The 52,217-nt window shown below is 66.1% G+C and carries 48 protein-coding genes (1 of these 48 only partly in view); 26 read left to right on the top strand and 22 right to left on the bottom strand.

Translation table 11 applies throughout. The features are described from left to right. From VHP37_29115 to VHP37_29095, 5 genes are all read left to right on the top strand, one after another. Window positions 1-771: RHS repeat-associated core domain-containing protein (locus tag VHP37_29115; GenBank protein HEX2830433.1), on the top strand; the 771-nt coding region annotated here is incomplete at its 5' end. Between the two features lie 7 nt (window positions 772-778). Continuing rightward, complete coding sequence (locus tag VHP37_29110; GenBank protein HEX2830432.1) at window positions 779-1,177, top strand: hypothetical protein; 399 nt, start codon at window positions 779-781, stop codon at window positions 1,175-1,177. Window positions 1,178-1,820: 643 nt separating this feature from the next. Further along, entirely contained in the window at window positions 1,821-2,462 is a 642-nt protein-coding gene (locus tag VHP37_29105) for an ATP-binding protein (GenBank protein ID HEX2830431.1), read from the top strand. A gap of 104 nt (window positions 2,463-2,566) precedes the next feature. Continuing rightward, on the top strand, window positions 2,567-4,654 hold the full coding sequence (locus VHP37_29100; protein HEX2830430.1) for an EAL domain-containing protein: 2,088 nt from the start codon (window positions 2,567-2,569) through the stop codon (window positions 4,652-4,654). 148 nt (window positions 4,655-4,802) lie between these two features. Then, entirely contained in the window at window positions 4,803-6,029 is a 1,227-nt protein-coding gene (locus VHP37_29095) for an EAL domain-containing protein (protein HEX2830429.1), read from the top strand. Window position 6,030: 1 nt separating this feature from the next. Here VHP37_29095 and VHP37_29090 read toward each other — a convergent pair whose 3' ends face one another. The 4 genes from VHP37_29090 to VHP37_29075 form a co-directional block, all read right to left on the bottom strand. Continuing rightward, a complete protein-coding gene (locus VHP37_29090; protein HEX2830428.1) occupies window positions 6,031-6,444 on the bottom strand; it encodes a response regulator in 414 nt (137 codons plus the stop codon). Window positions 6,445-6,477: 33 nt separating this feature from the next. Then, entirely contained in the window at window positions 6,478-7,122 is a 645-nt protein-coding gene (locus tag VHP37_29085; protein ID HEX2830427.1) for a response regulator transcription factor, read from the bottom strand. After that, complete coding sequence (locus tag VHP37_29080; protein ID HEX2830426.1) at window positions 7,094-9,325, bottom strand: CHASE domain-containing protein; 2,232 nt, start codon at window positions 9,323-9,325, stop codon at window positions 7,094-7,096. Before VHP37_29080 ends, VHP37_29085 begins: the two co-directional genes overlap by 29 nt. 128 nt (window positions 9,326-9,453) lie before the next feature. Then, window positions 9,454-10,293, bottom strand: coding sequence for a hypothetical protein (locus VHP37_29075; protein HEX2830425.1), 840 nt, complete (start codon window positions 10,291-10,293; stop codon window positions 9,454-9,456). A 269-nt stretch (window positions 10,294-10,562) separates the two neighbouring features. Here VHP37_29075 and VHP37_29070 point away from each other — a divergent pair, with 269 nt between their 5' ends. The 4 genes from VHP37_29070 to VHP37_29055 all read left to right on the top strand — a co-directional run bounded on the left by VHP37_29070 (window position 10,563) and on the right by VHP37_29055 (window position 17,239). Continuing rightward, window positions 10,563-11,795, top strand: coding sequence for a multidrug effflux MFS transporter (locus tag VHP37_29070; GenBank protein HEX2830424.1), 1,233 nt, complete (start codon window positions 10,563-10,565; stop codon window positions 11,793-11,795). A gap of 64 nt (window positions 11,796-11,859) precedes the next feature. Beyond that, window positions 11,860-15,588, top strand: coding sequence for a methionine synthase (gene metH, locus VHP37_29065; protein ID HEX2830423.1), 3,729 nt, complete (start codon window positions 11,860-11,862; stop codon window positions 15,586-15,588). A gap of 3 nt (window positions 15,589-15,591) precedes the next feature. Further along, window positions 15,592-16,365 carry a phytanoyl-CoA dioxygenase family protein gene (locus tag VHP37_29060; GenBank protein HEX2830422.1) on the top strand — a complete coding sequence of 258 codons (774 nt, stop codon included), beginning with the start codon at window positions 15,592-15,594 and terminating at the stop codon, window positions 16,363-16,365. A gap of 61 nt (window positions 16,366-16,426) precedes the next feature. Continuing rightward, window positions 16,427-17,239 (top strand): cytochrome P460 family protein, encoded by an 813-nt coding sequence (locus VHP37_29055; protein HEX2830421.1) that lies wholly within the window; start codon window positions 16,427-16,429, stop codon window positions 17,237-17,239. A 78-nt stretch (window positions 17,240-17,317) separates the two neighbouring features. Here the strand turns inward: VHP37_29055 and VHP37_29050 are convergent, their stop codons facing one another. Next, on the bottom strand, window positions 17,318-17,839 hold the full coding sequence (locus VHP37_29050) for an ATPase, T2SS/T4P/T4SS family (GenBank protein ID HEX2830420.1): 522 nt from the start codon (window positions 17,837-17,839) through the stop codon (window positions 17,318-17,320). A gap of 55 nt (window positions 17,840-17,894) precedes the next feature. Between VHP37_29050 and VHP37_29045 the strand changes: the two genes are divergently transcribed. The 3 genes from VHP37_29045 to VHP37_29035 are packed head-to-tail and all read left to right on the top strand — an operon-like array spanning window position 17,895 to window position 20,860. Beyond that, complete coding sequence (locus tag VHP37_29045) at window positions 17,895-18,248, top strand: DMT family protein (protein ID HEX2830419.1); 354 nt, start codon at window positions 17,895-17,897, stop codon at window positions 18,246-18,248. Between the two features lie 58 nt (window positions 18,249-18,306). Continuing rightward, entirely contained in the window at window positions 18,307-19,662 is a 1,356-nt protein-coding gene (mpl, locus tag VHP37_29040; GenBank protein HEX2830418.1) for a UDP-N-acetylmuramate:L-alanyl-gamma-D-glutamyl-meso-diaminopimelate ligase, read from the top strand. A gap of 4 nt (window positions 19,663-19,666) precedes the next feature. Further along, complete coding sequence (locus tag VHP37_29035) at window positions 19,667-20,860, top strand: amidase (protein HEX2830417.1); 1,194 nt, start codon at window positions 19,667-19,669, stop codon at window positions 20,858-20,860. Here the strand turns inward: VHP37_29035 and VHP37_29030 are convergent. Then, a complete protein-coding gene (locus VHP37_29030) occupies window positions 20,857-20,997 on the bottom strand; it encodes a hypothetical protein (GenBank protein HEX2830416.1) in 141 nt (46 codons plus the stop codon). The genes VHP37_29035 and VHP37_29030 overlap by 4 nt on opposite strands. Here VHP37_29030 and VHP37_29025 point away from each other — a divergent pair. The 11 genes from VHP37_29025 to soxA all read left to right on the top strand — a co-directional run bounded on the left by VHP37_29025 (window position 20,990) and on the right by soxA (window position 30,514). Beyond that, the gene (locus VHP37_29025) at window positions 20,990-21,580 is read left to right on the top strand and encodes a YqiA/YcfP family alpha/beta fold hydrolase (GenBank protein HEX2830415.1); all 591 of its coding nucleotides are present in this window, start codon (window positions 20,990-20,992) and stop codon (window positions 21,578-21,580) included. The two genes, VHP37_29030 and VHP37_29025, sit on opposite strands and share 8 nt — an antisense overlap. A gap of 66 nt (window positions 21,581-21,646) precedes the next feature. Continuing rightward, window positions 21,647-23,512, top strand: coding sequence for an RNB domain-containing ribonuclease (locus VHP37_29020; protein ID HEX2830414.1), 1,866 nt, complete (start codon window positions 21,647-21,649; stop codon window positions 23,510-23,512). Window positions 23,513-23,666: 154 nt separating this feature from the next. Beyond that, on the top strand, window positions 23,667-24,680 hold the full coding sequence (locus VHP37_29015; protein ID HEX2830413.1) for a TonB family protein: 1,014 nt from the start codon (window positions 23,667-23,669) through the stop codon (window positions 24,678-24,680). 4 nt (window positions 24,681-24,684) lie between these two features. After that, window positions 24,685-25,506, top strand: a complete 822-nt coding sequence (aroE, locus tag VHP37_29010; GenBank protein HEX2830412.1) for a shikimate dehydrogenase — start codon at window positions 24,685-24,687, stop codon at window positions 25,504-25,506. Window positions 25,507-25,510: 4 nt separating this feature from the next. Next, entirely contained in the window at window positions 25,511-26,212 is a 702-nt protein-coding gene (gene mtgA, locus VHP37_29005) for a monofunctional biosynthetic peptidoglycan transglycosylase (protein ID HEX2830411.1), read from the top strand. Between the two features lie 65 nt (window positions 26,213-26,277). Beyond that, a complete protein-coding gene (locus VHP37_29000) occupies window positions 26,278-26,853 on the top strand; it encodes a methyltransferase domain-containing protein (protein HEX2830410.1) in 576 nt (191 codons plus the stop codon). Window positions 26,854-26,999: 146 nt separating this feature from the next. After that, entirely contained in the window at window positions 27,000-28,415 is a 1,416-nt protein-coding gene (locus VHP37_28995; protein HEX2830409.1) for a phospholipase D-like domain-containing protein, read from the top strand. A gap of 120 nt (window positions 28,416-28,535) precedes the next feature. Further along, window positions 28,536-28,940, top strand: coding sequence for a sulfur oxidation c-type cytochrome SoxX (gene soxX, locus VHP37_28990; protein HEX2830408.1), 405 nt, complete (start codon window positions 28,536-28,538; stop codon window positions 28,938-28,940). Window position 28,941: 1 nt separating this feature from the next. Next, window positions 28,942-29,403 carry a thiosulfate oxidation carrier protein SoxY gene (locus VHP37_28985; protein ID HEX2830407.1) on the top strand — a complete coding sequence of 154 codons (462 nt, stop codon included), beginning with the start codon at window positions 28,942-28,944 and terminating at the stop codon, window positions 29,401-29,403. Further along, window positions 29,385-29,729, top strand: a complete 345-nt coding sequence (soxZ, locus tag VHP37_28980) for a thiosulfate oxidation carrier complex protein SoxZ (protein ID HEX2830406.1) — start codon at window positions 29,385-29,387, stop codon at window positions 29,727-29,729. Before VHP37_28985 ends, soxZ begins: the two co-directional genes overlap by 19 nt. Further along, complete coding sequence (soxA, locus tag VHP37_28975; protein ID HEX2830405.1) at window positions 29,726-30,514, top strand: sulfur oxidation c-type cytochrome SoxA; 789 nt, start codon at window positions 29,726-29,728, stop codon at window positions 30,512-30,514. Before soxZ ends, soxA begins: the two co-directional genes overlap by 4 nt. Window positions 30,515-30,679: 165 nt before the next feature. Here the strand turns inward: soxA and VHP37_28970 are convergent, their stop codons facing one another. From VHP37_28970 to VHP37_28925, 10 genes are all read right to left on the bottom strand, one after another. Further along, window positions 30,680-31,735 (bottom strand): 2-oxoacid:ferredoxin oxidoreductase subunit beta, encoded by a 1,056-nt coding sequence (locus tag VHP37_28970; protein HEX2830404.1) that lies wholly within the window; start codon window positions 31,733-31,735, stop codon window positions 30,680-30,682. A gap of 36 nt (window positions 31,736-31,771) precedes the next feature. Beyond that, window positions 31,772-33,604 carry a 2-oxoacid:acceptor oxidoreductase subunit alpha gene (locus VHP37_28965; GenBank protein ID HEX2830403.1) on the bottom strand — a complete coding sequence of 611 codons (1,833 nt, stop codon included), beginning with the start codon at window positions 33,602-33,604 and terminating at the stop codon, window positions 31,772-31,774. Window positions 33,605-33,629: 25 nt separating this feature from the next. Further along, window positions 33,630-35,450, bottom strand: a complete 1,821-nt coding sequence (locus VHP37_28960) for an FAD-dependent oxidoreductase (GenBank protein ID HEX2830402.1) — start codon at window positions 35,448-35,450, stop codon at window positions 33,630-33,632. Between the two features lie 244 nt (window positions 35,451-35,694). Beyond that, entirely contained in the window at window positions 35,695-35,943 is a 249-nt protein-coding gene (locus VHP37_28955; protein HEX2830401.1) for a hypothetical protein, read from the bottom strand. Window positions 35,944-36,014: 71 nt separating this feature from the next. After that, window positions 36,015-36,341, bottom strand: coding sequence for a chaperone modulator CbpM (locus VHP37_28950; protein HEX2830400.1), 327 nt, complete (start codon window positions 36,339-36,341; stop codon window positions 36,015-36,017). After that, entirely contained in the window at window positions 36,338-37,300 is a 963-nt protein-coding gene (locus tag VHP37_28945; protein ID HEX2830399.1) for a DnaJ C-terminal domain-containing protein, read from the bottom strand. Before VHP37_28945 ends, VHP37_28950 begins: the two co-directional genes overlap by 4 nt. Window positions 37,301-37,336: 36 nt before the next feature. Continuing rightward, window positions 37,337-38,257: a tripartite tricarboxylate transporter substrate binding protein gene (locus VHP37_28940; protein ID HEX2830398.1), complete on the bottom strand. Its 921-nt coding sequence runs from the start codon at window positions 38,255-38,257 to the stop codon at window positions 37,337-37,339. A 300-nt stretch (window positions 38,258-38,557) separates the two neighbouring features. After that, complete coding sequence (locus VHP37_28935; GenBank protein HEX2830397.1) at window positions 38,558-38,776, bottom strand: PIN domain-containing protein; 219 nt, start codon at window positions 38,774-38,776, stop codon at window positions 38,558-38,560. Next, window positions 38,773-39,033, bottom strand: a complete 261-nt coding sequence (locus VHP37_28930; protein HEX2830396.1) for a hypothetical protein — start codon at window positions 39,031-39,033, stop codon at window positions 38,773-38,775. The genes VHP37_28935 and VHP37_28930 overlap by 4 nt, the downstream gene beginning before the upstream one ends. 117 nt (window positions 39,034-39,150) lie before the next feature. After that, window positions 39,151-40,257, bottom strand: coding sequence for an NAD/NADP octopine/nopaline dehydrogenase family protein (locus tag VHP37_28925; protein ID HEX2830395.1), 1,107 nt, complete (start codon window positions 40,255-40,257; stop codon window positions 39,151-39,153). 107 nt (window positions 40,258-40,364) lie between these two features. On the opposite strand from VHP37_28925, the gene VHP37_28920 reads away from it, so the two are divergent. Next, entirely contained in the window at window positions 40,365-41,081 is a 717-nt protein-coding gene (locus VHP37_28920; protein HEX2830394.1) for a transposase, read from the top strand. 31 nt (window positions 41,082-41,112) lie between these two features. On the opposite strand, the gene lpdA is transcribed toward VHP37_28920, so the two are convergent. The 5 genes from lpdA to leuS form a co-directional block, all read right to left on the bottom strand. After that, a complete protein-coding gene (lpdA, locus tag VHP37_28915; protein HEX2830393.1) occupies window positions 41,113-42,909 on the bottom strand; it encodes a dihydrolipoyl dehydrogenase in 1,797 nt (598 codons plus the stop codon). Window positions 42,910-43,025: 116 nt separating this feature from the next. Beyond that, window positions 43,026-44,282 carry a glutamate-5-semialdehyde dehydrogenase gene (locus VHP37_28910; protein HEX2830392.1) on the bottom strand — a complete coding sequence of 419 codons (1,257 nt, stop codon included), beginning with the start codon at window positions 44,280-44,282 and terminating at the stop codon, window positions 43,026-43,028. A gap of 63 nt (window positions 44,283-44,345) precedes the next feature. Beyond that, a complete protein-coding gene (gene holA / locus VHP37_28905; protein HEX2830391.1) occupies window positions 44,346-45,392 on the bottom strand; it encodes a DNA polymerase III subunit delta in 1,047 nt (348 codons plus the stop codon). A gap of 9 nt (window positions 45,393-45,401) precedes the next feature. Next, a complete protein-coding gene (lptE, locus tag VHP37_28900) occupies window positions 45,402-45,926 on the bottom strand; it encodes an LPS assembly lipoprotein LptE (protein ID HEX2830390.1) in 525 nt (174 codons plus the stop codon). Next, entirely contained in the window at window positions 45,913-48,498 is a 2,586-nt protein-coding gene (gene leuS / locus VHP37_28895) for a leucine--tRNA ligase (GenBank protein ID HEX2830389.1), read from the bottom strand. The genes lptE and leuS overlap by 14 nt, the downstream gene beginning before the upstream one ends. A gap of 107 nt (window positions 48,499-48,605) precedes the next feature. Between leuS and VHP37_28890 the strand changes: the two genes are divergently transcribed. Both VHP37_28890 and uvrD read left to right on the top strand, forming a co-directional pair. Then, window positions 48,606-49,472, top strand: coding sequence for a FecR domain-containing protein (locus tag VHP37_28890; protein HEX2830388.1), 867 nt, complete (start codon window positions 48,606-48,608; stop codon window positions 49,470-49,472). Between the two features lie 190 nt (window positions 49,473-49,662). Beyond that, a complete protein-coding gene (gene uvrD, locus VHP37_28885; protein ID HEX2830387.1) occupies window positions 49,663-51,861 on the top strand; it encodes a DNA helicase II in 2,199 nt (732 codons plus the stop codon). Window positions 51,862-51,979: 118 nt separating this feature from the next. Here uvrD and VHP37_28880 read toward each other — a convergent pair whose 3' ends face one another. After that, window positions 51,980-52,217, bottom strand: the final stretch of a protein-coding gene (locus VHP37_28880) for a BPSS1780 family membrane protein (protein HEX2830386.1). Its footprint extends 509 nt past the window's final position; the window shows 238 of its 747 coding nt (coding positions 510-747); the start codon falls outside the window, past its right edge; the stop codon is at window positions 51,980-51,982.

Genomic DNA, 52,217 nt, shown 5'->3' with positions numbered 1-52,217 from the left:
CGCACCGGCAAGACCGTCGGTGGCGCCACCACCCAGTACGTCTACGACGGCCTGAACATCGTCCAGGAGAAAGACGGCGCCGGCACGCCCATGGCGAATCTCGTGACCGGCCTGGGCCTGGACGAGACCTTCCTGCGCCTGACGGGCAGTGGCGCGACGGCCAGCGTGCTCGGTCTGCTCCCAGACGCCAACAACAACACGCTCTACCTGGTGAACACCTCGGGCACCGTGACCGACAGCTACAGCTACGAGCCCTACGGCACGGCGACGCAGTTCGGGACGGACGGCACGACGCAGCTCTACACCGGGCGGGAGAATGACGGGACGGGCCTCTACTATTACCGGGCGCGGTATTACCATCCGGGGTTCGGGAGGTTTATATCGGAGGATCCGATAGAGTTTGAGGGTGGGCCCAATCTTTATGCCTATGTTGGGGGGAATCCGATCAGCTGGAGAGACCCTCACGGCCTCGACTATTGGGATCGATACAACGAGCACGTTCGCGAGTGGACCGTTGACGTGGGACCATATGTCACGACGCTCGCGGGAGGACTCTGGCCAAAATCTTGGTCATGGGCGACCGAAGGCCGTCCGCCAGCACTCGGTTCAACGAATCCGCTAACAAGCGTACCGCGCGCGTTTGGGGTACCCGGTGCTGGCCATGCAGCAGTGCGTGCTAGTGCAGCGGCAATCGGAGTAGCCACAGTTGGAATCGGCTTCTACAACCTCGGAGTTTTCGCCAGCGGCCTTTTCTATGCAATGTGTCCCTGAGTAGAAGATGGAAATCTTCCTCGCTGTGTGCGTATCCGCTCTCGTATTTATCATCGGCTATCGCGCATTCCGCAAACGCCGAATATTTGGCAGACGTCGGCTCGTCCCGCTCAACGATATCTATACAAACCTGAGTGATCGCGAGCGACTCGACTTTGAGGCGTTTTGCAAAATCTTTGACATCTTGGGATCTTGCTACGGGATTGACCCTCGACAAATTCGTCCCGCCGACAGACTTGATAGATTCACCGAGCTGGATAGTTGGCATCTCGACGCCGGGACCGAAAAGCTTGAAGCGTGGCTATCGCAAGAGGGCATCGATGTCACGAAGCTCGATAAGAGGCAAACCGTCTATGATTTACTCATCGCTCACAGGAATGCATCGGCAAGACCGTCAACGGCGTGACCACCGGCTACAGTCTACGACGGCCTCACGGGAGGATAAATAGAGGGTAAATAGGGTCAGGTCCAGATTCTTTGCAAGTTCCGACAACGCCCAGCGTTCGCGCTGGGCGTTGCCGCTTCAGGCGGCTGCGACGATGCGCAGCGCAGCGCCTGGGCGGCGCTGACGATGGGCATGTTCTGGTAGCGCTTGAGGTTGAGCAGGTGGGCGTCGCCAGAGACGATGAGCTCGGCGCCGACGCCGAGAGCGCGGCAGCCCGGATCATGGTCGACGACGTGGGGTTGTCGATGGTTCGCGCCTGTTCAAGCGTCCGGCTGTCGCGGAAAGGGATCAACGGCGCGTGAGGTGAGCGACGGAGAGAGGATGCGGCGCGCCCATTCGACCGTGGCTCATTGCGGGATGAATCTCGTGTTTCTATAGACCGCTCAGCCGGTTGGCCAGCCGCGGGGTCGTCCAGCCGGCTGCCGAGCCGCAGTGCTGGCTGGTCCACGTTGGCTTCTCGCGGTGCGTCAGCTGCGGCCAATCAGCGGAGACTCAACGCCGCTCCATCAAGGACGCTGCGCCCGTACGCGGATCGTAGCCAAGGAAGGCGACGATCGCTGGCCAGTGCTTATCCCGCGGCCAGCGGCGTTCCAATTCCCAATTCATGACGGTGAATTGGCTCGCGCCGAGCCGCCGCCCGGCCTCAGCTTGCGTCAGACCGAGCGTGAGACGCCGCTGCTTCAGGTGCTCGCCGAGAGTCTCTGGCTGGAAGTCAGTTTCCTTTGGTTTCAGAGACTTAAGTGTGACGGCGGAAAATGGCAAAAGAGCAACGCGTCCCTGTCCCTGCGGCTATCTGGGTCACTATGCGAACCGCTGCCGCTGCACGCCCGATCAGGTGCTGCGTTACCGCTGGAAGATCTCGGGGCCGTTGCTGGACCGCATCGATGTCCAGCTCGAAGTGCCGGCGGTCGAGCCCGAGGCGCTCGCACGCGGCGCCGACGGCGAGGCTTCCGCGGCGATCCGCGAGCGCGTCACACTCGCGCGCGCGCGCCAGGTTGCACGGCAGCAAAAAACCAACGCCCGGCTCACGACGAAAGAAGTCGACGAGCACTGCACGCCGGACGCGGAAGGGGCGATACTTCTGGGTAAAGCGATCGCGCGGCTGGGGCTGTCCGCACGCGCCTATCATCGCGTGCTCAAGGTCGCGCGCTCGATAGCCGATATCGAAGGCAGCGAGCGAGTGCGCTCGACGCACGTCGCGGAGGCCATACGCTATCGCACGCTGGATCGTGCGATGCGCGCGTAAGTCGCTGCGGCACTGCACTTGCTGTGCCTTGACTTTGGGGTGGCCCAACCCCAAACTCGCCCCAATTTTTTTTGCAGGCTCATCACGGAAGACTCCGCGCCGACATGCCCTCCGACGCCGACACGAGCCCGGATCGCATTGCCGGCAGTCTGCAGGCCGAGCAGATCCTCGAGAGCATCTCCGATGCGTTCGTCGCCGTCGACCGTGACTGGCGCTTCACGTACCTCAACAAGAAGGCGCAGCAGGTCTTCCGCATGCGCGCGACTCGCATGCTCGGGCGGGTGTGCTGGGACCTCTTCCCCGAGGGCGTGCGCACGCAGGGTTACCGCCGACTCCACGAGGCGATGACCGAGGGCCGCACGGTCCGCTACCTCGAGTACTCACTGCGCTACGGTATCTGGTACGAGGTCGACGCGTACCCCCACGCGGGCGGTCTGTCGATCTACTTCCGCGACGTCACCGAGCGCGTCGCTGCGGAACAGAAGCTGCGCCTGCACGAGCGCGCGCTCGAAGCGACCGTCAATGCCGTCGTCATCACCACCGGCCGCCGCCAGAATTATTCGATCGTGCACGTGAACCCCGCTTTCGAGCGGATCACCGGATACAGCGCGCCGGAGACGATCGGCCGCAACTGCCGCTTCCTTCAGGGCGCGGACACCGACCAGCCCGAGCTCGCCAGCTTGCGAGCGCTGCTCGCGACGCGCCAGGAAGGGCGGGTCACGCTGCGCAACTACCGCAAGGACGGCTCGCTCTTCTACAACGAGCTGCACGTGTCTCCGGTGCGCAACGCCAAGGGCCACGTCACGCACTTCGTCGGCGTGCTCAACGACATCACCGAGACGCGCCGCTACCAGGAAGAGCTCGAGCACCACGTCAACCACGACGCGCTGACCGGCCTCGCCAACCGCCACCTGCTGCACGACCGGCTGCAACAGGCGCTGTTCCGCGCCGATCGGCGCGATCTCACCTGCGCGGTGATGTTCCTCGACCTCGACCACTTCAAGCTCGTCAACGACGGGCTCGGCCACGCCGCGGGCGACGTGCTGCTGAAGGACGTCGCCCGCGAGCTCGTCGAGATCCTGCGGCCCGAGGACACCGTCGCGCGTTTCGGCGGCGACGAGTTCGTGCTGATCGCGACCGAGATCCACGACATCGCCGAAGTCACCGATATCGCCGAGCGCATCGTGAGCCGCCTGTCGCAGCCGGTGATGATCGAGAAGCAGGAAATCACGGTGTCGGCGAGCCTCGGCATCGCGCTCTATCCGCTCGACGGCGCATCGGTCGAGGAGCTGCTCAAGAACGCCGACGCCGCGATGTATCACGCCAAGGAGCGCGGCCGTAACACCTACAGCTTCTACCGCAAGGAGATGAACAACTCGATCTCCGAGCAGTTCCAGCTGAAGACGCGGCTGTCCAAGGCGGTCGAGCAGGGCGAGCTCCTGCTGCATTACCAGCCGCAGGCGGCGGCGAGCAGCGTGGAGATCGTGGGCTTCGAAGCGCTGCTGCGCTGGGAGCATCCCGAGCTCGGCCGCATCGCGCCCGACCGCTTCATTCCCATCGCCGAAGAGAGCGGGCTCATCGTGCCGATCGGCGAATGGGTGCTGCTCACCGCGTGCCGCTTCGCCGCGTCCTTGCGCGCGCAGGGCGCGGATTTCGGCCGCGTCGCGGTCAACCTCTCGGCGCGGCAGTTCTACCAGTCGGCGCTCGCCAAGACCATCGAGCGCATCCTCGGACAGACCGGGCTGCCGCCGCAGTGCCTAGAGCTCGAGATCACCGAGAGCATGATGATGGGCAACACCGAGCGCGTGCTCTCGATCCTGTCCGAGCTCAAGGAGATGAACGTCCAGCTCGCGATCGACGACTTCGGGACGGGCTATTCGAGCCTGGGCTACCTGCGGCGCTTCCCGATCGACCGGCTGAAGATCGACCGCTCGTTCATCGACGACGTGCCCGGCAGCCCCCACGACGCCACGATCACCCGCGCCATCATCTCGCTGGCGCACAACCTCGGGATGGGCGTGATCGCCGAGGGCGTGGAGACGCGCGCCCAGCTCGCCTTCCTCGCCGAGAACGGCTGCGACGAAATCCAGGGCTACCTGCTCTCGAAGCCCCTGGACGACGCCGCCCTCACGAAATTCCTATCCGGCGCGCTCGACGAGCCGCTCGCCGCCACCGCCGCGCGCCACCCCTAGACCGGTTCAGTTTTCCCGGGATCGGTCGTTATAGGAGGCGTGTCGCGTCAGCGCTGTTTTGCTGCCTCGCAACATAAATCTAATGTAAAACCTTCGCACAGCAGTAGAATCAGCTGATTGTAATGGCTAAAGAAAGGTAAGCTGGCCGATGAGCATCGCGCCTGGGGACCTGACGTTCCTGAACTTCCTGGTGGAAGACAAAAAGCCCGGCACCGTGCCCATGGGGCCGCTGCTCGGTCGCGCTCTCCGGGCGTTGCGCGCCTACCTTCACGTCGATATCGCCTACATCTCCGAGGCCGCCGACGGCGGCAGCGTCATCCGCCACATCGACACGCGCTCCGAATATCCGGGCCTCGTCCCCGGCGGGCGGGATCCTTTCGATCATGCCGAATGCGGTGCTGACAACGCGAGAGCGGGCGCTCACATCTGCGTGCCCATCCAGCTCGATGGCGGCACGCGCTACGGCAACCTGGTCTGCGCCGGCCCGCGCGCCGATGCGGTCCTGCACGGGCGTGACGTGTCGATGGTGCGCGTCTTCGCCGAGCTCGCCGCGGAGCACATCGAAGCCGACATGTACGCGCAACGCCGCACCGCCGAGATCGAGGAGCGCGTGCGGTTCGCGATCGACAGCGACCTCGTCTCGTTCCTCTATCAGCCGGTCTACGACATCAAGCGCGCCGCGGTCGTCGGGTTCGAAGCGCTCGCGCGCTTCGCCGGCACGCCGCCGCGCGGACCGGGCGAGTGGTTCGCCGACGCCGCGCGCGTCGGCATGGACGTGGCGCTCGAGGCGAAGCTCATCGCCAAAGCGATGGAGAGCTTCCAGCGACTGCCCGATGCGGTCTACATCGGCTTCAACGTCTCACCGAACATCATCGTCAACGGTCAGCTCGAGCGCGCTTTCGCCAACGCGCCTCTCGAGCGCATCGTGCTCGAGATCAACGAGCACCCGACGATCCGCCAGTACGACGAGATGGCGAAAGTGCTGGCCCCGCTGCGCGAGCATGGGCTGCGCATCTCGGTCGACGAGGCGGGCGGCGGTATCGAGAGCTTCCGTCACATCCTGCAGTTGAAGCCCGACATCATCAAGCTGCACATGAGCCTGGTGCGCGGCATCCACACCGATCATGCGCGCTCGACGCTCGCTTCGGCGCTGATCCAGTTCGGAAAAGAGCATCGCTGCGACCTCGTCGCCGAAGGCATCGAGACTGCGGCCGAGCTGTCGAAGCTCAAGGCGATGGGGGTGGCGAAGATGCAGGGTTACCTGCTCGGCCGCCCGGGCACGCTCGAAGCCGCGTGCATGCTGTGCGAGAAGAACCTCGCGCGTCGCGCGGTCCAGCCGGGACGCCTCGCCGCCGAACAAGCGTCCGCAGCCTGACCTATACGCCAGGGTCGTCCTGGCGTCCGCGCTCGCCGAGCACGTCGGCGAGCACCTGCATCAGCTCGCTGTTGATCGCGCGCCTGGAAACGAAGGCCATCGCGCCGGCGCGGCTCGCCGCGGAGCGGCACGACGGCTCGCTGACACCCGACACCATGATCACCGACGACTGCGGCGAGCGCTCGAGCACCGCGCGCGTCGCCTGCAGGCTGTTGATGCCGTGGTGATCGCCTTCGAGCAGCACGATGTCGATCGTTTCCGTCTCGAGGATCGCCAGCGCGTCGGCCATGCTCGCCGCTTCGCGCAGTCTGAAATTCGCGAAAGACGCCCTGATCTTCTCGCATAGCGCTCGCCGTACCGCATGGTGGCTGTTGACGACGAGCGCGACGGGGTCCTGGGTGTAGCGGGCCGTCATGCCTCTTATCTCCTGGGGACGCGCCGGGAAAAACTACTCTAGCGCTGTAACGCCTTGCTGTATCGCGAAACGAACGAGGTTCGCGAGATCGAATATGCCGAGCTTCTCCATCATCCGCGCTCTATAGGTCTCGACAGTCTTAGGAGACAGCGACAGCGTCGCGGCGATCTCGGCCACGCTATGACCTTCCGCCAGCAATTGCAGCACCTGCCGCTCGCGCGAAGACAGGCGCTCGAGGGGGTCGTCGGGCCCCGTTTTGTGAACGACGTGATCGATGACGATGTCGGCGAGCTGCTTCGACAGATAGCGTCCGCCGCGGTGCACCGCGTGGATCGCGTCCACCACTTCCTTCGCGACCGACTTCTTCACGATGTAGCCCGTCGCGCCCGCCTGGAGCGCGCGATAGACGTGCACCGCGTCGGAGTACATCGACAGCATGATGACGCGCGTGCGATCGGAGCGGTCGCGGATGAGGCGCGTCGCCTCGGTGCCGTTGAGCAGCGGCATCGCGTGATCCATCAGCACGATGTCGGGCGTGGTGTCGAGCGCCGCGCGCACGACCTCGCGGCCGTTTTCGGCGAGCCCGATCACTTCCATCTCGGGCTGGGTGCTGACCAGCGAGCGCAGCCCTTCTGCGACTACGCCGTGATCATCCGCTATGAGTATGCGTATCGTCATGGACCGGTACCTCGATTGCGATCTCGGTGCCGCCGCCCGGCACCGTGCTTGCGGTGAAATGTCCCCCGACGGCCTGCGTGCGTTCCCGCATCGTAACCATTCCGAGGCCGCGGCGCTCGCGGATGTCGCCGAGGCGCGCGGTGTCTATGCCTATGCCATTATCCGCCACGCGCATCACGCAGTGGCCGTTCGCGTGCGTGAGGTCGATCCGCACCCGGCTCGCCTCGGCGTGCTTGGCGACGTTGGTCAGCGCTTCCTGGGCGATGCGGAAGAGGGTGATCTCGATCTCGGGCCGGGGGCGCTCGGACGTGTCGCTGCCGAAGACCTCGACCTCGATGCCGGTGCGCTCGGCGAAGCGACGGGCGTACCAGTTGAGCGCGGGATAGAGGCCGTAATCGTCGAGCATCGGCGGGCGCAGCTCGGACATCACGTCTTCGATCGAGTCGGCGGTCGATTCGAGCAGCGCGGTCGAATCGCGCAAGCGCGCCGCGTGCTTGGCGTTCGCGTCGCCGAGCGACGTGCGCAGCATGTCGAGGTTGATGCTGAGCGCCGTCAGGTTCTGCCCGACACGATCGTGCAGCTCGCGCGAAAGCTGCCGGCGCTCGGCCTCCTGCACCTCGACGAGGCGGCGCGACAGCGCCGTGAGCTGCTCGGCCGAGGCGCGCAGCGCATCCTCGGTGCGTTTCTGCTCGGTGATGTCGAGCACCGACCACAGCATGCTCGTCACGGTGCCGCCCCCGTCGTGCATGACCTCGCCGAGGCTGCGCAGGTGCCGCACGCTCCGGTCGGGCCGCACGATGCGAAACTCGCTCGAGAACGGCGCGCCGCTTGCCAGCGCGCGCTCGAGCGCGCGGGCCCACGACGAGCGGTCCTCGGGATGCACGAGCGCCATGGTCGACTCGTAGGTCGGCGCGAACGTGCCGGGATCGACGCCGTGGATGTGGAAGAGCTCTTCCGACCATACGATGCGGCCGTTGCCGGGTTCGTAGTGGCAGCAGCCGACGCCGGCGAGCTTTTGCGCGTCTGCGAGCAGCGCGTGCGCTTCGGTGAGGCTCGCTTCGCTTTCACGCAGGTGGCTCGTCATCTCCGAGGCGATCGCGAGCGCGCGGCCGCGCGACGATGCGAGCGAATAGAAGAGGCCCGCGAGGAGCAGGCTGGTCAGGATGCCGCCGACCAGCACGACCCAGGGCGACAACGCGTCGACCTTCTCGATCAGCGCCGAGCGCGGCGCCTTGAAATGGATGCGCCAAATGCGGCCGCCGACTTCGATCGGCAGCACGCGCGTGAAGGCGTCGTGGTCTTCCCCTGCCGCGCCCTTGCGAGGATCGCTGTCGAACAACAGCCGCTCCTGCACGGGCGCGGCCGTGCTGCGGGGGTCGCTTGCGGACCCGGCGTCGTACAGGATGAAGCGCATGTACTGCGCCATGCCTTCGTGCAGCGTGCCTTTCATGAGGTGCTCGACGTTGAAGCCGGCCCCGACCGATCCCACGTACGCAGCGCGACGCTGCTCGACGGTGTCGATGGCGGCTCCGGCGCGATACACCGCGAGCCGCATCGCGAGGCCGACGTATTCCTTGGCGCCCTTGATGCGGATCGGCATACCCGACGCGGTGAGGCGGCCGCTGTCGCGCGCGCTGTGTTGCAGGCTGACGAGCGTCTTGGGCGCGGCGTCGAGCGCGGGATTGGCCCCGAGATCGAGACCGAATGCGAAGCGAAAGTCCTGCATCGGCTCGAGATAGACCATCACGTGGTAATCGGGCCGTTCCCCCGGCGGCTTGATGGCGAAATCGGGATAGCCGCGAGCGTCGAGGCTGACGTCGCGCCTCACCGCGGCTTCGAAGCGCGCGCGCTCCCGACCGGGGACGTACGCGGCGAAGTTGACCAGGTCGAACCCGGGATAGCGCTGTTTCAGGTCGAGCGACCGGACGTAACGATGGAAATCCAGCCGGCTCACGTTCGGTTGGGTCGCGAACAGCGCCCGCAGACCGTAGAGGATGTCCGCGTAGAAATGGATTCTGACTTCGATCAGGCCCTTCGCTTCGCTCGCTTCGCGTTCGAAACGCGAGCGGGCGACTTCCTCGACCGCCTGGTTGAGCACAACGAACAGATAGATGGACGCAGGTACGCCGATGAGCAGCACGAGCCACGGCAGCACGGCCCAACGGCGCGTGCGCTGCGACGGCGTCTCCTCGGGATCGGTCATGCGTGCGGGTGTCCTCCTCGACCGGACGTTTCGAGTGTAGCGCAAGGTCGCGCGCGGCCCGCGCCGCATCCGCGCCGGCGAAACGAAAGGCCGGCGACTGCCGGCCTTTCGTGGCTTGCGTGACGCGCTCAGGTGCGCGCGTGCGGCCGTGCCGCGCTGGAGAACGCGGCGCTTTCGGCGCTGATCGCGGCGCTGGAGAATGCCGCATTCTTCGCCTGGATAGCAGCGCTGGAGAATGCCGCGTCCTTCGCCGGGATAGCAGCGCTGGAGAATGCCGCGTCCTTCGCCTGGATAGCAGCACTGGAGAATGCGGCGTCCTTCGCTTGGATCGCAGCACTGGAGAATGCCGCGCCGGTCGCGCCGACCGCCGCGCTCGAGAAGGCCGCGCGCTCAGCGCGGATCGCCGCGCTGGAGAACGCCGCGTCACGCGCCGCGATCGCTGCGCTCGAGAACGCCGCGCTGGCCTCGCGGATGGCCGCGCTGCTGAATGCGGCGGCGCCTGCACTCACCGCGGCGCTCGAGAAAGCCGCCGAGCGCGGCGAGCCCCCGGCCCATGCCGCATCGGCGTCCGCGAATTCCTGCGCGTAGAGGTGGCGCGTCTTCGCGGCCATCTCCTCGCGCTTCGAGAGGTCCGCCGCCGTGCGCGGCCCGACGTGCGGGTTGTGGTGCAGATAGGTGCCGAATACCGTCTCGCAATCGGCGCTGTATTTCATCGTCTGGAGGATGTGCGTGTGCCAGAACTCGTCGACGTCCTTGGCCAGCATGATGTCTTCGGCGTCCTCCTGATATTTCGCGACCATGGTGAGGTAGGTCTTGTAGGCCGCCTCGATGCTGTCTGCGTACTCGCGGGTCCAGCCCTCGCCGAGCTCCGGATCCATGAGCCTCGCCTTCACCGTTTCGAGGTCGAGCGCCTGGATGGCGGCGGCGACTTGCGCGAAGGGTTTTTCAGTCAGCTTGTTCGTTTCCATCTTGGTTCCTCTTCGATGTTGATTGAACGCTCCGGGAGCAGTAGGTCCGGAGCGGGAGATTCCCCGGGCAACAGGGGACGAACGTTGAAGCGTCTTCGAGATTACTGCCGGATGCGGCGCGCGCACCGCCGAGTCCATCCCTTGTGGCGACGCTCCCTGTAGGGCATCGGCTACAAACGACGTCAGTCTTTTCCCTACGGCAAGTTAGCTCGCGTGCGCGTGACTTTTTGCACCGGCACGACCGCTTGCGCTATCGTTCAGCGCCTTTCATGCAGACCTCAGAAGCCATCGCGCACGCGCCGGATCGCATGCGCTACCGCGGCCTCGCGCTGCTGCTCGCCGCGCTGGCGATGATCGGGCCGTTCTCGATCGACACCTACCTGCCGTCGTTTCCCGCGATCGAGGCGGACCTGCGCGTCTCCGCGATGCACATGCAGCAGACGCTGTCGGTCTATCTACTCGGCTTCGCCGTGATGACGCTGTTCCACGGCACGCTCTCCGATTCCTTCGGCCGGCGGCCGGTCGTTCTCGCCAACCTGCTGGTGTTCGCGCTCGCCTGCGCAGGCTGCGCGCTCGCCGCGACGTTCGAGCAGCTCCTCGTTTTTCGCGGCATACAAGGGCTTTCGGCCGGCGCGGGCATCGTGGTCGGCCGCGCGATCATTCGCGACACGCTCCAGGGTCACGCAGCGCAACGCCTGATGTCGCTGGTGACGATGCTCTTCGGGATCGCCCCCGCGGTCGCCCCGGTCATCGGCGGCTGGCTGCAGTCGGCGTTCGGGTGGCGTCCGGTGTTCGTGTTCCTCGCGCTCTATGCCTCGGTATTGCTGGTCGCCTGCGGCGCGCGGCTCGGCGAATCGCTGCCGCGCGGCGAGCGCCAGCCGTTCGAGCTCCGCGCGCTTGCCCGTAACTACCTGACGGTCGGGCGCAGCTTTCCGCTGTTCCTGGTCTCGTCGGCGATCGCGCTCAATTTCTGCGGCTTTTTCATCTACATCGTGTCGGCGCCGGCGTTCGTCTATCGCATCCTCGGACTGTCCGAAACGCAGTTCGCGTGGATCTTCGTGCCCGCCGTCGCGGGCGTCACGCTCGGCGCGTTCATCTCCGGCCGGGTCGCCGGCAAGCTCTCTTCGCGCAAGACGGTAAAGCTCGCCTACGCGATCGTGTTCGGCGCGGCGGCGTTCAATCTCGCCTACTGCGCGCTGGCCGGGCCCGCGCTGCCGTGGTCGGTGCTGCCCGTCATGGGTTACGCGCTCGGGATGGCGCTCGCCATGCCGAGCCTGACGCTGCTCGCGCTCGACCTCTTTCCTCACAACCGCGGGCTTGTGTCTTCGCTGCTCGGGTTCCAGCACAGCCTGTTTTCGGCGATCCTGGCGGGCATCGTCTCTCCGCTGCTGGCGGACAGCGCGCTGGAGCTCGCCTCGGGCATGGCGGCGCTCAGCGTTGCAGGATGCGCCTGCTGGGTTGTTTACCTCGCCCTACAGGGGCGGGGCCTGCCCCGCGCGTGATAACATTACGCCCTTTGTGATCAACAGCTTGGCGCGTTCCGCGCCCGGCGCAACCTTCCGCCCGATGACCCCCGAACGCCTGCAGCAGCTCGAAGCCGCCCTTTCCACGCGCATCCTGATCCTCGACGGCGCGATGGGCACCATGATCCAGACCTACAAGCTCGGGGAGGCGGAGTATCGCGGCGAGCGCTTCAAGGACTACGCGCACGACGTCAAAGGCAACAACGACCTGCTCGTGCTCACGCAGCCGCAGATCGTCCAGGCGATCCACGAGCAGTATCTCGAAGCCGGCGCCGACATCATCGAGACGAACACCTTCAACTCGACGTCGGTGGCGCAAGCCGATTACCACATGCAGTCGCTGGTGCGCGAGCTCAACGTCGAAGCGGCGAAGCTCGCGCGCGCCGCGTGCGCCAAGTTCGAGAAGCTCGACCCTTCGCGCCCGCGCTTCGTCGCCGGCGCGGTCGGTCCGACCAACCAGACCGCGTCGATCTCGCCCGATGTCAACGACCCCGGTTTCCGGAAGATCAGCTTCGATGAGCTGGTCGCGTCGTACTCCGAGGCGGCTGAAGCGCTCGCCGAAGGCGGCGTCGATCTGTTCCTCGTCGAGACGATCTTCGACACGCTCAACGCCAAGGCGGCGCTGTTCGCGATCGACCAGCTCTGCGAAAAGCTCGGCCGGACGATCCCGGTGATGATCTCGGGCACGATCACCGACGCCTCGGGCCGCACGCTGTCGGGCCAGACGCCCGAAGCGTTCTGGAACTCGGTGCGGCACGCGAAGCCGCTCACGATCGGGCTCAATTGCGCGCTCGGCGCCAAGCTCATGAGGCCGTACATCGAGGAGATCTCGACCGTCGCCGACACCTACGTCTGCGCGTATCCGAACGCCGGCCTGCCGAATCCGCTCGCCGAGACGGGCTACGACGAATCGCCCGAGCAGACCGCGTCGTACCTGCTCGATTTCGCCAAGAGCGGCTTCATCAACGTCGCCGGCGGCTGTTGCGGCACCACGCCCGCGCACATCAAGGCCATTGCCGAAGCGTTGCAGGGCCTGCCGCCGCGCAAGGTCCCCGAGATCGAGCATCGCCTGCGCTTGTCCGGCCTCGAAGCGCTCAACATCGGCGACGACTCGCTCTTCGCCAACATCGGCGAGCGCACCAACGTCACCGGCTCGCCCGGTTTCTCCAAGCTCATCATGGCCGGCGACTTCGCCGCCGCGCTGTCGGTCGCGCGGCAGCAGGTCGAGAACGGCGCGCAGATGATCGACGTGAACATGGACGAGGCGATGCTCGACTCCAAGGCGGCGATGGTGAGATTCCTCAAGCTCGTCGCCGCCGAGCCCGACATCTCGCGCGTGCCGATCGTCATCGATTCGTCGAAGTGGGACGTGATCGAGGCGGGGCTGAAGTGCATCCAGGGCAAGTGCGTCGTCAACTCGATCTCGATGAAGGAAGGCAAGGCGCCTTTCGTGCAGCAGGCGAAGCTCGCCAAGCGCTACGGCGCCGCGGTCATCGTCATGGCGTTCGACGAGAAAGGCCAGGCCGACACGCTGCCTCGGCGCAAGGAGATCTGCGCCGAGGCGTATCGCGTCCTCGTCGACGAAGTCGGCTTCCCCGCCGAGGACATCATCTTCGATCCGAACATCTTCGCGATCGCTACCGGCATCGAAGAGCACAACAACTACGGCGTCGACTTCATCGAGGCGACGCGCTGGATACGCCAGAACCTGCCGCACGCGCGCGTGTCCGGCGGCCTGTCGAACGTGTCGTTCTCGTTCCGCGGCAACAACCCGGTACGCGAGGCGATCCACGCGGCGTTCCTGTATCACGCGATCCGTGCGGGCCTGACGATGGCGATCGTCAACGCCGGTCAGCTCGCGGTCTACGACGAGCTGCCGAAAGATCTGCTCGAGCACGTCGAGGACATCATCTTCAACCGCCGGCCCGACGCGGCCGAGCGCATGGTCGCGTTCGCCGAGACGGTGAAGGGCAAAGCGAAGACCGAGACCGTCGATCTCGAATGGCGCAAGGGCACGCTCGAAGAGCGGATCACCCACGGACTCGTCCGCGGCATCACCGACTACATCGTCGAGGACACCGAGGAAGCGCGCGTCAAGTACGGCCGGCCGATCCACGTCATCGAGGGCCCGCTCATGGACGGCATGAACGTGGTCGGCGATCTCTTCGGCGCGGGCAAGATGTTCCTGCCGCAGGTGGTGAAGTCGGCGCGCGTCATGAAGCAGGCGGTGGCCCACCTCGAGCCTTTCCTCGAAGCGGAGAAAGCGCAATCGGGCGACAACCGCCCGAAAGGCAAGATCGTGCTCGCCACGGTCAAAGGCGACGTGCACGACATCGGCAAGAACATCGTCGCGGTGGTGCTCCAGTGCAACAACTACGAGGTCGTCAACCTCGGCGTGATGGTGCCGTGGAACAAGATCTCCGACATCGCCCGCGAGCACAAAGCCGACATCATCGGGCTTTCGGGTCTCATCACGCCTTCGCTCGAAGAGATGGCGCACAACGCGCGCGAGATGCAGCGTGAAGGCTACGGCGCGGTGCCGCTCCTCATCGGGGGCGCCACGACCTCGCGCACGCACACCGCGGTCAAGATCGCACCGAATTACCACGGGCCCGTCGTGTGGGTGCCGGACGCGTCGCGCGCGGTGTCGGTGTGCAGCAGCCTGCTCTCCGAAGAGCAGCGTGACGCGTACATCGCCGAGGTCCGCGCCGATTACGAGCGCCTGCGCAAGGCGCACGAAGGCAAGAAAGGTCCGTCGCTCATCACGATTGCGAAGGCGCGCGACAACGCGCACAAGACCGACTGGAAGACCTACACGCCGCCCAAGCCCGAGATGCTCGGGGTCAAGGTGCTGAAGAACTACGATCTCGCCGAGATCGCCCGGTACATCGACTGGGGTCCGTTCTTCCAGACGTGGGAGCTCTCGGGCCCGTATCCCGCGATCCTGAAGGACGAGATCGTCGGCGAAGCCGCGCGTAACGTGCTCGCCGAGGGCCAGGCGATGCTGAAGAAGATCATCGACGGCCGCTGGCTCACCGCGGGCGCGGCGTTCGGTCTGTTCCCGGCCGCTCGCGTCAACAGCGAGGACATCGAGATCTATTCGGACGAATCGCGCAAGCGCGTGCTGATGACGTGGCACAACCTGCGCCAGCAGAACGAGAAGCCGACCGGCAACCCGAACTTCTCGCTCGCGGATTTCATCGCGCCGAAAGAGTCGGGCGTGCCCGATTACATCGGCGCTTTCGCGGTGACGGCGGGCATCGGCATCGAGAAGCACCTCGAAAAATTCGAGAAGGCCCGCGACGACTACGGCGCGATCATGCTGAAGGCGATCGCCGATCGTCTCGCCGAGGCGTTCACCGAGCTTCTGCACGCGCGCGTGCGCCGCGAGTTCTGGGGCTACGCCAGGGACGAGACGCTCGACAACGACGCGCTGATCGCGGAGAAGTATCGCGGGATCCGTCCGGCGCCGGGATATCCCGCGTGCCCGGACCACACCGAGAAAGGCGCGCTGTTCGAACTGCTCGGTGCGCAACGCGCGGGCATCGAGCTCACCGAATCGTTCGCGATGCACCCGGCGTCCAGCGTGAGCGGGTTCTATCTCTCGCATCCCGAGTCGCGCTATTTCGCAGTGGGCAAGATCGATCGCGACCAGGCGCTCGATTACAGCCGCCGCAAAGGCATGCCGCTCCCGCAGATCGAGCGCTGGCTCTCGCCGAACCTCGGCTACGAGCGCTCGGCGCCCGCGCCCGAGCCCGCGACGGTCGAGTAAGGGATGAGCGCCGAGCCCGCATCGGGCTTTACGCCGGCGGAAGTCGCGCAGTTCGAGCGCGACGGCTATGTCGTCGTGCGCGGGCTCGTCTCCGAAGCGCTGCGTTCGCGCATGCTCGGCGCGGCGCGCTCGCAGCTCGTCGCGGCGGTCCCTCCGCTCGAATACGAAGCCGATGTGCAGTATCCCGGCGCGCCGGAATCGCACGACGCACCCGGCGGCCGCACCGTGCGGCGTCTTCTCCAGGCGTACGCGCGCGATCCTGCCTTCCGCGAGTGGGCGACGTCGCCGGCCGTCGCGGCGCGGCTGCGCCAACTGCTGGGCCCCCGCGTCGAGCTCTCGCAGGCGCATCACAACTGCGTGATGACCAAGGACCCGCGCTACAGCAGTCTCACGAGCTGGCACCGCGACATCCGCTACTGGTCCTTCGAGCGGCCCGAGCTCGTCTCGGTGTGGCTCGCGCTCGGCCGCGAGCGCCACGAGAACGGGTGCCTGCTCGTGCTGCCGGGCTCGCACGCGATGGAATTCCTGCCCGAGCAGCTCGACGCCGCGCAGTTCCTGCGCACCGACGTGGAGCGGAACCGCGCGCTCCTCGCGCGCGAGACGCGCGTCGAGCTCGATCCGGGCGACGTGCTCTTCTTTCACTGCCGGCTCTTCCACGCCGCCGGCGCCAACCAGACGAACGAGACCAAGTTCTCGGTCGTTCATACCTACCACGCCACCGACAACCGCCCGATCGCCGGCACGCGCTCGGCGACCCTCCCCGACGTTCCGGTGTAACCTGTCCGGACGCAGGCGATCAGCGGACGCTTGCCGCCTGCTTCACAACAAGGGGGTGGCCATGAAATCACGCATCGCGTTGTTCGCCGGCGCGGCTTCGGCCGTGGCCGGTGCGTTCGTCGCATCGACGGTTTCGGCAGATCGTCCCGAGCTCATCACCTATCCCGCCGACTACCAGAAGTGGCAGCTCTACGCGACCGTAGACCGCTACGACAGCAAGCAGCACCGCGAGCTCTATACCAGCCCGGAGGTCGTGAAAGCGGTCCGCGAGGGGCGGCCGATTCCCGACGGCGCGAAGATCGCGATGGCGATCTTCAGCGCGAAAGTCGACGACAAGGGCATTCCCGAGAAGGACGGCAAAGGGCGCTTCGTCAAAGGCAATCTCACCGGCGTCACGGTCATGGAGAAGCGCTCGGGCTGGGGCGCTTCGGTGCCGGAGGCGTGGCGTAACGCCGACTGGCAGTACGCCGCTTTCACCGCGGACGGCAAACCGAACGAGAAGGCCAACGCCGGCATCAAGGCGTGCTTCGAGTGCCACAAGCCCCACGAGCGGCAGGACTACGTGATCTCGCTCGCGCAGCTCGCGGGCAAGTTCCCGACGGGCCCGGTCGCGATGAAGTCGGGGCAGCACGACGTCAACATCAACGGCTTCGCCTTCGGTCCGAACACGCTGAAAGTCGTCGCGGGGCAACCCGTCACGTGGACCAACGGCGACGACTCGCCGCACCAGATCACGATCGTCGACAAGCAGCTTCGTACCGCGGTGCTGCTGAAGGGCCAGAGCGCGTCGCTCACGTTCAACGACGCCGGCACGATCGGCTATATCTGCGGCCTGCACCCCGGGATGAAGGGTTCCCTCGAAGTGACCAGGTGACGCCAGGCACCTGGTCATCCCCGCGAAGGCGGGGATCCATTTTGAACTCAACGTCAAATGGATTCCCGATCTCTTCCGCTATCGCGGGTCGGGAATGACGTGCTCTATGCGCTGTGCGCCCATTGCGCGCAGCGCTTCCTCTGCACGAGCGTCGGTCTTGCTCAGCACCACCTCATCCGCCGCCTTCACCTGCTCCCGGTAGAGCTCGAGATTCGCGTAACGCGGATCGAGCGCCTGTGCGGGATCGGCGACGCACACCGTGCGCTCCAGCGTCACCGCCGACGCGATACCGGGCTCGTTCAGCACGTGCACGATCGCGTCCGGATGGGCTGCCGCCGACGCTTCGATCAGCAGCCGTTCCGGCCCGTCGCGCAGGAGCGCGACGATCGCCGTGCGCAGCGACACCTGTCCCGAGCAGCAGATGCAGCCCGCGACCTCGCGCACCGCGAGGCCGGGTCCCGTGCGCAGCCTCGCCTCTCCGAAATCGTTGACCAGCACGGCCCAGCGCGCCGCAGCGGGCCGCTGCGCGATCAGGCGGGAAAGGTAAGTCGTCTTGCCGGCGCCGGTAGCGCCGGTGACGAGGAGGGCGGAGACGGACATACGAGGCGCCCCCATTATAATTGCGCCCCTTCGTGACCTTCCCCCCGGGACATCCATGGCAGTGCTCGCGCATCCGCTCGTACCGACGGCGCTCATGCTCGCCGTATCCAACCTCTTCATGACTTTCGCGTGGTACGGGCACCTCAAGAATCTCAATTCGAAACCGTGGTGGATAGCCGCCCTCGTCAGTTGGGGTATCGCGTTCTTCGAATACCTCGTGCAGGTCCCGGCGAACCGCCTCGGCTTCACGGCGATGAACCTCGCGCAGCTGAAGATCCTGCAGGAGGTGGTGACGCTCTCGGTGTTCGTGCCGTTCGCGGTGCTTTACATGGGCGAGCCGGTCCGCATGAACTACCTCTACGCCGGGCTGTGTCTCCTCGGGGCGGTATACTTCATCTTCCGCGCCTGAAGCTGCGGACCGGCAGGTCCGCCTGCTGAATCCTGAATCCTGACTCCTGCAGCATCTGATGCACATCCACATCCTCGGCATCTGCGGCACGTTCATGGGCGGGCTTGCGGTGCTCGCGCGCGAAGCCGGCCACAAGGTCACCGGTTGCGACGCCAACGTCTATCCGCCCATGAGCACCCAGCTCCAAAGCCAGGGCATCGAGCTCATCGAAGGCTACGGCGCCGACCAGCTCGCGCTGAATCCCGACGTGTTCGTGATCGGCAACGTGATCACCCGCGGCAATCCGCTGATGGAAGCGATCCTGGACAAGGGTCATCGCTACGTGTCGGGACCGCAGTGGCTGCACGATCACGTGCTGCACGGCCGCTGGGTCCTCGCCGTCGCCGGCACTCATGGCAAGACCACGACGAGCTCGATGCTGGCGTGGATACTCGAGCACGGCGGCTTGCAGCCGGGCTTCCTGATCGGCGGGGTGCCGCAGAACTTCGGGGTGTCCGCGCGGCTCGGCGGCACCGACTTCTTCGTGATCGAAGCCGACGAGTACGACACCGCGTTCTTCGACAAACGGTCCAAGTTCGTGCACTACCCCGCGCGTACCGCGGTGCTCAACAACCTCGAGTTCGATCACGCCGACATCTTTCCCGACCTCGCCGCGATCGAGACCCAGTTCCATCACTTCGTGCGCACGCTGCCCCAGTCGGGCCTGATCGCCACCAACGGCGCCGATGCGAACCTCGAGCGCGTGCTCGCGCGCGCGAGCTACACGCCGATCGAGCGCTTCGATGACGAGCGCGGCTGGCAGGCCGGACCCGCCGGCCGTGACGGCGCTTTCGACGTGCTTTTGCAGCGCAAGGCCCAGGGCACGGTGCGCTGGGATCTCCTCGGCGCGCACAACCGCTCGAACGCGCTCGCGGCGATCGCGGCCGCGCGCCATGCGGGCATAGCGCCGGCCGTCGCCATCGAGGCCCTCGCGCGCTTCGGGAACGTCAAGCGCCGCATGGAAGTGCGCGGCGTGGTGCGCGAGGTGACGGTGTACGACGACTTCGCGCACCATCCGACGGCGATCGAGACGACCCTCGCGGGCCTGCGCGCCAAAGTCGACGGCGCGCGCATACTGGCCGTCGTCGAGCCGCGGTCGAACACCATGAAGCTCGGCGTGATGAAGCAGGCGCTCCCGGGCAGCCTCGCGGCCGCCGATCGCGTGTTCTGCTACAGCGGCGGCCTCACCTGGGACGCCGGCGTAGCGCTCCAACCGCTCGGCGCCAAGGCGAGCGTGCACGCCGATCTCGGCGAGCTCGTCGGGGCGATAGCGGCGGCCGCGAAGGCGGGCGATCACGTGCTCGTCATGAGCAACGGCGGTTTCGGCGGCGTCCACCAGAAGCTGCTGGACGCGCTCGCACAACCAGGGAGATAACCATATGGACGACGACATCCTCGAGCGCGACGAGCTCGGCGCATTCACGCGGCACACGCACGTCGCGGTCGAAGGCTCGGACCAGGGACCGCTTGCGGGCCTCACGTTCGGCGCCAAGGACATCTACGACGTTAAAGGCCACAAGACGGGTTTCGGCAGTCCCGACTGGCTGCGCACGCACGACGCCGCGAAGACCACCGCCCCGATCGTGCAACAGCTGCTCGACGCCGGTGCGGACATGGTCGGCAAGACTCACACCGACGAGCTCACGTTCAGCCTGCACGGCGAGAACCATCATTACGGCACGCCGGTCAACGTCAACGCGCCGGGACGCATCTGCGGCGGCTCTTCGAGCGGTTCGGCGTCGGCGGTCGCGGGCGGCCTCGTCGACTTCGCGCTCGGCAGCGACACCGGCGGCTCGGTGCGCGCGCCGGCGAGCCTCACCGGGATCTACGGCCTGCGGCCGACGCACGGCCGCGTCTCGCTCGAAGGCGCGCGGCCGCTCGCCGCGAGCTTCGACGTCGCCGGATGGTTCGCGCGCGATCCCGAGATCATGGAGCGCGTCGGCGCGGTGCTGCTCGCCGAGGAGCGCGACAACACCACTCCCAAGCGCGTGCTGATCGCCGACGACGCGTTCGAGCTCGCGGGCCACGCGGCAGCCGCGGCGGTACAGCCGGCGCTGGATCGCGTCGTCGCGCTCGTCGGCAAGTCGTCGAAGCTCACCGTCAGCAACGAAGGCCTCGTCAACTGGCTCGACGTCTTTCGCACCTTGCAGGGCTTTGAGGCGTGGCAGGCGCACGGCGCATGGGTCACCGAGACCAGGCCACAGCTCGGACCCGGTGTGCGCCAACGCATCGAGTGGTCGTCGACCATACCCGCGTCCGAAGTCGGCCCCGCGAGCAAGCGGCGCGAGGAGATCACCGAGCGCATGCGCGGCCTGCTGCGCGACGACGCGGTGCTCGCCCTGCCGACCGTTCCCGCCATCGCGCCGCTGGTCGGCGCCGATCCCAAGACGACCGAAGACTTCCGCGCGCGCTCGCTGACCCTGCTCTGCATCGCAGGGCTCTCGCGCCTGCCGCAGCTCAACCTTCCCCTCGGCCGCCTCAACGGCTGCCCGATCGGGCTGTCGCTGATCGGGCCGCGCGACAGCGACATGATGCTGCTGGGGATCGCTCGCCGCCTGGCGGCCGCCGCTTAAAAAGTGACGGATGAGGCGGTGACGGATAGTGCGGTGACGGATAAAGCGGTGACGAAAGGCGTCGCGTCACCGTAACCCGTCACCGTTTCCTCCGTCACCGATTCACCCGTCACCGTTCTATCCGTCACTTTGATCATCTACATCCACGGCTTCCTGAGCTCCGCCCTGTCCTTCAAAGCCGGCCTGCTCCGCCGCCGCATGGCGGAGCTCCGGCGCGGGCGCGAGATCGCCACGCCCGAGCTCCCGCTGCGGCCGACGCAGGCGGTGGCGATGCTGCAACCGCTGGTCGAGGCGCACCTCGAATGCGGCGTGTCGCTGATCGGGAGCTCGCTCGGCGGTTATTACGCGACGTGGCTCGCGGAGAAATACGGCGTGCGTGCGGTGCTGGTGAATCCGGCGGTACGGCCGTACGAGCTCCTCGCGCAATACGTAGGCCCGCAGACCAATCTCTATACCGGCGCCCACGACGTCCTCACCGCGGAGGACGTCGATGCGCTGCGCGCGCTCGAGGTCGGGCGCGTGACGCCGGAGCGCTATCTCCTCATGGTCGAGACCGGTGACGAGGTGCTCGACTATCGCGCGGCGGTCGAGCGCTACCGCGGCGCCGACCAACAGGTCATCGAAGGCGGCGACCACGGTTTTTCGGATTTCGCCGACCACATGGACGCCGCCCTCGCGTTCTGCGGGGTGACGCCGGGCGGGGGCGTCCTCCCGGTATAATCCGCTTCCGCCGCCTTCCCCGGCGGTTCTTTCCCTCCCAGTGATCGCCCGCCGCCCGCTCTACCGATGAACGTTTTCTACGAAGAGGAGGGCGCGCTCAAAGTCGGCTCGGTCCTCGCCGACAACAACACCTCGCTCCAGGTCGAAGCGCCGCACGGCAAGCGCTCCAAGATCAAATCGGCCGCGGTCGTCTTCCGCTTCGAGCAGCCCGGCATCGCCGATTTCATGGCGCAGGCGCAGGCGGCGGCGGACGAGCTCGACCTCGACTTTCTCTGGGAAGTGTCCAGCCAAGAGGAGTTCGGCTACGAGGACCTCGCGCGCGAGTACTACGGCCGCGCGCCGGGCTCGGTCGAGGCGGGCGCGGTGCTGCTCAAGCTGCACGGCGCGCCGATGTACTTCTACAAGCGCTCGCGGGGCCGCTACAAGGCCGCCCCCGAGACCGCTCTGAAAGCCGCGCTCGCGAGCGTCGAGCGCAAGAAGCAGCAGGCGATCGCGCGCGAGAAATACGTGGCGCAGCTCACGTCGGGCACGCTGCCCGAAGAATTCAGGCCGATGCTCGACGTGCTGCTCTACAAGCCCGACAAGAACGCGAACGAATGGAAAGCGCTCGAAGAGGCGAGCGCGGCGATGAAGATGACGCCGGTGCGCGTCATCGAGCGCTGCGGCGGCATTCCGTCGACGCACGACTTCCATCTCAATCGTTTCGTCTTCGAGAACCTGCCGAAAGGCCCGAAGAGCGAGGCGCCGCTGCCCGAGCCGATCGCGCGCGAGCTGCCGCTCTCGGAAGCGGTCGCGTTCAGCATCGACGACACCAGCACGACCGAGATCGACGACGCGTTTTCGGTGGCCGACCTGCCGAACGGCAACACGCGCATCGGCATACACATCGCGGCGCCGGCGCTCGGCGTCTCCGTCGGCAGCGCGCTCGACGAGGTCGCGCGCGAACGGCTGTCCACGGTGTACTTCCCGGGCGGCAAGATCACCATGCTGCCGCCGACCACGATCGATCGTTACACCCTGGCCGAAGGCGTCGAGTGTCCGTCGGTATCGATGTACGTCGAGGTGACGCCGGCAGGCGAGGCGGTGTCGACCGAGACCCGCGTCGAGCGAGTAAGGATCGCGCACAATCTCAGGCACGAGCCGCTCGAGATGCACTTCAACGAGGAAAGCATCGCGCTCGGAGAGATCGAGCACGCGTACGGCAGGGAGCTCGCGCGGCTCTGGCAGTGGGCGGGGCAGCTCGAGAAAGCCCGCCGCGGCGACCAGCCCGAAGGCGAGCAGCGCGCCGAGTACAATTTCCGCGTCGAGAACGACCGCATCGAGATCATCCGGCGCTTCCGAGGCACGCCCATCGACAAGCTCGTGTCGGAGCTGATGATCTTCGTGAACAGCACGTGGGGCCGGCAGCTCGCGGAGGCGGGGGCCGGCGCCATCTACCGCGTGCAGGGCGGCGGCAAGGTGCGCATGAGCACGGTGCCGTCGGCGCACGTCGGCCTGGGCGTCGAGCAGTACCTCTGGGCGAGCTCGCCGCTGCGCCGTTACGTCGACCTCGTCAACCAGCGCCAGATCGCCGCGCTCGCGAGCGCAGAGACGCCGCCGTATTCGGGGAAAGACGAGCAGCTGCTCGCGGTCATGCGCGAGTTCGAGTCGGCGTACGACATCTACAACGAGTTCCAGCGCCAGATGGAGCGCTACTGGTGTCTGCGCTGGCTGCTCCAGGAGAACGTGACGAGCGTCGTCGCGACGGTGCTGCGCGAGAATCTCGTGCGTTTCGACGAGCTGCCGGTCGTCGCGCGCGTGCCGTCGGTGCCGCAGGTCAAGCCGGGTACCCAGGTCGTTCTCGACCTCTCGAAGATCGATCTGCTCGATCTGTCCTTCCACGCCGAGTTCGAGCGCATCGTCGAGCCGGCTGCCGCTGAAGCGAACGTCTAAAAGCAATCAACCGCAAAGGACGCAAAGGACGCAAAGGAAAAGCGCTTCTTGAACATCGCGAGCGCATGACGACGCGCCTGAAGAAGGGTTCCTTGGCGTCCTTTGCGTCCTTGGCGGTCAAAAAGCTTTTCGCTCCAAGGTACAATGCTCAGCCATGGCTTTGAAGCGTAAGCCCAAGGTCGTTCCGTTACCGCGGCGCGCGAAGCATTCGCGCCATTCGCGGTGGCAAGGCGCCGTCGCGAGGCTCGAGGCGCGGATCGACCGGCTCGAGCGACGGCTCAACCGCCGCACCCGCCGCGCGTCGCTCGGGACGCGGATGCGCTTCGCGATCATCGGCTCGCTCGTCTTGCACGTGCTCCTCATCGCCGGCGTCGGGGTGCAGCTCCCGCCGCGCCCCCTGCACGACCTCCTTTCGCCCAAGCTCGAGATCGTGCTGGTCAACGCGCAGTCGAAGAGCGCGCCGAAGAAAGCCGACGTGCTGGCGCAGCACAACCTCGACGGCGGCGGCAATACCGACGAGAAGGTGCGGGCGACGAGCCCGCTGCCCGTCCTGCCCGACCAGAAGCTCGAAGCCGACGTGCAGCTCGCGCTGCGCAAGGTCGACGCGCTCGAGCACGAAGCGAAGCAGCTCATGACGCAGATCCAGTCGAAAGCGAGCGTCGAGACCGCGCCCGAGGCGTCGAAGCCCGACACCCAGGTCAAGCTCGACGCGGCTGCGGGCGTGCAGACGTCGGACCTCCTGCAGAAGAGCTTCGAGATCGCGCGCCAGGAAGCGATCATCGAGCGCGATCTCAAGGCGTACCAGGAGCGTCCGCGCGCGCGGTACGTGGCGGCCCGCGCGAAAGAGGTGCCGTTCGCGCGCTACGTGGAGGACTGGCGGCAGAAGGTCGAGCGCGTGGGCGAGCTCAACTACCCGATCCAGGCGCGCGGGCTCAGCCTGCAGGCGCACCTGCTCGTCACCGTCGCCATCCGGTCGGACGGCTCGCTGGCGAACATCATCGTCGAGCGCCCTTCGGGCTACAAATTCCTCGACGACGGCGCGCGGCGCATCGTCGAGCTCGCCGCGCCTTTCTCCGCATTCCCGCCGTACATGGCGCGCGATACCGACATCCTCTACATCACGCGGTGGTGGACCTTCACGTCCGCGGGCCACGTGCGGACCGAATAGGCTCATGACCGATCGCTACGCCGTCATCGGCAATCCCGTCGCCCACAGCAAGTCCCCGCGCATCCATGCCGAGTTCGCGCGGCAGACCGGCGAAGACATCGCGTACGAAAAGCTCCATGCCGAGCTCGCCGAGTTCGAGGCGGCGGTGCAGCGCTTCGGCGACGAGGGCGGCCGCGGTCTCAACGTCACCGTCCCGTTCAAGCATCGCGCGCACGCGCTCGCTTCGAGGTCCAGCGTGCGCGCCGAACAGGCCGGCGCCGTGAACACGCTTGCGTTCGGCGCCGACGGCATCGCCGGAGACAACACCGACGGCGTCGGGCTCGTGCGCGATCTCACGGTCAATCTCGGCTGCGAGATCGCGGGCCGGCGCGTGCTGCTGGTGGGGGCGGGCGGCGCTTCGTTCGGGGTGTGCGGGCCGCTGCTCGACCGGCAGCCCGCGTGCCTCGTCATCGCCAACCGCACCGTGGAGAAGGCGGTCGCCCTGGCGCAGCGCTTCGCGGGCTATTACCCCGGCGCCGATCTCATCGGTATCGGCTACGACGCGCTTGGGGGGCGCGCGTTCGACGTCGTGATCAATGCGACTTCCGCGGGGCTCTCCGGCGAGATGCCGGCGCTCGGCAAGACGGTGTTTGCGCGAGGCGCCCTGGCGTACGACATGGTGTACGGGCGGGCAACACCGTTTCTCGAGCTTGCGGCCGACGCGGGAGCACGCACGGCCGACGGCCTCGGCATGCTGGTCGAGCAGGCGGCCGAATCGTTCTTCGTCTGGCGCGGCGTGAGGCCCGACACCGCGCCGGTGATCGCGCTCCTGCGCAGCGGGGGCTGAGCGCATGATCGGTGCGCTCTGGCGCTTCACGTGGCGCTTCATCCTGCTCGCGCTGATCGCGCTCACGCTCCTCCAGTTCTGGTTCTTCGGCAACGTCTGGTACTACTCGCGGTTCAACCCGGACATGACCGCCTTCATGCGCGCCCGCCTCGAGGCGCTGCGCGAGGACAAGCCCAGGGCGAAGCTCGTGTACGCGTTCGTGCCGTACGGGCACATCTCCGCGAACCTCAAGCGCGCGGTCGTCGCGGCGGAGGACGCGACCTTCTTCCAGCACGACGGCTTCGACTGGAAAGGCATCCAGAAGGCGTACGAGAAGAACCTGAGGGAAGGCGAGGTCGTCGCCGGCGGCTCGACGATCACCCAGCAGCTCGCGAAAAACCTCTTCCTCACCGGCGAGCGTGCGTTCTGGCGCAAGGCGCAGGAGGCCGCGATCACCGTCATGATCGAAGTGATCATGGACAAGCGCCGCATCCTCGAGCTGTACCTGAACGTCATCGAGTGGGGCGAGGACGGCATCTTCGGCGCGGAGGCTGCGGCCCGTTATCACTTCGGGGTCACCGCGGCGCACCTCGGCCCCGAGCAGGCGGCGCGCCTCGCGGCGATGGTGCCGAGCCCGCGCAGCTACGGCCCCGGCCGCAACACCGCTTATCTGCAGCGGCGCACGTCGACGATCCTGGCGAGGATGAACCAGGTCCGCGTTCCCTAGCGATCTCGGCGAGACGACCAGTCTGCTAAGCTCTTTTGTCCGTCCGTCCACAAGGAGCCAGCAAGATGCACCGCAGACAGTTCCTAGCGGGTGTCGCCGCCACGAGCGCGGCGGGCATCGCCTACGCTTACGAGCCTTCGCGCATCCTCCTCTCGCAGGCCGCGACCGCGCCGGTGCGGCGCAGCCCCGACGTCATCTTCGTGCCGACGCCGAACGAGGTCGTCGAGAAGATGCTCGAGATGGCGAAAGTGACCGCGAAGGACACCGTCTACGATCTCGGCTGCGGCGACGGGCGCATCGTCATCACCGCCGCGCAGAAGTATGGCTGCCGCTCGGTCGGGATCGACATCGATCCCAAGCGCATCCAGGAAGCGACCGCCAACGCCAAGGCGGCCAAGGTCACCGACAAGGTGAAGTTCGTCGAGGCCGACCTCTTCGAGTCCGACATCTCCGAGGCGACGGTCGTCACGCTGTACCTGCTGACGCGCCTGAACGAGAAGCTCAAGCCCAAGCTCCTGAAGGACCTCAAGCCCGGCACTCGCGTCGTGTCGCACGCGTTCGACATGGGCGACTGGAAGCCGGAGGCGACGGCGTCGGTGAATGCGACGACCGTCTATCTCTGGCGTATTCCCAAAGCGTAAGAGAGGAGCGGGATAGGAGAGAGGAGACGGCATAATTTCCGCTCTCGGCATTTTCCCCCTCACCTCTCTCCTTTCTCTTCTCGCGGGCCGCGAAGCGGCCCGCTAATTGCACCAGCAGGCAGCCCTTACACTCTGCCGCTGGTGCGATGCGCTCTGCCGTCGTCCTGTTCGTCCTCACGCTGCTTGCCGGATGCGCGACGCTTCCGGAGGTGCACCCGTGGTCGAACGCGGTCGATACGGACAAGCGGCCGACCATCGTCGGCGTACGGGGCGAGCTGTCCGAGAAGCGCACCGCGGCCGTGCTGGCGAGGCTGCAGGCGAAAGGCGCCTCGGACCTGCTCGTGCGGCACCTCGCGGTCGAGGAGGACGTCGCGGGCCGCCCGCTCACCGTCGGCAACAGCGCGACCATGCTGATCGACGGTCCCTCGAGCTACCGCTCGATGTTCGAGTCGATCGACCGCGCGAAAGACTCGATCAACCTCGAGTTCTACATCATCGAGGACGACGAAGTCGGCCGCCGCTTCGCCGACGCGCTGCTGAAGAAGCGCGCGCAGGGCGTGGCGGTGAACCTCATGTACGACAGCGTCGGCTGCAACAAGACGCCGGCGCCTTTCTTCCAGCGGCTGCGCGACGGCGGCGTCAACGTGCTCGAGTACAACCCGGTCAATCCGCTGAAGGCGCGCGGGGGGTGGCGCGTGAACAACCGCAATCACCGCAAGACGGTCATCGTCGACGGCGAGGTCGCGTTCACCGGGGGGATCAACATCAGCGAGGTGTATTCGAGCGGTTCGTCGCCGGGCTCGGGACGCCGCGGCAGCGGCTTCGGCTCGGGCGGCGGCTTCTCCCGCGGATCGGACACGAAGAACGGGGATGTCGGCTGGCGCGACACCAACGTGCGCATCGAGGGGCCCGCGGTCGAGCAGCTCCAGCGGCTCTTCATGGACACGTGGCAGAAGCAGGGCGGTCCGGCCTTCGAGGAGCGCACGTGGTTCCCGCCCGCGAAGCGCGCGGGCTCGCACCCGGTGCGCATCATCGCGAGCGGTCCCGACGACGAGGTGCCGGCGATCTACGTCGCGCTGCTCGGCGCGATCGAATCCGCGGAGAAGTCCGTCCACATCACCATGGCGTACTTCGTCCCCGATCCGCAGACGATCCAGGTGCTGAAAGCCGCCGCGCGCCGCGGCGTCGACGTGAAGCTCGTGCTGCCGTCGTACACCGATTTCTGGGCGGTGTTCCACGCCGGGCGCTCGCATTACGCCGAGCTGCTCGAAGCCGGGGTGCAGATCTACGAGCGCCAGACCGCGCTGCTGCACGCCAAGACGATCGTGATCGACGGTGTGTGGTCGACCGTCGGCTCGAGCAACCTCGACTGGCGCAGCTTCCTCCACAACGCCGAGCTCAACGCGGTGGTGCTGGGCTGGGATTTCGGCCAGCAGATGGAAGCGATGTTCGCCCGCGATCTGAAGGAGGCGGTGCGTATAACGCCCGACGCATGGGCTCGCCGGGGCATCGAGGTGCGGATGAAGGAGACGGCGGCGAGGGTCTGGGAATACTGGCTATAGACGCCTGACTTCGCGCGATAATACGGGGAAGCGGGGGCGCCGGCGCCACCGGGCGATCGGGGATCCGACCCCGCGGAGGAACTCATACGTAAAATCGTGAGTCACCCATTGGGGGCGCTTATGCTCGCCGGGGTTGCCGCGTGTGCCGCGACGACGCTGCCTTACGCCGTGAACGGCGATGCGATCGACGAGCCCCTGACCAGGGCGGCCGGCGATCCGCAGCGGGGCCGCGAGATCGTCATCGGTCGGGATGCGAACTGTCTCTTGTGTCACTCGATACCGGATCCGGAACAGCGCTTCATGGGCAACGTCGCGCCGCCGCTCGCAGGCGTGGGATCGCGGCTCTCCAAGTCGCAGATTCGCTTGCGCGTCGTCGACCCGACTCGAGTGAAGCCGGACGTCGCGATGCCGGCGTACTATCGCACCTACGGGCTGGACCGCGTGATGGAGCCGTATCGAGGAAAACCGGTGCTGACCGCACAGCAGGTCGAAGACGTCGTCGCCTATCTATCAACGTTACGCTGAGATGAAGAACCGCTCGAGACGCCGCTTTCTCGCCGCCGCCGCGGCCGGCGTCGTAGGCGCCCACGTGCGCGTGAGCGCCGCCGCGCTGCCCAGGATCGAGGTGCTCGATCCGCTCGTGCAGAAGATCACCGGCGGCGCGCCGCTCCAGGAAGGGCGCGTCACGCTCGACATCCCCTCGCTCTCGGACAACGGCCACTCGGTGCCGCTCAAGATCACGGTCGCGAGCGCGATGAACGAGAGCGACTACGTCAAAGCGATCCACGTGCTGTCGGAGAAGAATCCGCGGCCGGTGATCGCGACCTACCACCTCAATCCGCGCTGCGGCCGCGCCGAGATCGCCACGCGCGTACGTCTCAACGGCGAGCAGAACATCCTGGTCGTCGCGGCGATGGCCGACGGCTCGTTCCAGGCCGCCACCGCGCACGTCGTCGTCACCGAGACGGCGTGCCTCGACGCCACCTGACCGCCATGGTTGCCCGCATACAGATCCCGAAGGAAGCGAAGCGCGGCGAGCTCATCACCGTGCGCATCGCGATCCAGCACCCGATGGAGACCGGCTTTCGCTACGACAACCGCGGCAAGCCGATTCCCAAGAACGTCGTGAACACGCTCACGTGCACTTACGACGGCGCCGAGGTGTTCCGCGCCGAGATGGGCTCGGGGATCTCGGCGAATCCCTATCTGCAGTTCTACACGCGCGCGACCGCGAGCGGCGACATGGTGTTCGAATGGGTCGACGACGCCGGCGTGCGCGGGAGCGAGCGGGTGCCGATCACGGTCGCCGGATGACGCTGGTGCGCACGGTCGCGATCGCCGCGGCCTTCGCTTTCGCGTGCGCGTCGGCCGCACCGCTCGAGCGGCCGATCCCGCCGGAGCAGTTGAGGAACGGCAGCACCTTCACCAGCGAGGCGAACCGCAAGCTCCAGGCGGACGATTTCGAGAATCCCGGCATGCTGTGGGTCGAGCGCGGCGCGAAGCTGTGGTCCGAGCCCGCCGGCAAATCGGGGAAATCGTGCGCGAGCTGTCATGACGAGGCGGGCAAGAGCCTGAAAGGCGCGGCTGCGCACTATCCCCGGGTCGACCCGCCCAGCGCGCGGCTCGTCAATCTCTCCGACCGGATCAACCTCTGCCGCGAGCGCCATCAGCAGGCGCTGCCTTACGCGCTCGAATCGGACGAGCTCCTCGCGATGAGCGCGTTCGTGACGAATCAATCGCGCGGCGTGCCGATGAACGTCACGATCGACGCCCACAACGCGCGCGACTTCGAGCGCGGTCGCAGCCGTTTCTACCGGCGCATGGGGCAGATGAACCTCTCCTGCGCGCACTGCCACGACCGCAACTGGGATCGCACGCTGCTGTTCGAGAAGATCAGCCAGGGGCAGCCGACGGGCTTCCCGACGTACCGGCAGGAGTGGCAGACGCTGGGCTCGCTCCAGCGCCGCCTGCGTGCGTGCTATTCGGGATTGCGCGCGCAGATGCCGCCGTACGGCGCGCGGGAGCTCGTGGAACTCGAACTCTTCCTCGCGTGGCGGGCTAATGGCCTGCCGATCGAGGCGCCTGGGGTGCGCCGCTGAAGACTACAAAAGCGTTTTAACCGCAAAGGACGCAAAGGACGCAAAGGAAAGGCGACGAAGCGGGTGGGCGATCTCGACATGCACGCACTTGAGCACGATAGCTCGGAGCGTCACCGATCGACGAAAACCTTTGCGTCCTTTGCGTCCTTGGCGGTCGATTGCTTTTTAACGCAGCGAAGCGTTGATCCGCTCCAGTGCTACTGCCCCCGGGCACAGGTCGCGGGTCGCGAGCTGGTTCAGCGGCGTCTCGACGGTGTTGAGATGGTGGTGCAGGTCTTGCGCCTGCGGGTCGATGTAGAGCAGGCCCGTCACCACTTCACCCGCCGCCGCGCGCTGCTGGAGGTAGTTCATCACCTTGATGCGGTCGGTCGGATCGTAGTCGCCGGCGAGCTTGCGCAGGCGGATGATCGAGCCGTCGTGCTGCGTCACGTTCACCACTTCTCCGGCGTCGTAATCGGCGGTGATCTCCTCGCGGCCTTCGATGAAATCCAGGCGGTTCACCGCCTCGTTGTGCTGGCGCACGTACTCGTAGCTCTTGGTCGAGCCCGCGTGGTTGTTGAACGCGACGCACGGGCTGATGACGTCGATGAACGCCGCGCCCTGGTGCTCGATCGCGCCCTTGATCAGCGGCACGAGCTGTTTTTTGTCGCCCGAGAAGCTGCGGCCGACGTAGGTCGCGCCGAGGATCATCGCCATGCCGATGAGATCGAGCGGCTCGTCCATGTTGGCGATGCCGCGCTTGCTCTTCGAGCCCTTGTCGGCGGTCGCCGAGAACTGGCCCTTGGTCAGGCCGTACACCCCGTTGTTCTCGACGATATACACCATGTTCACGCCGCGCCGGATCGCGTGCACGAACTGGCCGATGCCGATCGAAGCCGAATCGCCGTCACCCGAGACGCCCATGTAGAGCAGGTCGCGGTTGGCGAGGTTGGCGCCGGTCAGCACCGAGGGCATGCGGCCGTGCACGCTGTTGAAGCCGTGCGAGTTGCCGAGGAAGTAGTCGGGCGTCTTGGACGAGCAGCCGATGCCCGAGAGCTTGGCGACGCGGTGCGGCTCGATGTCGAGCTCCCAGCACGCCTGCACGATCGAGGCGCTGATCGAGTCGTGGCCGCAGCCCGCGCACAGCGTCGAGATCTTGCCTTCGTAGTCGCGCCGGGTATAGCCGACCTGGTTCTTGGCGAGGGTCGGGTGGTGGAGCTTCGGTTTGGCGAGATAAGTCATATTAAGTCCGTGAAACGTGAAATGTGAAACGTGAAATCATGAGACGCGTTTCAACGGAACTACCGTGCGTGCCGCGGCGTGTTGCGAGATCTGGTCGACGATGTAGCGCGCGGTGATCGGCGTGCCGTCGTAGTGCAGGATCGAGAGCAGGCGCGACGGGTTGAGCTTCGCTTCGTTCACCAGCATCGTCTTCAACTGTGCGTCTCGGTTCTGCTCGACCACGAACACCCACGGGTGATTCGCCACGAAGTCGTTGATCTCTTCCGCGAACGGGAAGCCGCGCACCCGCAGCGCGTTGACGTGGATGCCTTTCTCGGCGAGCACGTGCATCGCTTCGACCATTGCGGGGCTCGTCGAGCCGTAGAAGATCGCGCCGAAGCGCGCGGGCTTCTCGGCCGGATAGAGCAGGGGCTTCGGAACGAGCTGCTTCGCGGTCTCGAACTTGCGCAGCAGGCGCTGCATGTTGTCGACGTAATCGGGACCGGCTTCGCTGTAGCGCGCGTAGCGGTCCTTGGTGGTGCCGCGGGTGAAGTACGCGCCTTTGGTCGGATGCGTGCCGGGATAGGTGCGGAACGGGATGCCGTCGCCGTCGACGTCGAGATAGCGCCCGAAGTCCCTGCCCGATTCGAGATCGGCGTGCGACATCACCTTGCCGCGGTCGTACTCGCGCGTGTCGTCCCACTGGAACGGCTCGCACAGCCGCGTGTTCATGCCGATGTCGAGGTCGGTCATGACGAACACCGGCGTCTGCAGCCGCTCCGCGAGGTCGAAGGCCTGCGCGGTGAGCTCGAAGCACTCGGTCGGATCCTCGGGGAAGAGCAGCACGTGCTTGGTGTCGCCGTGCGAGGCGTAGGCGCAGGCGAGGACGTCCGACTGCTGGGTGCGCGTCGGCATGCCGGTCGACGGTCCGCCGCGCTGCACGTCGATCAGCACCACCGGGATCTCGGCGAAGTGCGCGAGGCCGATGAACTCCTGCATGAGCGAGATGCCGGGTCCCGAGGTCGCGGTGAACGAGCGTGCGCCGTTCCAGCCGGCGCCGATCGCGATGCCGATCGAAGCGAGCTCGTCCTCGCCCTGGATGATGCCGAACTTGTTCTGGCCGGACGCCGGATCGACGCGCAGCTTCTGGCAGTACTTGATGAACGCTTCGGCGAGCGACGACGAGGGCGTGATCGGATACCACGCGCAAACGCTCGCGCCGCCGTAGACCGCGCCCAGCGCCGCGGCGCTGTTGCCGTCGATGAAGATCTTGTTGCCGACGTTGTTCGAACGCTTGATCGTGAGGCCGATCGGGCACGACAGGTTCTGGAGCGCGTAGTCGCGGCCCAGGCGCAGCGCTTTCACGTTCGACTGCAGCAGCGCTTCCTTGCCTTTGTACTGCTCGGAGAAGAGCTTCTCGATCTCGGCGGGATCTATTTCCAGCAAGGCGGAAAGAGCGCCGACGTAGATGATGTTCTTGAAGAGCTGGCGCTGCCGGGGATCGGTGTAGGTCGCGTTGCAGATCTCGGTGAGCGGCATGCCGATCACGTTGACGTCGTCGCGGAACTTCGATTTCGGCAGGGGCTTGGAGCTGTCGTAGAAGAGATAACCGCCGGGCTCGATCTCCTTCACGTCGTTGTCCCAGGTCTGCGGGTTCATCGCGACCATGAGGTCGACGCCGCCGCGGCGGCCCTGGTAACCGGTCTCGTTGACGCGCACCTCGTACCACGTCGGCAGACCCTGGATGTTCGACGGGAAGATGTTGCGCGGGCTGACCGGCACGCCCATGCGCAGGATCGATCGTGCGAAGAGCTCGTTCGCCGACGCCGATCCGGAGCCGTTGACGTTGGCGAACTTGACGACAAAATCGTTGACCGCTTGCAGTTGCATGCTTTCGTTTCCCCCGTTTGTCGTCTCAGGCTGCTTTGCGCTGGGGCCTGCGGCAGCCGGGACCGGCGTGCGTCATTTCCAGCAGGAATTTCTGCATGTCCCACGCGCCCGTCGGGCAGCGCTCGGCGCACATGCCGCAATGCAGGCACACGTCTTCGTCCTTGGCCATGATGCGGCCGGTCTTGAGCGTGTCGGAGATGTAGAGGCTTTGATCCGGATGCAGCGAAGGCGCGGTGAGGTGCTTGCGCAGCTCCGCCTCCTCCTCGTTCGGCGTGAACGTGATGCAGTCGGTCGGGCAGATGTCGACGCAGGCGTCGCATTCGATGCAGAGCTTGGGCGCGAAGACCGTCTGCACGTCGCAGTTCAGACAGCGCTGCGCTTCGGCGAAACCGGTCTTGGGGTCGAAACCGAGCTCGACCTCGACCTTGATGTCGCGCAGCGTCACCTTCTTGTCCTGCCACGGCACCTTGTAGCGCAGCTCGGGCGAGATCGCGTTGTCGTAGCTCCACTCGTGGATGCCCATCTTCTGGGACACGAGGTTGAACGTCGGGTCGGGGCGCTCGGTGATGTCCTCGCCGGTGAGCATCTTGTCGATCGACACCGCGGCGTCGTGGCCGTGCGCGACCGCCCAGATGATGTTCTTGGGACCGAACGCCGCGTCGCCGCCGAAGAACACTTTCGGGTTCGTCGACTGGAAAGTCACCTTGTCGACCACCGGCATGTTCCACTTGTCGAACTCGAGCCCGATGTCGCGCTCGATCCACGGGAACGCGTTCTCCTGGCCGATCGCCACCAGCACGTCGTCGCACTCGACGAAGACGTCGGCCTCGCCGGTGGGGACGAGATCGCGACGGCCCTTGGCGTCGTAGGTCGCTTTGACTTTCTCGAATGTCATGCCGACGAGCTTGCCGTTCTGGATCTTGAACTCTTTCGGCACGAGGTAGTTGAGGATGGGGATGTCTTCGTGCGTCGCGTCTTCCTTCTCCCACGGCGAGGCCTTCATCTCCTCGTAGCCCGAGCGCACGATGACTTTTACGTCTTCGCCGCCGAGGCGCTTCGACGAGCGGCAGCAGTCCATCGCGGTGTTGCCGCCGCCGAGGACGATCACACGCTTGCCGATCTTGTCGATGTGGCCGAACGACACGCTCGAGAGCCAGTCGATGCCGATGTGGATGTTCGCGGCGCCTTCCTTGCGTCCGGGAATGTCGAGATCGCGGCCGCGCGGCGCACCGCTGCCGACGAATATCGCGTCGTAGTTTTCGGCGAGCAGCGCTTTCAGGCTGTCGATGTTCTGTCCGGCTTTGAAATCGACGCCGAGATCGAGGATGTAGCCGACTTCCTCGTCGATCACCGACTCGGGCAGGCGGAAGCGAGGGATCTGCGTGCGGATCATGCCGCCCGCGCGCTTGTCGCCGTCGAAGATCGTCACGTCATAACCAAGGGGCGCTAGATCGCGCGCGACGGTGAGCGAAGCGGGACCCGCGCCGACGAGCGCGATGCGCTTGCCGTTCTTCTGTTTCGCGGGTTTGGGCATGCGGTCGCGGACGTCCGACTTGTTGTCGGCGGCGACGCGCTTCAGGCGGCAGATCGCGACGGGCTCGGGTTTCTCGGCGTTGGCTTCTTCGACGCGGCCGCGTCGGCAGGCGGGCTCGCAGGGACGGTCGCAGGTGCGGCCGAGGATGCCGGGGAAGACGTTCGATTTCCAGTTGACCATGTAGGCATCGCTGTAGCGGCCTGCGGCGATCAATCGGATGTATTCGGGGACAGGAGTATGGGCGGGACACGCCCACTGACAATCGACGACCTTGTGGAAATAGTCGGGCTGCTGGATATCAGTCGGCTTCATGTTCCTCCTATGGCGCCCGGTTTCTCAAGCGCCGTGGGACCGATCTGACCTGTTGCCCGGACCTGCGCGCTACTCGTTCGTATGGGGCGGTGCGGAGGGAATCCTACGCTTTTGTTGCAATGCTGAAAAGCGAGTTACATCAATAACGTGCATAAATGAAAAAGCCGGCGGGGACGCCCTGCCGGCTCTTGTTTCGGCACGGTCTGACCCCCGCTTCATCGGGGTCAGACCCTGGTTTACTCAGTTAACGGCGCAGTGCGATCAGCGCGATGATCGCCAGCAGTCCGCCGCCGACCAGCCACATCGTGGACGGAGAAATCGTCCGGTGCAGGTTGAGCTCCTCGCGGTCGTGCGGCATCGAGAGCGCGACCGGGTCGCTGGCGGGAAAGCTGTCCGCGACGGCATCGTCCAGCTTGCGATCCACGGCCCTGTGCGCCGCGCCGGTCGTCCCCAGCTTGTCCTGTATCCCTTCTATCGCAGTGGTGAGCGCCATAAATGCTCCTTTCTGATCAGTCGTCTGTTCGCTATCGATTCCTTCAGCAATGCCTGTGCCGCGAGGAGGCTTCAGCGGTTCGGCCGCGGCAGCCGTGCGCGCATGCGCTGCAACTCGGATTCGAGCTCTTCGACGCGCTCCAGCAGCGAGAGCGCGAGCGCGAGCCCCGGCGTGTTCAGCTCGAAATCGTCGCGCAGCCGGCACGCGGTGCGCGCGGCGACGATGCATTGCGCTCCGAAGCTCCATTGCGGTGCATCCGCGTCGAGCGGCTCGAACGCGCCGATCTCGACGAGCTCGCGCAGCTCGGATTCGGAAAGACCCGAGCATTGAGAGAGCTCGATGAGCGTCACGCTGCCGCGCTCGTCGAGCCACAGCGTTTCGGTGATCTCCACGGTCACTTGTCCATCTCCGATTTGAGATGCGCGCGCGGATCGAACTTCGACGTCGCGGCGAGCTTCTCGTACTCCGCTTTCTCTTCATCGGTCACGTCGTGCGGGACCGCGATCTGTACGACGGCGTAGAGATCGCCTTCGTTCCCCGGTTTCGGAAGACCTTTCCTGCCGAGGCGAAGCTGCTGGCCCGACTGCGTGCCCGGGCGAATCTTCAGCCGTACCGGCCCGCCGAGGGTCGGCAGCTCGACGCTGGTGCCGAGCACCGCTTCCCACGGCGCGAGCGGCAGATCGACGAAGAGATCGCGGCCGCTCACCCGATAGATCGGATGCGGCCGCAGCGAGACGTTGATGTAGAGGTCGCCGTCGCGCCCCCCGTTGATGCCCTTGCCGCCCTGGCCGCGCAGGCGCAGGCGCTCGCCGTCGGAAACGCCGGGCGGGATGCGCGCCTTGATGTTCTTCGCCACGCGGCGGAGCAGGCCGCGGTCGTCGTACTCGGGCATCTGCAGGGCCATCTCGACCATCGTGCCGTGAAAGGCCTGCTCGAGCGTGATCTCGGCGGCGATCTCGAAGTCCTCGCCGGGGATCGGCCTGTCGGGACGCGGGCGCGCGCGACCGCCGGTGTAGCCGTGCCCGCCGCCGCGCAGGCTCGCGAAGAGGTCCGCGAGATCGACGTCGTCGAACGAAAAACCGCCGCCGCCCTGGTTGAACTGCTGCTCCCAGCCCGGAGGCGGCCGGAAATCCTGGCCGGGGTTGTAGCTGCCGAGCTGGTCGTAGGCGGCGCGCTTCTCCGGATCCTTGAGGGTCTCGTAGGCCTCGGACACCTCCTGGAACTTCTCCTTGGCGTCCTTCTCCTTGGAGACGTCCGGGTGGTATTTGCGCGCGAGCTTGCGGTAGGACTTCTTGATCTCGTCCGCGGAGGCCGTTTTCTCGACGCCGAGCGTCGCGTAATAGTCCTTGTATTTCATCGCGTATAGATAGGAGCTTGGCGGCGCAAGTTCAAGTCACTCCGCCTTGGCCCCCGTCTTCTTCACGAGCGCCGACCACTTCGCGCGCTCGCGGTCGATGAAGGCGCCGAAAGCGGCCGGGCTCTCGGACAGCGCCAACTCGATGCCGAGCGCGCCCTGCTGCTGGCGGACTTCGGGGTTCTGCGCGGCGCGCTTGAAGTCCTCATGCAGCTTCGAGACGATGGCACGCGGCGTGCCCGCCGGCGCCAGTACCCCGTACCACGCCGCCGCTTCGTAGCCCGGCACGCCGGCTTCGGCGATCGTCGGCACGTCGGGCAGCGCCGGGATGCGGCGCGCGGTCGCGGTGCCGAGCGCCACGAGCTTGCCCGAGCGCACGTGCGGGATCGCTGCCACCGAGCCGAAAGCAAGCTGGATGCGTCCCGCGATGAGGTCGACGTTGGTCGCGCTCGCGGCCTTGTACGGCACGTGGACGAGGTTGACGCCTGCCATCTCCTTGAAGAGCTCGCCCGCGAGGTGCTGCGACGAGCCCACGCCCGCGGAGCCGTAGGCGAGCGTGCCGGGCTTCGCCTTCGCGAGCGCGATCAGCTCTTTCACGCTGCGCGCCGGCACCGAAGGATTCGCGAGCAGGATGTTCGGCGTCTGCGCGAGCTGTGTGACCGGCATGAAGTCTTTCACCGAGTCGTACGGCATCTTCGAGTGCAGCGCCGGGTTGATCGCGTGGCTCGGGCTCACCAGCACCAGCGTGTAGCCGTCGGGCGCGGACTTCGCGGCGATCTCGGTGCCGACGATGCCACCCGCGCCCTGGCGCGGATCGACGACGAGCTGCTGGCCCCACAGCTCGCTGAGCTTGGGCGCGATGGTGCGCGCGATGGTGTCGGGCGCGCCGCCGGGGGCGCCGAAGGAGAGGACGAGGCGGACGGGACGCTTCGGATAGTCCTGGCCGTGAACGGAGGTCACGGCGAGCGCTGCAATCAGCGCACACGCACATTTCATTGGAGCCTTTCGAGCACGAATTTTGTGGCGCAGGCATCCTTGCCTGCAAAAGAAACCCGCTTCAACGTTGCCATCAGCGTCGGAGCCTCACGCCGACAGATCGATCCAGACCAACCCGTCCACCTCGACAAAGTGACGGTCGAACGACAACAGGTCTGCACCGGTTTCCAGGGCATGCGCGGCGATCCAGATATCGTTCGTGGGGATCGGGCGTCCCTTGGCGCGGAGCGCAGCAGCAACACGCCCGAACCTGTCCGCGGTGACCTAGGAAACCGGCACTACCGTGACGTGGGGGTTGTCGATGAACGCCTCGAGCTCGGTGAGGTTCTTGCGCAGACGAGTGCCCTGCCGGAAGCCGGCCATCAGCTCGCCGGCGACGACCGTCGACAGAAACACCGTTTCGGCGCGCGTCACGCGCCGGACCACGGCGTCGTTCCCGCGTTTCAGGGCCGAATAGGCATTCGTGTCCAGCAGTACCTTCATTTCCAGAAATCGGGGTCGACCTCTTCGAACGGCCGGACAGCACGGCGGAACTCCTCTTCCTCTTCCGGCGACCAGGTCCCGATCAGCTCTTTCATTGAATCGCCGACGCATGAGGCGCCTTCGCTGGGCGCCAGCCCCGCGCCCTGGCGAATCAGCAGCACCGCCGCCTGATTGAGCGACAGGCCACGCGCTTTTGCCACTTCGCGAATGCGGCGCGCGAGCGCCGGATCGAAGCCGCGCAACGTCAGTTGATTCATGGATGCCTCATACATGAGTCACAACAGCGCAGTCTAGGCGGACGAGCGCTGTCGGTCAAAAAAGGCAGGGGGAGACGTCGCGCGCGGGTGTGCAACGCACGCAGGAGAAAACCCGTGTCAACGGAATCCTTCGCGCGCGGTCTTCACGATGCCGGCAGCGTCGAGGCCCGCGAGGCCGAGGCGCTCCAGCGTGCGCTCCTCGCGCTCGAAGCTGCGGCCGAGCTGGAACTGCGCGATCGCGATCACCGCATCGATTGCGGGCGTCTTCACACCCGCCGCGCGGCCGAGCGAGGCGATCGGCATCAGCCCGGTCGGCACGTCCTCGGTCACGTATTTGTGATCGAGCGTGCCCGCTGCGCGGTTCGCGACGTACGCGCCGTCGTCGTCGTAGGAGAGGCGCTTGATCGTCTCCACGAGCGTCGGCTCGCGCACGCCGTAGACGCGCTCGAACCAGTCCTGCAGGGAGAGCACTTGTGTCCCCAGCGCGCGCGCCACGGCGAGACGATCCTGATCGACCGCTTCGTAAAGTCTTGCGACTGCGGGCGTCACGCCTTCGCCGTAGAACTTGTACCCGCCGCCGGCTTCGATGCGCGCCGCGTTCGAGATGCAGTTCGCGCAGTGGAGCACCGCGTTCATGTTGGTGAGGCCGGTGTGCAGGACGTCGGGCGCGGCGACGATCTGCGGGAAGAGCGGCTTGAGCCGGTCGATCGCCTGCTGCGTGTCGGGTGCCGGAAACGCCGCGACCTGCAGCCAGCGCTTGTCGGTGGTGCGCCGAAAGCGCGTCGGCTCCGGCCTGCGCATCGCGTGCGGATAGCAGTCCATCTCGCACAGCACGATCTTCGCCGTGCATCCCGCGCGATCGAGCTCGCGGCGCACGAGCAACGTGCCGCCGGTGTTGCCCTGGATCAGCAGCACGAGCTGGCCGTCCTCGAGGAGGTTTGCTAAATCCTGAGCGACCTTGGTGTGCGTGTTGCCGCCGGAGACCACGATGACGATCTCGGCGCCTTTCACAGTTTCGGCGAGATTCGTTGTAGCTCTCTCGACCGCCGCGAATCCCCACGGCGTGCCGTCGAGATGCTCGACGTCGAGACCGCCGCGGCCTCGCACCAGCGCGAGCGGTTTGTCGTCGATGTCATTGAGACGCACCGTATGGCCCGCGAGGCCGAGGTGCGCGGAGAGGCGCAGGCCGCCGGGGCCGGCGCCGACAATACCGATAGTCGCCATCAGTTCTTCACCTATGTTAATGGGGTCAGGTCCACTTTTTCGTAGCGCTGTCCACGTCTCGTGCGCCCGAACGTTGAGCTCATTATCTTCCCACCATGGGGGGTGTCATGGCTCGACGGGCCCGGCTGCGTCTGGCGCGCGTGCCTATGCACGTCATTCAGCGCGGCAACAATCACGGCGCCATCTTCTTCGCGCCGTCTGACTACGACTTCTATCTCGACCGGCTCGACGATGCGATGAGCAGGCATGGATGCGCCATCCATGCGTATGTGTTGATGACGAACCACGTGCATCTGCTGCTCACTCCTTTCGCGGCTGACGCGGTTTCGCTGGCAATGCGCGATCTCGGGCGCTGCTACGTCCAGCAATACATCAACAAGGCCTATGCCCGCAGCGGTACCCTCTGGGAAGGCCGATTCAAAGCGTCGCTCGTAGCTGCCGAGGACTACTTTCTCACCTGTTGCCGCTACATCGAGCTCAATCCGGTTCGCGCAGGGATGGTCTCGCATCCGGCGGATTACCGCTGGTCGAGTTACCGGCACCATGCGCTCGGTGAGCCGAATTCGTGTCTGACGTCGCACCCGCTGTTTCGCCGGCTCGGTGCGAGCCCGGAGGAGCGGCGCAGTGCATATCAAGCTCTATTCCGGCACGACCTGGAGGCAGAGGAGCTCCGCACGATCCGCGTTGCCGCGAATGGCGGTTGGCCGGTCGGCGGCGAATGTTTCAAGGATCAAATCGAAGCAGCGCTCGAGCGGCCGGCACGACCGCCGCGACGAGGACGGCCGCAACAGCACGGCCGAAAATGTGGACCTGACCCCAATTAATTTCGACGCATTCCTTCGCGCGCTTTTGACGTTATGACTTCTTGGGCATGTAGAGATCGGTGATGCTGCCCTCGGCAATCTCGGCGGCGAACGCTACGGTCTCGGACAGCGTCGGGTGCGGGTGCACCGACAGCGCGATGTCCTGGACGTCCGCTCCCATCTCGAGCGCGAGCACCGCTTCGGCGATCAGCTCGCCGGCGTTGACGCCGACGATCGCGCAGCCGAGCACCTGATGGGTGTTCTTGTCGGTGATGAGCTTGGTCAGCCCGTCGTCGCGGCCGGTCGAGAGCGCGCGGCCGCTCGCGGCCCACGGGAACACCGCTTTCTCGTATTCGATACCCTGCTTCTGCGCGTCGGTCTCGGTGAGGCCCATCCACGCGATCTCGGGATCGGTGTAGGCGACCGAAGGAATGGTGCGTGCGTCGAAGAACGCCTTGTGCCCCGCGATCACTTCGGCGGCGACCTTCGCTTCGTGCGTCGCCTTGTGCGCGAGCATCGGCTCGCCGCAAACGTCGCCGATCGCGAAGATGTGCGGCACGTTGGTGCGCTGCTGCTTGTCGACCGGGATGTAGCCGCGCTCGTTGACGTTGACGCCCGCCGCTTCGGCTTTGAGGTCGCGGCCGTTGGGACGGCGGCCGACCGCCATCAGGATGTAGTCGTAGACCTGCGGCTCGGGTGCTTTGTCCCCTTCGAACATGACCTTGAGGCCGGCTTTCTGCGACTCGATCCTGGTCACTTTCGTCTTCAGCATGATCTTCTCGTAGCGCTTCGAGATGCGCTTCGAGAGCACGTTGACGATGTCCTTGTCCGCGCCGGGGATCAGCGAATCCATGAGCTCGACCACGCTCACTTTCGCGCCGAGCGCGTCGTACACCGTCGCCATCTCCAGCCCGATGATGCCGCCGCCGATGACGAGCAGGCGCTTCGGGATCTCCGGCAGCTCGAGCGCGCCGGTCGAATCGAAGATGCGGTGATCGTCGTAGGGAAAACCGGGAATCTTCGCGACCGAGGAACCGGCGGCGATGATGCAGTGGTCGAAGCCGACGACCTTCGGCCCATCGGGCGTCTCGACTCGGATGGTGTTCGCCGACGCGAACTCGCCGCGGCCGGTGACGACCTGCACCTTGCGCTGTTTGGCGAGGCCGGTAAGACCTTTGGTGAGCTTCCCGACGACGCCGGCTTTCCACTGCCGGATCTTGTCGACGTCGATCTTAGGTTTCCCGAACGAGATGCCGGCGTGCGACGCTTCCTCGGCTTCGGTGATCACCTTGGCCACGTGCAGCAGCGCCTTGGACGGGATGCAGCCGACGTTGAGACACACGCCGCCGAGCGTGGGATAGCGCTCGATCAGCACCGTCTTCTTGCCGAGGTCCGCGGCACGGAAGGCCGCGGTATAACCGCCGGGTCCCGCGCCCAGCACGACGACTTCGGCGTGGATGTCCGCGCCTTCGATCGGCGCCGAGGGCTTGGACGTCGGCACCTGCTGTTGCTGGGGCGCGCTCGGCGCCGCGGCGGGCGCCTTGGCCTGCTGCTGCGGCGCTTCGGCGGCCGGCGCCGGCGCTTTCGCCTGCGCGTCGCCGCCGCCGTCCTCGGCGTCGAGCGTCAGCAAGAGCGTCCCTTGCGAGACCCGGTCGCCGACCTTGATCCTGAGGTCGCGCACCGTGCCGCCCGACGGCGACGGTACGTCCATCGTCGCCTTGTCCGATTCGAGCGTGACCAGCGTGTCTTCCTTGCCGATCGTGTCGCCCGGCTTCACCAGCACTTCGATGACTGGGATGTCCTTGAAGTCGCCGATGTCGGGGACTTTGACTTCTATTGTTTTGCTCATCGGTTTTGTCAAAAGCGTGAACGGGTGAACGAGTGAACAGGTGAACGGGTGTGCTGTCGGTAAAACATGAGGTAACTGTTGCTTACGCTCGAACTACCCGTTCACCCGTTCACGCCTTACTGTCGGATGTGGCCGTCTCCGACGACGACCCACTTCAGCGACGTGAGTCCTTCCAGACCCACCGGGCCGCGCGCGTGCAGCTTGTCGGTCGAGATTCCGATCTCCGCACCGAGGCCATATTCGTACCCGTCGGCGAAGCGCGTGGAGGCGTTGATCATCACCGAGCTCGAATCGACTTCGCGGATGAAGCGGCGGGCGCGGCTGAAGTCTTCGGTCACGATCGCGTCGGTATGCTGCGAGCCGTACGTGGCGATATGGTCGAGCGCTTCGTCGAGCCCCGCGACGATGCGCACCGACAGGATGGCCGCGAGGTATTCGGTGTACCAGTCTTCTTCCGACGCCGGCAGCATCTGCGGCACGATCGCCCGCGCCTCGTCGTCGCCGCGAAGCTCGATACCCTTGTCGGTGTAGATCTTCGCCAGGCGCGGCAGAACTTTCTTCGCGACGCCGCGCGCGACGAGCAGCGTCTCCATGGTGTTGCACGTGCCGAGGCGCTGGGTCTTGGCGTTGTCGGCGACGCGCACCGCCTTCTCCATGTCCGCCGCGTCGTCGATGTAGACGTGGCAGATGCCGTCGAGGTGTTTGATCATGGGGATGCGCGACTCGCGCTGGAGGCGCTCGATCAGGCTCTTGCCGCCGCGGGGCACGATGACGTCGACGCAGTCCTGCATTGTGATGAGCTCGCCGACCGCGGCGCGGTCGGTGGTCTCGATCACCTGCACCGCGGTCTCCGGCAGCCCGGCCTTGCGCAGCCCCTCGTGGATGCACGCTGCGATCGCCTGGTTCGAATGGATCGCTTCGGAGCCTCCGCGCAGGATCGCGGCATTGCCCGATTTCAGGCACAGCGCCGCGGCGTCCGCCGTCACGTTGGGACGCGATTCGTAGATGATGCCGATGACTCCCAGCGGCACGCGCATCTGCCCGACCTGTATGCCCGAGGGACGGAAGCGCATGTTCATGATCTCGCCGATGGGATCCGGCAGCTTCGCGACCTGCTCGAGGCCGTCGGCCATCGCCGCGATGCTCTTGTCGGTGAGGGTCAGGCGGTCGATCGCGGCGCTGTCGAGGCCGCGCGCCCGGGCCGCTTCGACGTCTTGCGCGTTGGCGGCGAGCAGCGCGGCTTGCGTGCGCCTGATCGCTTCCGCGGTCGCGGTCAGGGCGAGGTTCTTGGCGGCGGTCTCGGCCTTCGCCAGCACGCGCGAAGAAGCGCGCGCTTCGCGGCCGACACCGTGCATGTAAGTCTGAACGTCCATGGCTTGAATAATATCTGATTGCGCCCGCAGGCGGTCCGCGAAAACCGTCGCGGCGGGAAGGGTTTAGGCGGTGGTCGCAGCGGGTCGGCGAGGCCGGGTTGCGGGGCCGCCGGCGCGCGCGAAGCGCAGCGCGAGGTGCAGCAGCTCGTCCCACAGGTCGCCCTTGTCGAGGCCCTTGATGATGCGATCGATGGCGGCGGCGTGGGCGAGCGCTTCGGCGATGTCCTGCGGGGTAAAGCGCGAGTAGCACGACTGGAAATGGGATTGTCTCGGACCGTAGATGCGCGCCTCGCGCAAGGCGACCGCGATCGGGCGGCCGCCCGCGGTCAAGCTCACCACGCGCCCGAGCGCGCGGATCACTTCGGTGAGCTGCCACAGCGCGAAGGGCGGCGGCGCGCCTTCGGCTTTGAGGCCTTCGAACATGCGCACCAGCCTCGAAACGTCCCCTTCGAGCATCGCCAGCCCGATCTCGTCGACGTCGTAGCGCGCGACGTCGAGCACCGCCTCGCGCGCCTGCTCGAACGAGAGGCGGCCCGGCGGAAACAGGAGCGCGAGCTTCTGCACTTCCTGGTATGCGGCCATGAGGTTGCCTTCGACCCGCTCGGCGATGAACGCGAGCGTATCGGCATCGGCTTCCTGCTTCTGCGCTTTCAGCCTGCCCGCGAGCCACTGCGGCAGCGCGTTGCGCGTGACGAGCCGCGCTTCGACCATGACGCCCGCTGCGGCGAGCGCGTCGAACCACGCCGCTTTCTGCGCGCGCCAGTCGATCTCGGGAAGCTGGATCAGCGTCACCGTCTCTTCGGGAAGGCGCTTGCAGAATTCCTGCAGCGCGTTGCCGCCTTCCACGCCGGGCTTGCCGTTGGGGATGCGCAGCTCGAGCAGCTTTCTCGATGCGAAAAGCGACTGCGCGCTTCCCGCCATCGCGAGCTCCGACCACTGGAAGCCCGACTCCACCGTCAGCACCTCGCGCTCGGCGTAGCCTTGCGAGCGCGCCGCGGCGCGGACGCGATCGGCGGCTTCGAGCGCGAGCAGCGTCTCCGCCCCGTGCACGGTGTAGAGCGGTTGCAGCTCGCGCAGATGGGGCTGGAGCTGTTCGGTGGTGATGCGCACGCCGCGATCCTAGAGCTTGCCTTCGGTCTTGGCGCCGCCGTTACCGTTCACCTTCGCGTTCGCCACCGCCTGCAGGCGCCGCACGAGCTGGTGCACGGCGTCGTTCTGCATGTCGCGATAGAGCAGCGCTTCCTCGCCTTCCTTGGAGAGCTGGGCCTGGTCGTCGAACGAGAAGTCGCGGCGCAGCACGATCTCGCCGGGCTCGGCGATCAGGTTCTTCTGCTTGTCGTACACCTGGTACTGGAGACGATAGCGAAGCTGGAACTCGCGCACGCGGCCGCCCGCGGACAGCGACAGGATCTCTTTCTCGCGGAACTCGTTCATCACCTGCAGCGTCGCGTCGGCCTCCTCGGGACGCGAGGCGATGCGCGTCTTGCTGCCGGTGCTGACGACGCGCTTCAACTGCGCGGCGAAGACCGAGCCTCGCGGCGCCTCGACGTAGAGGTTCTCGAACGGCAGCGTGGCGGCGCCGCGCGGCTGGAAGCCGCAGGCGGCGAGCAACAGGCAAAGCGCGGCGGCCTTAAACCACGACATTGACGAGCCTTCCCGGCACGACCACGACCTTCTTGATCGCCTGGCCGTTGACGAACTTCTGCACGTTCGCGTCGGCGAGCACCAGCGCCTCGATCGCTTTCTTGTCCGCTTCGCGCGGCACTCGCACGTCGCCGCGCTTCTTGCCGTTCACCTGCACCACGAGCTCGATCTCGTCCTGCACCAGCGCGGCCGGATCGTGCTCGGGCCACGGCGCCGTCAGGATGTCGCCGCCGTACCCGAGATCTTGCCAGAGCTGATGGCTGACGTGCGGCGTGATCGGCGAGAGCAGGCGCAGCAGGAGGTTGAAGCCTTCGTGCAGCACCGGCGCGGCGTCGGTTGCGTTCCTGCCGGCTTCGAGCGCGTTCAGGATCTTCATGCCTGCGGTCGCGACCGTGTTGAACTGGTGGCGCGACATGTCGTAGTTCGCCTGCTTCACCTGCGCGTGCACTTCGAGGCGCATGGCGGCGGTCCCGGGCGCGAGCGACGCCGGCAGCGCGCCGGCCGGCGCCATCTGCGAAAGGTCGTAGCCGAACGTCCACAGGCGGCGCAGGAAGCGCGCCGCCCCGGCGACGCCGTCGTCTTTCCAGAGCAGCGTGTCCTCGGGCGGCGAGGTGTTCATCATGAAGAAGCGCGCGATGTCGGCGCCGTACTGCTCGATCAGCGCCTGCGGGTCCACGCCGTTGTTTTTCGACTTGGACATCGTGCCGATGCCCTGCGACTCCACCGGCTGGCCGTCGGCGATCAGCTTGGCGCCGGTGCGGTTGCCTTTGTCGTCGAAGGTGAGCTCGACTTCCGCCGGGTTGTAATACACGAGGCGCGCGCCTTCGCCGGCTTTGCGGAAGAAGATCTCGTTCAGCACCATCCCTTGCGTGAGCAGGTTGTCGAACGGCTCGTCGATCTTGACGAGCCCGAGGTCGCGCATCGCCTTGGTCCAGAAGCGCGAGTAGAGCAGGTGCAGGATGGCGTGCTCGATGCCGCCGATGTACTGGTCGACCGGCAGCCAGTAGTCGACGCGCGCGTCGACCATCGACTCGTCCTCATCGGCGCACGCGAAGCGGTGGTAATACCACGACGAATCGACGAAGGTGTCCATCGTGTCGGTCTCGCGCCTGGCGTCCGCGCCGCACTTCGGGCACTTGGTGTTCACGAAATCGGCGCGCTTGTTGAGCGGGTTGCCGTGACCGTCCGGCACGCAGTCTTCGGGCAGCACGACGGGGAGCTGCTCGTCGGGCACCGGCACGTCGCCGCACGTCGGGCAGTGCACGATAGGGATCGGGCAGCCCCAGTAGCGCTGGCGCGAGATGCCCCAGTCGCGCAGGCGATAGAGCACGCGTTTCTCGCCGAGGCCTTTGGCCGCGAGGTCCGCTGCGATCGCATCGACCGACTGCTGGTACTCCAATCGGTCGTATTTGCCCGAGTTGATGTTGACGCCGTAGTCGACGTACGCCTCTTTCAAAGGCAGCTCGAGCTCGCCGTCCTTCGGCTTGATGACTTCCCTGATCGGCAGCTTGTACTGCGTCGCGAACTCGAAATCGCGCTGGTCGTGCGCCGGCACCGCCATCACCGCGCCTTCGCCGTAACCCATCAGCACGTAGTTGCCGACCCAGACCTCGACCGGCTCGGCGGTGAGCGGATGCATGACCTTGATGCCGGTCGGCATGCCTTTCTTCTCGATGGTCGCGAGGTCGGCTTCCATCACGCTGCCGCGCTTGCACTCGTCGATGAACGCGGCGAGCTCGGGATTGCCTTGCGCCGCGCGCTGCGCAAGCGGATGCTCGGCGGCGACGGCGACGAACGTGACGCCCATGATGGTGTCGGCACGGGTGGTGAACACCCAGAGCTTGTCGTCCTTGCCGTCGAGCGTATACGAGAAGGCGAACCGGACCCCATGAGACTTCCCGATCCAGTTCGCCTGCATCGCTTTCACCCGCTCGGGCCAGCCGGGCAGGGTGTCGAGTGCCGAGAGGAGCTCGTCGGCGTATCGGGTGATCGCGAGGTAGTACATCGGGATCTCGCGCTTCTCCACCGTCGCGCCGGTGCGCCAGCCCTTGCCGTCGATCACCTGCTCGTTGGCGAGCACCGTCTGGTCGACCGGATCCCAGTTGACGACGCCGGTCTTCTTGTACGCGATGCCTTTCTCCAGCATGCGCAGGAAGAACCACTGGTTCCAGCGGTAGTACTCGGGTGTGCAGGTGGCGAGCTCGCGGCTCCAGTCGATGGCGAGGCCGAGCGACTTGAGCTGCTTCTTCATGTACGCGATGTTGTCGTACGTCCACTTCGCCGGCGGCACGCCGTTCGCCATCGCCGCGTTCTCGGCCGGGAGGCCGAAGGCGTCCCACCCCATCGGCTGCATGACGTTGTAACCCTTCATGCGGTGATAACGGGTGAGCACATCCCCTATGGTATAGTTCCTCACGTGTCCCATATGCAGCTTGCCCGAGGGATACGGGAACATCGACAGGCAGTAGTACTTCGGTTTGTCCGTTGTTTCGACGGCTCGGAACGCGCCCGAGTCTTCCCAGGATTTCTGAGCGTCGCGTTCGACGACGTGCGGGTTGTATCTCTGCTGCATACTGGGAAAAGTCGGTAAAAGTGGTGAAAAATCACAATTATAACCGCATCGATTTCGCAGCCCGGCGCGTATATCCCACTCTGTTCCACATCAGGGGAGCTGTGACCATGCGCCGTCTCATCGCCGCCGCCGTGCTCGCGCTGGCCGCTAAGAACGTCTTCGCCGCTGCCGGCGCCGCAGTGCTCACCGTCGAATCGGTTCTGAGCCCCGCGTGGGTCGAGCGCGCGAACGGACGCCGCGAGCCTCTGACCGTCGGCATGGCGCTCAGCAACAAGGAGAAGGTGCACACCGGCGACGGCGGGCGGGCGACCCTGCGCATGGCCGAGGGCAGCACGGTCAAGCTCGGCGAGTCCGGCATGCTCGAGGTCGACAACCTCGCCCAAAAAGGCGCCGGCAAGGGCGGCGTCGTGAGCGCGACATTGGACGTGGTGCGCGGCGCGTTCCGCTTTACGACCGGTCTCCTCAACAAGTCGGGCGCGCAGCGTGAGGTGAACGTCAAGGTCAACGCGATCACCGCGGGTATCCGCGGCACCGACGTGTGGGGCAAGTCCGAAAGCGATCGCGACATCGTCTGTCTGCTCGAAGGGCGCATCACGGTGAGCCACGGCGCCGCGCAGTTCCAGATGACCGAGCCCAACTCGTTCTACATCGCTCCCCGAACCGGACGTGCGCAGCCGCCTTCGAACGTCACGCCGCAGCAGGTCAAGGAATGGTCCGACGAGACCGAGATCTTCCCGAAGATGGGCGGTTCGCGCGCGGGCGGCACCGCGCTCGTGAAAGTCGCCTCGGCGCCCGACGAAGCGGCGGCCAACGCGCTGCGCGACAAGCTGCGCGAATCGGGCTTTCCCGCGACGATCGCGGTCGCCGGCCAGGGGTACGACGTGCGCATCGAGTCGATGCCGGACGCCGCTGAAGCCTCGATACTCGCCGAGCGGCTGCGGCGCATCGGGTTCCCCCAAGCGCAGCCGCAATAATCGTCGTTCCCGCGAAGGCGGGAACCCATTCGGCGCGACGCGTCGTCCTGGCGAAGGCCAGGATCCATTTTGAAGTACTGCAAAGTCAAAATGGGTCCCGGATCACGTGCGCTATCGCGCACAGGTCCGGGACGACGTGGCTGATCGCCACGTCGGTATAATCGGCGTGGTTTCTCCCACGCCGGTCCGCATGTCCCCCCATTTCCTCGAAGGCCTGAACGAGCGCCAGCTCGAAGCCGTCACGCTGCCGAACCAGTCGGCGCTCATCCTCGCCGGCGCCGGCAGCGGCAAGACGCGAGTGCTCACCACCCGCATCGCGTGGCTCATACAAACCGGGCAGGTCAGCCCGCACGGTCTGCTCGCGGTCACCTTCACCAACAAGGCGGCGAAGGAGATGCTCACCCGCATCTCGGCGATGCTGCCGATCAACACGCGCGGCATGTGGGTCGGCACGTTCCACGGGCTGTGCAACCGCATGCTGCGCACGCATGCGCGCGACGCGGGATTGCCGAGCCTCTTCCAGATCATGGATTCGCAGGACCAGCTCGCGATGGTCAAGCGCATCGTGAAGAGCATGAACCTCGACGAGGACCTGTATCCGCCGCGGCAGGCCGTCTGGTTCATCAACGGCAACAAGGAAGAAGGCAGGCGGCCGAAGGACGCCGACGCCTACGACGATTTCGCCGAGAAGATGGTGCAGGTCTACGCCGAGTACGAGGCCCAGTGCCAGCGCGAAGGCGCGGTCGATTTCGCCGAGCTGCTGCTGCGCTGTTACGAGCTCCTCTCGCGCAACGAGACGCTGCGCGATCATTACCGCGCGCGCTTCCGTCACATCCTCGTCGACGAGTTCCAGGACACCAACAAGCTGCAGTATCGCTGGCTGCAGCTTCTCGCGGGCCAGCAGAACACCATCTTCGCGGTGGGCGACGACGACCAGTCGATCTACGCTTTTCGCGGCGCGAACACCGCGAACATGCAGTACCTGCAGCGCGACTTCCAGATCGATCGCGTGATCAAGCTCGAGCAGAACTATCGCTCGCACGGTCACATTCTCGACGCCGCGAACGCGCTGATCGCGCACAACCGCAAGCGCCTCGGCAAGAACCTGTGGACGTCCGAAGGCAAGGGCGAGCCGCTGCGCGTGTACGAGGCCGCGACCGATCTCGACGAGGCCGCGCACATCGTCCAGGAAGTGCGGTCGCTCAAGAGCGAGGGCGTCGACCTGTCCGACATCGCGGTGCTCTACCGCTCGAACGCGCAGTCGCGGGTGATCGAGCACGCGCTCTTCAACGCGTCGCTCCCGTACCGGGTGTACGGCGGCCTGCGCTTCTTCGAGCGCCAGGAGATCAAGCACGCGCTCGCCTACTTGCGGCTCGTCGCGAACGCCGACGACGACGGCGCGTTCATGCGCATCGTCAACTTCCCGACGCGTGGCATCGGCGCGAAAAGCGTCGAGCAGATCGCGGAGGTCTCGCGCACGCGCGGCATTACGATGTGGGCCGCAGCATGCGCGAACACGCTTGCGGCCAAGGCTTCCGCGAGCGTCGCGGGATTCGTGCGGCTCATCGAGAACATGCGCATCGCGACCTCGGGTCAGGCCCTTCCCCAGGTGATCGAGCACGTGATCGACGCGAGCGGGCTCAAGCAGCACTACAAGACCGAGCGCGAAGGCGCCGAGCGCATCGAGAACCTGAACGAGCTGGTGAATGCCGCGGCGTCGTTCATCACCGAACGCGACGTTCAGCCGATCGTCGAAGGCGTCGAGGAGCCCGACGACCTCACCGCCTTTCTCGCGCATGCCGCGCTGGAAGCGGGCGAGCACCAGGCGATCGCCGGCTCCGACGCGCTGCAGCTCATGACGGTGCATTCGGCGAAAGGGCTGGAATTCCACACCGTCTTCATCAGCGGCATGGAAGAAGGCCTGTTCCCTCACGAGAACAGCGCCCAGGAGGAGGAGGGGCTGGAGGAGGAGCGCAGGCTCATGTACGTCGCGCTCACGCGCGCGCGCCGCAAGCTCCATCTCACCTTCGCGCAAAGCCGCATGCTGCACGGACAGACGCGCTTCAACGTCGCGTCGCGCTTCTTCCTGGAGATCCCCGGCGAGCTCATGCGTCGGACCAAAGCCGCGCCGCGTCCGCTCGCGCCGTCGTTCTTCGGCAACCGCGGCTACTCGGGGAACATCCCGGTGCAGCCGCGCGTGGTCGACATCGGCAACATCGACAACGGCCTGCCGTGGAAGATCGGGCAGAACGTCAAGCACGCGAAGTTCGGCACCGGCGTGATCGTCAGCGCCGAAGGCCGCGGCGCCGACGCGCGGGTGCAGGTCAACTTCCGCGACGCGGGGCTGAAGTGGCTGATGCTCGAGTACGCGAATTTGGCTCCGGCCTGAAAGCCAAAAGCAATTTAACCGCCACGGACGCAAAGGACGCCATTTAACTAACGTCGCGGCGTCAGGAGTGCGCGATGTTTAGCTTTCCTTTGCGTCCTTGGCGGTTCGACACGCCTTTTCAAGCCTCGGGCTGCGGATCGGGCTCGGTCTCGTAGATGTCCTTGTAGCTCGCGTACAGCGAGGGCAGCAGGATCGGCGCGAGGAGCCAGACGGCGAAGTCCGGCACGCGCAGCGCCAGCGCGAAAGGCATCGCGAGGAACATCCCGCCCAGCACCGCCACCCCGTAGACCAGCAGCGCGGGCGCGTTCCTGGCGCACGCGACGATGCTCGATTTCATCGCCGCCAGCGCGGTCATG

The sequence above is a fragment of the Burkholderiales bacterium genome, from assembly GCA_036262035.1.
Taxonomy (GTDB): domain Bacteria; phylum Pseudomonadota; class Gammaproteobacteria; order Burkholderiales; family SG8-41; genus JAQGMV01.
This window is presented reverse-complemented; position numbering and strand designations above follow the sequence as displayed.

Excerpts from the sequence above, each read along its gene's own strand:
- uvrD (HEX2830387.1), top strand. The coding sequence starts at position 49,663 with ATGTCCCCCCATTTCCTCGAAGGCCTGAACGAGCGCCAGCTCGAAGCC.
- soxX (HEX2830408.1), top strand. The coding sequence starts at position 28,536 with ATGCTCGCCGGGGTTGCCGCGTGTGCCGCGACGACGCTGCCTTACGCC.
- leuS (HEX2830389.1), bottom strand. The coding sequence starts at position 48,498 with ATGCAGCAGAGATACAACCCGCACGTCGTCGAACGCGACGCTCAGAAA.
- VHP37_29045 (HEX2830419.1), top strand. The coding sequence starts at position 17,895 with ATGGCAGTGCTCGCGCATCCGCTCGTACCGACGGCGCTCATGCTCGCC.
- VHP37_28985 (HEX2830407.1), top strand. The coding sequence starts at position 28,942 with ATGAAGAACCGCTCGAGACGCCGCTTTCTCGCCGCCGCCGCGGCCGGC.
- VHP37_29070 (HEX2830424.1), top strand. The coding sequence starts at position 10,563 with ATGCAGACCTCAGAAGCCATCGCGCACGCGCCGGATCGCATGCGCTAC.
- soxA (HEX2830405.1), top strand. The coding sequence starts at position 29,726 with ATGACGCTGGTGCGCACGGTCGCGATCGCCGCGGCCTTCGCTTTCGCG.
- VHP37_28925 (HEX2830395.1), bottom strand. The coding sequence starts at position 40,257 with ATGGCGACTATCGGTATTGTCGGCGCCGGCCCCGGCGGCCTGCGCCTC.
- lptE (HEX2830390.1), bottom strand. The coding sequence starts at position 45,926 with ATGTCGTGGTTTAAGGCCGCCGCGCTTTGCCTGTTGCTCGCCGCCTGC.
- mtgA (HEX2830411.1), top strand. The coding sequence starts at position 25,511 with ATGATCGGTGCGCTCTGGCGCTTCACGTGGCGCTTCATCCTGCTCGCG.
- VHP37_28960 (HEX2830402.1), bottom strand. The coding sequence starts at position 35,450 with ATGAAGCCGACTGATATCCAGCAGCCCGACTATTTCCACAAGGTCGTC.
- VHP37_28890 (HEX2830388.1), top strand. The coding sequence starts at position 48,606 with ATGCGCCGTCTCATCGCCGCCGCCGTGCTCGCGCTGGCCGCTAAGAAC.
- VHP37_29080 (HEX2830426.1), bottom strand. The coding sequence starts at position 9,325 with ATGACCGATCCCGAGGAGACGCCGTCGCAGCGCACGCGCCGTTGGGCC.
- VHP37_29100 (HEX2830430.1), top strand. The coding sequence starts at position 2,567 with ATGCCCTCCGACGCCGACACGAGCCCGGATCGCATTGCCGGCAGTCTG.
- VHP37_28965 (HEX2830403.1), bottom strand. The coding sequence starts at position 33,604 with ATGCAACTGCAAGCGGTCAACGATTTTGTCGTCAAGTTCGCCAACGTC.
- VHP37_28970 (HEX2830404.1), bottom strand. The coding sequence starts at position 31,735 with ATGACTTATCTCGCCAAACCGAAGCTCCACCACCCGACCCTCGCCAAG.
- VHP37_29055 (HEX2830421.1), top strand. The coding sequence starts at position 16,427 with ATGAAATCACGCATCGCGTTGTTCGCCGGCGCGGCTTCGGCCGTGGCC.
- metH (HEX2830423.1), top strand. The coding sequence starts at position 11,860 with ATGACCCCCGAACGCCTGCAGCAGCTCGAAGCCGCCCTTTCCACGCGC.
- VHP37_29085 (HEX2830427.1), bottom strand. The coding sequence starts at position 7,122 with ATGACGATACGCATACTCATAGCGGATGATCACGGCGTAGTCGCAGAA.
- lpdA (HEX2830393.1), bottom strand. The coding sequence starts at position 42,909 with ATGAGCAAAACAATAGAAGTCAAAGTCCCCGACATCGGCGACTTCAAG.
- VHP37_29105 (HEX2830431.1), top strand. The coding sequence starts at position 1,821 with ATGACGGTGAATTGGCTCGCGCCGAGCCGCCGCCCGGCCTCAGCTTGC.
- mpl (HEX2830418.1), top strand. The coding sequence starts at position 18,307 with ATGCACATCCACATCCTCGGCATCTGCGGCACGTTCATGGGCGGGCTT.
- VHP37_28920 (HEX2830394.1), top strand. The coding sequence starts at position 40,365 with ATGGCTCGACGGGCCCGGCTGCGTCTGGCGCGCGTGCCTATGCACGTC.
- VHP37_28955 (HEX2830401.1), bottom strand. The coding sequence starts at position 35,943 with ATGGCGCTCACCACTGCGATAGAAGGGATACAGGACAAGCTGGGGACG.
- VHP37_29050 (HEX2830420.1), bottom strand. The coding sequence starts at position 17,839 with ATGTCCGTCTCCGCCCTCCTCGTCACCGGCGCTACCGGCGCCGGCAAG.
- VHP37_28935 (HEX2830397.1), bottom strand. The coding sequence starts at position 38,776 with ATGAAGGTACTGCTGGACACGAATGCCTATTCGGCCCTGAAACGCGGG.
- VHP37_29015 (HEX2830413.1), top strand. The coding sequence starts at position 23,667 with ATGGCTTTGAAGCGTAAGCCCAAGGTCGTTCCGTTACCGCGGCGCGCG.
- VHP37_28910 (HEX2830392.1), bottom strand. The coding sequence starts at position 44,282 with ATGGACGTTCAGACTTACATGCACGGTGTCGGCCGCGAAGCGCGCGCT.
- VHP37_29035 (HEX2830417.1), top strand. The coding sequence starts at position 19,667 with ATGGACGACGACATCCTCGAGCGCGACGAGCTCGGCGCATTCACGCGG.
- VHP37_28930 (HEX2830396.1), bottom strand. The coding sequence starts at position 39,033 with ATGAATCAACTGACGTTGCGCGGCTTCGATCCGGCGCTCGCGCGCCGC.
- VHP37_28995 (HEX2830409.1), top strand. The coding sequence starts at position 27,000 with ATGCGCTCTGCCGTCGTCCTGTTCGTCCTCACGCTGCTTGCCGGATGC.
- VHP37_29090 (HEX2830428.1), bottom strand. The coding sequence starts at position 6,444 with ATGACGGCCCGCTACACCCAGGACCCCGTCGCGCTCGTCGTCAACAGC.
- VHP37_29030 (HEX2830416.1), bottom strand. The coding sequence starts at position 20,997 with ATGATCAAAGTGACGGATAGAACGGTGACGGGTGAATCGGTGACGGAG.
- VHP37_29020 (HEX2830414.1), top strand. The coding sequence starts at position 21,647 with ATGAACGTTTTCTACGAAGAGGAGGGCGCGCTCAAAGTCGGCTCGGTC.
- VHP37_29110 (HEX2830432.1), top strand. The coding sequence starts at position 779 with ATGGAAATCTTCCTCGCTGTGTGCGTATCCGCTCTCGTATTTATCATC.
- VHP37_29000 (HEX2830410.1), top strand. The coding sequence starts at position 26,278 with ATGCACCGCAGACAGTTCCTAGCGGGTGTCGCCGCCACGAGCGCGGCG.
- VHP37_29060 (HEX2830422.1), top strand. The coding sequence starts at position 15,592 with ATGAGCGCCGAGCCCGCATCGGGCTTTACGCCGGCGGAAGTCGCGCAG.
- VHP37_28945 (HEX2830399.1), bottom strand. The coding sequence starts at position 37,300 with ATGAAATACAAGGACTATTACGCGACGCTCGGCGTCGAGAAAACGGCC.
- aroE (HEX2830412.1), top strand. The coding sequence starts at position 24,685 with ATGACCGATCGCTACGCCGTCATCGGCAATCCCGTCGCCCACAGCAAG.
- VHP37_29075 (HEX2830425.1), bottom strand. The coding sequence starts at position 10,293 with ATGGAAACGAACAAGCTGACTGAAAAACCCTTCGCGCAAGTCGCCGCC.
- VHP37_29095 (HEX2830429.1), top strand. The coding sequence starts at position 4,803 with ATGAGCATCGCGCCTGGGGACCTGACGTTCCTGAACTTCCTGGTGGAA.